The organism is Nocardia exalbida NBRC 100660, from assembly GCF_000308575.1.
Taxonomy (GTDB): domain Bacteria; phylum Actinomycetota; class Actinomycetes; order Mycobacteriales; family Mycobacteriaceae; genus Nocardia; species Nocardia exalbida.
Genome location: NZ_BAFZ01000024.1, coordinates 1 through 57671, shown reverse-complemented (window position 1 = coordinate 57671; position 57671 = coordinate 1). Strand labels below are relative to the sequence as shown.

General features: G+C 68.1%; 57 protein-coding genes and 2 pseudogenes (1 of these 59 running past the window's edge). 22 read left to right on the top strand and 37 right to left on the bottom strand.

Translation table 11 applies throughout. From position 1 onward, the window contains the following. On the top strand, positions 1-558 hold the final stretch of the coding sequence (locus tag ON29_RS04920; protein WP_051174874.1) for a neutral zinc metallopeptidase. 888 nt of this gene lie to the left of the window's left edge; only the last 558 of its 1446 coding nucleotides appear in the window; its start codon lies off the left edge, out of view; its stop codon occupies positions 556-558. A 7-nt stretch (positions 559-565) separates the two neighbouring features. Here ON29_RS04920 and ON29_RS04915 read toward each other — a convergent pair whose 3' ends face one another. Further along, the gene (locus ON29_RS04915) at positions 566-1915 is read right to left on the bottom strand and encodes an FHA domain-containing protein (protein ID WP_040864930.1); all 1350 of its coding nucleotides are present in this window, start codon (positions 1913-1915) and stop codon (positions 566-568) included. A gap of 155 nt (positions 1916-2070) precedes the next feature. On the opposite strand from ON29_RS04915, the gene ON29_RS04910 reads away from it, so the two are divergent. From ON29_RS04910 to ON29_RS04885, 6 genes are all read left to right on the top strand, one after another. Further along, on the top strand, positions 2071-3276 hold the full coding sequence (locus ON29_RS04910) for a DUF7373 family lipoprotein (protein ID WP_040864929.1): 1206 nt from the start codon (positions 2071-2073) through the stop codon (positions 3274-3276). A 112-nt stretch (positions 3277-3388) separates the two neighbouring features. Then, a complete protein-coding gene (locus tag ON29_RS35315) occupies positions 3389-4588 on the top strand; it encodes a DUF7373 family lipoprotein (RefSeq protein ID WP_245548826.1) in 1200 nt (399 codons plus the stop codon). Further along, entirely contained in the window at positions 4585-5814 is a 1230-nt protein-coding gene (locus tag ON29_RS04900; RefSeq protein WP_040864927.1) for a DUF7373 family lipoprotein, read from the top strand. The genes ON29_RS35315 and ON29_RS04900 overlap by 4 nt, the downstream gene beginning before the upstream one ends. A gap of 82 nt (positions 5815-5896) precedes the next feature. Then, positions 5897-7426, top strand: a complete 1530-nt coding sequence (locus ON29_RS04895) for a serine/threonine-protein kinase (protein ID WP_040864948.1) — start codon at positions 5897-5899, stop codon at positions 7424-7426. A gap of 409 nt (positions 7427-7835) precedes the next feature. After that, a complete protein-coding gene (locus ON29_RS04890) occupies positions 7836-8153 on the top strand; it encodes a WXG100 family type VII secretion target (RefSeq protein ID WP_039795679.1) in 318 nt (105 codons plus the stop codon). A gap of 36 nt (positions 8154-8189) precedes the next feature. After that, a complete protein-coding gene (locus tag ON29_RS04885) occupies positions 8190-8492 on the top strand; it encodes a WXG100 family type VII secretion target (RefSeq protein ID WP_040864926.1) in 303 nt (100 codons plus the stop codon). Positions 8493-8594: 102 nt separating this feature from the next. Here the strand turns inward: ON29_RS04885 and ON29_RS04880 are convergent, their stop codons facing one another. Together ON29_RS04880 and ON29_RS04875 are read right to left on the bottom strand one after the other, a co-directional pair. Further along, positions 8595-10031 carry a type VII secretion-associated protein gene (locus tag ON29_RS04880; RefSeq protein ID WP_157172657.1) on the bottom strand — a complete coding sequence of 479 codons (1437 nt, stop codon included), beginning with the start codon at positions 10029-10031 and terminating at the stop codon, positions 8595-8597. Then, positions 10031-14062 (bottom strand): type VII secretion protein EccC, encoded by a 4032-nt coding sequence (locus ON29_RS04875; RefSeq protein ID WP_040864924.1) that lies wholly within the window; start codon positions 14060-14062, stop codon positions 10031-10033. The genes ON29_RS04880 and ON29_RS04875 overlap by 1 nt, the downstream gene beginning before the upstream one ends. Positions 14063-14232: 170 nt before the next feature. On the opposite strand from ON29_RS04875, the gene eccD reads away from it, so the two are divergent. Both eccD and mycP read left to right on the top strand, forming a co-directional pair. Then, complete coding sequence (eccD, locus tag ON29_RS04870) at positions 14233-15699, top strand: type VII secretion integral membrane protein EccD (protein WP_040864923.1); 1467 nt, start codon at positions 14233-14235, stop codon at positions 15697-15699. 10 nt (positions 15700-15709) lie between these two features. Next, a complete protein-coding gene (mycP, locus tag ON29_RS04865) occupies positions 15710-17182 on the top strand; it encodes a type VII secretion-associated serine protease mycosin (RefSeq protein WP_083863241.1) in 1473 nt (490 codons plus the stop codon). A 529-nt stretch (positions 17183-17711) separates the two neighbouring features. Here mycP and ON29_RS36345 read toward each other — a convergent pair. Next, positions 17712-17948, bottom strand: a complete 237-nt coding sequence (locus tag ON29_RS36345; protein WP_040864922.1) for a type VII secretion protein EccB — start codon at positions 17946-17948, stop codon at positions 17712-17714. 35 nt (positions 17949-17983) lie between these two features. Continuing rightward, positions 17984-18133: pseudogene (locus tag ON29_RS36340) on the bottom strand (type VII secretion protein EccB); the annotation flags it as partial. A gap of 111 nt (positions 18134-18244) precedes the next feature. Here ON29_RS36340 and eccE point away from each other — a divergent pair. Continuing rightward, positions 18245-19888 (top strand): type VII secretion protein EccE, encoded by a 1644-nt coding sequence (gene eccE, locus ON29_RS04855; protein ID WP_040864921.1) that lies wholly within the window; start codon positions 18245-18247, stop codon positions 19886-19888. Between the two features lie 40 nt (positions 19889-19928). On the opposite strand, the gene ON29_RS04850 is transcribed toward eccE, so the two are convergent. Then, entirely contained in the window at positions 19929-20489 is a 561-nt protein-coding gene (locus ON29_RS04850; protein ID WP_040864920.1) for an NADPH-dependent FMN reductase, read from the bottom strand. 447 nt (positions 20490-20936) lie between these two features. Here ON29_RS04850 and ON29_RS04845 point away from each other — a divergent pair, with 447 nt between their 5' ends. Next, positions 20937-21779 (top strand): NAD(P)H-binding protein, encoded by an 843-nt coding sequence (locus ON29_RS04845; protein ID WP_040864919.1) that lies wholly within the window; start codon positions 20937-20939, stop codon positions 21777-21779. 56 nt (positions 21780-21835) lie between these two features. On the opposite strand, the gene ON29_RS04840 is transcribed toward ON29_RS04845, so the two are convergent. Continuing rightward, positions 21836-22645 carry an S-methyl-5'-thioadenosine phosphorylase gene (locus tag ON29_RS04840; protein ID WP_040864918.1) on the bottom strand — a complete coding sequence of 270 codons (810 nt, stop codon included), beginning with the start codon at positions 22643-22645 and terminating at the stop codon, positions 21836-21838. A 198-nt stretch (positions 22646-22843) separates the two neighbouring features. Here ON29_RS04840 and ON29_RS04835 point away from each other — a divergent pair, with 198 nt between their 5' ends. Then, a complete protein-coding gene (locus ON29_RS04835) occupies positions 22844-23167 on the top strand; it encodes a metal-sensitive transcriptional regulator (RefSeq protein ID WP_040864917.1) in 324 nt (107 codons plus the stop codon). A 5-nt stretch (positions 23168-23172) separates the two neighbouring features. On the opposite strand, the gene ON29_RS04830 is transcribed toward ON29_RS04835, so the two are convergent. From ON29_RS04830 to ON29_RS04810, 5 genes are all read right to left on the bottom strand, one after another. Next, a complete protein-coding gene (locus tag ON29_RS04830; RefSeq protein WP_245548825.1) occupies positions 23173-24108 on the bottom strand; it encodes a TAXI family TRAP transporter solute-binding subunit in 936 nt (311 codons plus the stop codon). Then, on the bottom strand, positions 24105-25526 hold the full coding sequence (locus tag ON29_RS04825) for a sensor histidine kinase (protein WP_040864916.1): 1422 nt from the start codon (positions 25524-25526) through the stop codon (positions 24105-24107). The genes ON29_RS04830 and ON29_RS04825 overlap by 4 nt, the downstream gene beginning before the upstream one ends. A 28-nt stretch (positions 25527-25554) precedes the next feature. Beyond that, complete coding sequence (locus tag ON29_RS04820; RefSeq protein WP_040864915.1) at positions 25555-26214, bottom strand: response regulator transcription factor; 660 nt, start codon at positions 26212-26214, stop codon at positions 25555-25557. Between the two features lie 46 nt (positions 26215-26260). After that, positions 26261-27637: an MFS transporter gene (locus ON29_RS04815; protein WP_040864914.1), complete on the bottom strand. Its 1377-nt coding sequence runs from the start codon at positions 27635-27637 to the stop codon at positions 26261-26263. A 162-nt stretch (positions 27638-27799) separates the two neighbouring features. Next, a complete protein-coding gene (locus ON29_RS04810; RefSeq protein WP_040864945.1) occupies positions 27800-28633 on the bottom strand; it encodes an LLM class F420-dependent oxidoreductase in 834 nt (277 codons plus the stop codon). 173 nt (positions 28634-28806) lie between these two features. Here ON29_RS04810 and ON29_RS04805 point away from each other — a divergent pair, with 173 nt between their 5' ends. Then, entirely contained in the window at positions 28807-29319 is a 513-nt protein-coding gene (locus ON29_RS04805) for an Hsp20/alpha crystallin family protein (protein WP_051174880.1), read from the top strand. Positions 29320-29370: 51 nt separating this feature from the next. Here the strand turns inward: ON29_RS04805 and truA are convergent, their stop codons facing one another. The 8 genes from truA to infA form a co-directional block, all read right to left on the bottom strand. Next, positions 29371-30186, bottom strand: a complete 816-nt coding sequence (gene truA / locus ON29_RS04800; protein ID WP_040864943.1) for a tRNA pseudouridine(38-40) synthase TruA — start codon at positions 30184-30186, stop codon at positions 29371-29373. A gap of 146 nt (positions 30187-30332) precedes the next feature. Beyond that, positions 30333-30854, bottom strand: coding sequence for a 50S ribosomal protein L17 (gene rplQ, locus ON29_RS04795; RefSeq protein WP_040864913.1), 522 nt, complete (start codon positions 30852-30854; stop codon positions 30333-30335). Between the two features lie 128 nt (positions 30855-30982). Continuing rightward, positions 30983-32041: a DNA-directed RNA polymerase subunit alpha gene (locus ON29_RS04790; RefSeq protein ID WP_039796155.1), complete on the bottom strand. Its 1059-nt coding sequence runs from the start codon at positions 32039-32041 to the stop codon at positions 30983-30985. A 104-nt stretch (positions 32042-32145) separates the two neighbouring features. Then, positions 32146-32751, bottom strand: a complete 606-nt coding sequence (rpsD, locus tag ON29_RS04785; RefSeq protein WP_040864912.1) for a 30S ribosomal protein S4 — start codon at positions 32749-32751, stop codon at positions 32146-32148. Positions 32752-32771: 20 nt separating this feature from the next. Continuing rightward, a complete protein-coding gene (rpsK, locus tag ON29_RS04780) occupies positions 32772-33185 on the bottom strand; it encodes a 30S ribosomal protein S11 (RefSeq protein WP_014349147.1) in 414 nt (137 codons plus the stop codon). 9 nt (positions 33186-33194) lie between these two features. Beyond that, positions 33195-33566, bottom strand: coding sequence for a 30S ribosomal protein S13 (gene rpsM / locus ON29_RS04775; protein ID WP_040864911.1), 372 nt, complete (start codon positions 33564-33566; stop codon positions 33195-33197). A 247-nt stretch (positions 33567-33813) separates the two neighbouring features. Beyond that, entirely contained in the window at positions 33814-33927 is a 114-nt protein-coding gene (gene rpmJ, locus ON29_RS04770; RefSeq protein WP_011207363.1) for a 50S ribosomal protein L36, read from the bottom strand. A 149-nt stretch (positions 33928-34076) separates the two neighbouring features. After that, entirely contained in the window at positions 34077-34298 is a 222-nt protein-coding gene (gene infA, locus ON29_RS04765; protein WP_003418601.1) for a translation initiation factor IF-1, read from the bottom strand. A gap of 511 nt (positions 34299-34809) precedes the next feature. Between infA and ON29_RS37610 the strand changes: the two genes are divergently transcribed. After that, positions 34810-38043: a nucleotide-binding protein gene (locus ON29_RS37610; protein WP_306307208.1), complete on the top strand. Its 3234-nt coding sequence runs from the start codon at positions 34810-34812 to the stop codon at positions 38041-38043. 51 nt (positions 38044-38094) lie between these two features. On the opposite strand, the gene ON29_RS36860 is transcribed toward ON29_RS37610, so the two are convergent. Further along, the gene (locus ON29_RS36860; protein WP_245548824.1) at positions 38095-38406 is read right to left on the bottom strand and encodes a DUF4254 domain-containing protein; all 312 of its coding nucleotides are present in this window, start codon (positions 38404-38406) and stop codon (positions 38095-38097) included. Between the two features lie 358 nt (positions 38407-38764). Here ON29_RS36860 and ON29_RS04750 point away from each other — a divergent pair, with 358 nt between their 5' ends. Together ON29_RS04750 and ON29_RS34465 are read left to right on the top strand one after the other, a co-directional pair. Then, positions 38765-39568 carry a GntR family transcriptional regulator gene (locus ON29_RS04750; RefSeq protein ID WP_083863244.1) on the top strand — a complete coding sequence of 268 codons (804 nt, stop codon included), beginning with the start codon at positions 38765-38767 and terminating at the stop codon, positions 39566-39568. Positions 39569-39571: 3 nt separating this feature from the next. Further along, the gene (locus ON29_RS34465; protein ID WP_083863240.1) at positions 39572-40177 is read left to right on the top strand and encodes a GNAT family N-acetyltransferase; all 606 of its coding nucleotides are present in this window, start codon (positions 39572-39574) and stop codon (positions 40175-40177) included. 89 nt (positions 40178-40266) lie between these two features. Here the strand turns inward: ON29_RS34465 and eccCa are convergent. From eccCa to dtd, 7 genes and pseudogenes are all read right to left on the bottom strand, one after another. Further along, positions 40267-41673: pseudogene (gene eccCa, locus ON29_RS04740) on the bottom strand (type VII secretion protein EccCa); the annotation flags it as partial. A gap of 183 nt (positions 41674-41856) precedes the next feature. Then, entirely contained in the window at positions 41857-43419 is a 1563-nt protein-coding gene (locus ON29_RS04735; RefSeq protein ID WP_083863239.1) for a hypothetical protein, read from the bottom strand. A 70-nt stretch (positions 43420-43489) separates the two neighbouring features. Beyond that, entirely contained in the window at positions 43490-43888 is a 399-nt protein-coding gene (locus ON29_RS35605; protein WP_157172655.1) for a DUF6301 family protein, read from the bottom strand. A gap of 47 nt (positions 43889-43935) precedes the next feature. Then, the gene (locus tag ON29_RS04730; RefSeq protein WP_040864907.1) at positions 43936-44220 is read right to left on the bottom strand and encodes a hypothetical protein; all 285 of its coding nucleotides are present in this window, start codon (positions 44218-44220) and stop codon (positions 43936-43938) included. A 48-nt stretch (positions 44221-44268) separates the two neighbouring features. Then, positions 44269-44715: a hypothetical protein gene (locus ON29_RS35600; RefSeq protein WP_157172654.1), complete on the bottom strand. Its 447-nt coding sequence runs from the start codon at positions 44713-44715 to the stop codon at positions 44269-44271. Between the two features lie 986 nt (positions 44716-45701). Further along, positions 45702-46139 (bottom strand): hypothetical protein, encoded by a 438-nt coding sequence (locus ON29_RS04720; RefSeq protein WP_040864906.1) that lies wholly within the window; start codon positions 46137-46139, stop codon positions 45702-45704. Between the two features lie 75 nt (positions 46140-46214). After that, a complete protein-coding gene (gene dtd, locus ON29_RS04715) occupies positions 46215-46658 on the bottom strand; it encodes a D-aminoacyl-tRNA deacylase (protein ID WP_040864905.1) in 444 nt (147 codons plus the stop codon). A gap of 166 nt (positions 46659-46824) precedes the next feature. Between dtd and ON29_RS04710 the strand changes: the two genes are divergently transcribed. The 4 genes from ON29_RS04710 to ON29_RS04695 all read left to right on the top strand — a co-directional run bounded on the left by ON29_RS04710 (position 46825) and on the right by ON29_RS04695 (position 50485). Continuing rightward, positions 46825-48348: a hypothetical protein gene (locus ON29_RS04710; RefSeq protein WP_245548823.1), complete on the top strand. Its 1524-nt coding sequence runs from the start codon at positions 46825-46827 to the stop codon at positions 48346-48348. A gap of 360 nt (positions 48349-48708) precedes the next feature. After that, the gene (locus ON29_RS04705; protein ID WP_040864903.1) at positions 48709-49167 is read left to right on the top strand and encodes a hypothetical protein; all 459 of its coding nucleotides are present in this window, start codon (positions 48709-48711) and stop codon (positions 49165-49167) included. After that, a complete protein-coding gene (locus tag ON29_RS04700) occupies positions 49164-49592 on the top strand; it encodes a DUF4254 domain-containing protein (RefSeq protein WP_040864902.1) in 429 nt (142 codons plus the stop codon). Before ON29_RS04705 ends, ON29_RS04700 begins: the two co-directional genes overlap by 4 nt. Before the next feature lie 233 nt (positions 49593-49825). Beyond that, entirely contained in the window at positions 49826-50485 is a 660-nt protein-coding gene (locus tag ON29_RS04695) for a class I SAM-dependent methyltransferase (protein WP_051174871.1), read from the top strand. Positions 50486-50729: 244 nt separating this feature from the next. Here the strand turns inward: ON29_RS04695 and map are convergent, their stop codons facing one another. The 9 genes from map to rpsH form a co-directional block, all read right to left on the bottom strand. Next, positions 50730-51527: a type I methionyl aminopeptidase gene (gene map / locus ON29_RS04690; RefSeq protein ID WP_040864901.1), complete on the bottom strand. Its 798-nt coding sequence runs from the start codon at positions 51525-51527 to the stop codon at positions 50730-50732. A gap of 29 nt (positions 51528-51556) precedes the next feature. Continuing rightward, a complete protein-coding gene (locus ON29_RS04685) occupies positions 51557-52102 on the bottom strand; it encodes an adenylate kinase (protein ID WP_040864900.1) in 546 nt (181 codons plus the stop codon). Further along, complete coding sequence (gene secY / locus ON29_RS04680; protein WP_040864899.1) at positions 52099-53421, bottom strand: preprotein translocase subunit SecY; 1323 nt, start codon at positions 53419-53421, stop codon at positions 52099-52101. Before secY ends, ON29_RS04685 begins: the two co-directional genes overlap by 4 nt. A 172-nt stretch (positions 53422-53593) precedes the next feature. Continuing rightward, on the bottom strand, positions 53594-54037 hold the full coding sequence (rplO, locus tag ON29_RS04675) for a 50S ribosomal protein L15 (RefSeq protein WP_051168540.1): 444 nt from the start codon (positions 54035-54037) through the stop codon (positions 53594-53596). A gap of 1 nt (position 54038) precedes the next feature. Further along, positions 54039-54218, bottom strand: coding sequence for a 50S ribosomal protein L30 (rpmD, locus tag ON29_RS04670; protein WP_040864898.1), 180 nt, complete (start codon positions 54216-54218; stop codon positions 54039-54041). Further along, positions 54218-54877, bottom strand: a complete 660-nt coding sequence (gene rpsE / locus ON29_RS04665; RefSeq protein WP_039795557.1) for a 30S ribosomal protein S5 — start codon at positions 54875-54877, stop codon at positions 54218-54220. Before rpsE ends, rpmD begins: the two co-directional genes overlap by 1 nt. A 31-nt stretch (positions 54878-54908) precedes the next feature. Beyond that, complete coding sequence (gene rplR, locus ON29_RS04660; protein ID WP_051174870.1) at positions 54909-55316, bottom strand: 50S ribosomal protein L18; 408 nt, start codon at positions 55314-55316, stop codon at positions 54909-54911. 2 nt (positions 55317-55318) lie between these two features. Further along, on the bottom strand, positions 55319-55858 hold the full coding sequence (gene rplF / locus ON29_RS04655) for a 50S ribosomal protein L6 (RefSeq protein WP_040864897.1): 540 nt from the start codon (positions 55856-55858) through the stop codon (positions 55319-55321). 13 nt (positions 55859-55871) lie between these two features. Beyond that, positions 55872-56270 (bottom strand): 30S ribosomal protein S8, encoded by a 399-nt coding sequence (rpsH, locus tag ON29_RS04650; protein ID WP_039795549.1) that lies wholly within the window; start codon positions 56268-56270, stop codon positions 55872-55874. A 283-nt stretch (positions 56271-56553) separates the two neighbouring features. On the opposite strand from rpsH, the gene ON29_RS04645 reads away from it, so the two are divergent. Next, positions 56554-57207 (top strand): Uma2 family endonuclease, encoded by a 654-nt coding sequence (locus tag ON29_RS04645; protein ID WP_040864896.1) that lies wholly within the window; start codon positions 56554-56556, stop codon positions 57205-57207. After that, positions 57126-57563 carry a PIN domain-containing protein gene (locus ON29_RS04640; protein WP_281032500.1) on the top strand — a complete coding sequence of 146 codons (438 nt, stop codon included), beginning with the start codon at positions 57126-57128 and terminating at the stop codon, positions 57561-57563. Before ON29_RS04645 ends, ON29_RS04640 begins: the two co-directional genes overlap by 82 nt. The last annotated feature ends 108 nt before the right edge of the window (positions 57564-57671 follow it).

The following is a 57671-nucleotide window of genomic DNA, read 5'->3' as shown; positions in this document are numbered from 1 at the left end:
CTGATCGAACTCACCAAGGCGCTCGAATCCATCCTGCCGATCGACGAGGAGCCGACCTACGACTACTCCCGGGCCGAGATCGACTGCCGCGACGGCGCGGTCACCGAACCGGTGTCGTATTGCCCGGCGAAGAACACGATCGCCACGGACATTCCCGGCCTCGCCGAGCGGGGGACGTCGAATTCCGGTGCGGACGATCCCCTGCCGCTCAAGGTGAGTGGCGACTACAACGGCTACGTCGTATTCATCTCCCGCTACACCCTGGCCGTCCAGCAGAGCCGTGGCGAGAGCCTGGTCGGCGCCAAGACCGGACTGCGCGCGGCCTGCCTGTCCGGAGTGGTCACCGGCAAGCTCGCCGAATCCGGGCGGCCGATCAGTCAGGGTGACATCAAGCTCGCCACCGGCGATCTGGACGAGGCGGTCTCGGGTCTGCTCACCGACGGCTTGGCCGCGAGTGACGCCCAAGGCAGAACCGTGCCCAGCGGTTTCTCGCGCGTCGAGGCCTTCCGCGCCGGAGTCCTGAGCGGCGAGAGCGTCTGCGCCGCGCGCTATTCGTAGCGTGGACTCAGCGGCCGAACGGCGGCGGCGCGGCCAGTTCGAAGCGCAGCACGCGGTTGCCGAGCATGATCTCGGTGCCCGGTACGAGCACCATCGACTGGTGCGGCGCCAAGCGCACCCAGTCGCGGTAGCCCGGCAGGCGGGTGCGGGTGCCGTTGGTCGAACCACAGTCCACCACCGTGACATCCCAGTTCACCAGGCGGATTTCGGCGTGGGCCCTGGACATGCCACCGGAGGCGTCGTCGACGCGCAGCGGCACGAGTCCGCTCTCCGCGGCGGGGGAACGCTCCGGATCGCGACCGACTACCGCGTCGGCGGCGAGCATGTAGGTCATGCCGTCGTCGAGGATCAGCATGCCCAGCGGCGGGCGGACCACTTCGATCAGTGCCTGGGTCTGGTCGACCGGCATCCCGCAGACAGTGCAGAACGCCGCCCTCGGATCGCTGGGATGCGCACGCGCGCACTTGAACCCCATCACCTTGACGGTCAGCGCGGTGGCCTTCGCGGTCGCCTCCAGCCTGCGCTGTAGTTCCGGGTCGGGCCGCGGCGCGGGATTGGTGCCGCCCACCTGGGTGGGCGCGTGGTGCGGGTCGATCGGCGTCTGCTCGGTCTCCGCGTCGAGCATCGCGGTCGACGGCGCGGTCGGATACCGCGGGCGCCCGGCCACCGGCTGCGGTTGCGGCTCGGACCGCTCCCGCCGTCCGGTTGCGGCGGACGGCTCGTGTTCGACGCGCGCCGTGGGCAGCGACGATGTCTCCGGGCGGCGATGCGTGCCCGCGGACCGGGATTCGCTGCCGTTACCGGAAATCCCCGCCCGGGGACCGTCCGACCAGACGATCGCGCCACCCGCCTGGGCGATGCCCTCGACCAACCTGCCGATGCCGGGCTCGGGCGGCAGGTCCGGGATGCGGCCCTTCCCGTCGTCGACGAACAAGGCCGCGGCCCGCGCCGGGACCGCCGCCACCCGATCCACCGTGAAGGCCGCGTCGCTGCCGCGATATCGCTCGAGCACGCCGTCGCCGGCCAGCACGGCGGTGATCGCGCCGTGCAGGAAGATCGCCACGCCCCCGTTCTCGGCGGCGGAGAGGATGCCGAAGTCGATCGGCTCACCCGGGCTGATCTGCTCGGCGTGTTTCATCAGCCAGCGCGTCGCCTGCCGCGCCACCAGGGCGCCGGGGCCGCCCGGCTCCCGATCGGTCGCGTCGCGCACCAGTTCGGCCAGCGACTCGAGGGCGACGACGGCGGGCGAGTCCTGGGTCGGCCTGCCCGGCTTGCGGTGCGCGACCACGACCACCGCGCCCGCGACCCGCGCCACGGCGTGGCTGCCTACGACGACCTCGACCTGCCGATCCTTCACCGGTATCGGCCTCCGCCGGAGGTGTGGTTCGGGGTCGTCGTCACACCGACAAGGGTACCGATAAAGGGTATTGCGATAGGAAGGCCATCGGTCCCCCTCCCCGGCGTCCGTCGGGTAACTTCAGTGTCAGCAACGGGAGGAACGAGGGGCCTGAGATGGTTCGGACGCAACGCATCGCGCTCACCGCGTCATGTCTGGCACTGGCAGGGATGCTGGCCGGTTGCTCTGGCGTGCAGGGGACGCCGACCGCGGGCGAGATCGACGTACGCACGCTGGAAGTCGGCACCTATCCCGTCGACAAGCACGAGTACAGCCAGGATTCGGGCGGCAAAGGCGCACTGCTGGAGGGCATGCGGATGTCGGACGCGGTGGTCCCCACCGTGCGCATCGACCCGGTGCTGAAGTTCGGTCGCGGCAGCACCGTCGTCGCGGATGCCGAGCAGGCATTGGGCTTCGTGGCCAAGGTGTCCAGGCCGGTCTTCGACAACCGCAAACTGGTCGCCGGATACGCGGCCAGCGGCGCCGACCGCCCCGATCCGGCAGGCCAGACCAATCCGGCGCCGGAAGCAACCGCGGTCACCAACGCCCTGTTCCGTTTTCCCGACGAGGCCGCCGCCAAGCTCGCCGCCCGCGAGCTCGAGGATGTCGACATCGCCGTCTCGCCGGACAACCGCAAACTGACGTCGTCGAAGTATGCCGACGCCTACATCCACTGGCGGCCGGGCGTCCCGAACGTCGGTGCCTTCATGGCGCACAAGGAATTCGTCATCTCCTTGTTCATCCAGCGTCCCGTGGCGGATGGCGACGACCTGGTGAAGTGGGTCGACAAAACGCTGGCCGCCGAGGTCGCGCAGCTGGACCGGTTCACCGCGACGCCGGTGAGCAAACTCGACACCCTGAAGGCCGACCCGGACGACCTGCTCGCCCGCGTCGCGGTAACCGACCGCAAGAACCGCGCGCCCGACCCGGCGACCTTCGCCGTCTACAGCGGATACCACACGGTGCACCGCGCCGACGACGAGTCGGTACACCTGCGCCTGATCGAGGACGCGGGCGTGGACCACATCGGCCTCGTCGACGACAGCTACGTCGCACGCACCCGCGACGCGGCCGCGGCCCAGAAGCTGGTCACCGGCCTGCTGGAAAGCGAAGGCGCGCATTACGACACCCTCGGCGCTCCCAGGGACGTCCCCGGTGCCAAGTGCCTACAGCTCAACAGCAAGGGTGACCCGGACCGGGAGTACAAGTACCGCTGCTACGTCGCGTACAAGCGGTACGTCGGAGTCGTCACCAGTGATAAGGAACCGGACGTACGACAGAAGGTCGCCGCGGAGTACGCGCTGTTGGCGAACAGTTTCTGAGACGAGCAGCGGTAGGCGCCCGGCGCCTTCGCGATCCCGGGCCATGGGTCGGCCCACGTAGGATCCGGCGCAACTACCGCAGTCAGGGGAGGGAAGAGTGCAGCACGGCGCTATGTCCAGACCGATTCGAACCGCCTGTGCCCTGGTGCTGGCCGGCGCTGTCGCCTTGGGCGGCGGCGCGTGCGACGGCTCAGAGGCCGCGACGGAGCGGCCCGCGCAGCCTGTCGATCTGGCTCAGCTCGACGTGGGCAATTACCCGACGAAGCCACGTGCGCTCGCTACGGCGAAGAATCCCGAGCAGGCGCGCATGATCGAGGCGGAGCGGCTGGCGAACTTCGTCCCGCTGTCATCGGATATCGACCCGGCGTTCGTTTCCGCGAATCCGTCCATCGCCAAGGTGTTCATCGATCCGAAAGGTTCGCTCGGCCGCATCATGCAGGTCTCCCGCTTCGCGGAGGCCGCACCGGATTTCGTCGCCGGGTTCCTCAGCAGCGCGGGCAGCGCGCCGGACAACCGCGGCACCGACCTGGTCAACGCCGTGCTGATCTTCCCGGACGAGCAGAAGGCGGCCGCGGCCGCCGCTGCTTTGGAACGCGTCGACTTCGAGGCGAACAACCGGAACACGCCGGTGCAGATCCCGAAGTACCCCGCCGCGCACGCCCATTGGCAGCCGCAGGAACAGTCGATCGGGTCGTGGTTCGCCACCGGCAAATTCGTCGTCTACACCTGGATCTTCGACTACGTGAAGATCTTCCTGGAGAAGGTGGACCTTCCGCCGCTGCTCAGCCTGGTCGAGAAGAGCCTCGACACCGTCGTCCCGGCGATCGGCCGGTTCACTCCGACCCCCGTCGATCAGCTGATGACAGCGCCGATCGATATGGACGGCATGCTCAACCGGGCGCTGCCGCGGCCCCGGGAAGACTCCTGGATCGACCCGCCGGGCGCGTACACCGGCGCGGGCGCCCTGCACTTCACCACCGATTCGGCCGAGGACCGCAGGATCATCGAAGCCGCGGGGGTCGATCGGTACGCCACCGACGGGACCGATCTGTTCCGCACGCGCGACGCCGACGCCGCCGTTCAGTTACGCGAGCAGCGCGGCGGGCTGTCGAAGAAATTCCGCGCCGCCGAGTCGCCGAAAGGCCTGCTCGCCGCCCACTGCAAGGAATACATCGGCAACAAGACGGTGGTCGTCCGGTTCTACTGCTCGGTGGCCTACGACCGCTACACGGCGTTCGCGTGGTCGCATCAGCTGCTCGACGCGCAACAGCGCATCTCCGCCCAGTACGCATTGTTGGTGAATGCCGCATGACGAAACTCCGCACCGCCGTCGCCGTGCTCGCGTGCACCGTGACCGCCGCGCTCCTCACCGGCTGTGGTTCGACGATGACGGGGGCCGCGCAGCCGGGTGAGATCGACATTCGCGATCTCGACACCGGCAACTACCCCACCGAGCCGCCGAACGCGCACGACGACGACTACCAGCCGCTGTTCATCGACATGAACAAGGTTGCCGCGATGCGGCTGGCCGACCACGTCGCGTCGGCCTACGACATCGACCCCAGGATGAAATACAGCTGGACGCCCTCCAGCATCAGCAAAGGGACGCTGCCCGGCGAACTCGGGAACCCGGCAGACCTGCGGCCGATCGCGGAACGCAACCGGATGATGTTCGGGTTCCACACCAACGGCTCGGATCAGGACATCAGCCTGATCGCGTCGGGATGGCCGACCAAGCCCCGGCCCAATTCCACGACGGTCGGCACGATCGTCATGCAGTTCCCCGACCCGGAGCGCGCGCGGCAGGCCGCGACCGAGTTCTACGAGGCCGATTTCGGCGCCTACCGCGAGCAGAACGAGCCGGTCACACTGCCGCGGCAGCCACAGGCGCGAGCGCACTGGCGTCCCGGTTCGCCTTTCCTGCGCACGATCCTCGCGCACGGCTCCTACGTGGTGGCGTTCCTCCTTTCGGCCAACGCTCCCGACCGTGCCGCGCTCGTCGCGCTGGCGGAGAAGGCGTACGACGTTCAGCTGCCCCTGCTCGACCAGCTCCCTCCGCTGACCGAAGAAGAGATGCTGCGGTTGCCCTGGGACCCCGACCATCTGCTGAGCCGCACCCTGAATCCGTCCAAGGTCCAGTCGCCGAGCTACGACGATTCGAACGCGCTGTTCGGTCTGCGCGGAATCATGCAATACACCGGAGACCTCGACTACGCGAAACAACGTTTCACAGCGATGGGCGCCCAGAAATTCGCGGCCAACGGCGACACATTGGTGATCCGCACCGCCGATGCGGAGACGGCGCGGCGGGTTGTCACGGAACGTATCACGCCAACGGTGGTTGCCGGTCCGGCAGATCCGCCGCCGCATCTGCCCGATTCGGCATGTGTGGAGAACCGGTCCGGACTATTCGACGACCGGCGATTCAGCTGCGTCGTCGCGTACAAAGAATACGTCGGATTCGTCGCGGCGAATCAACTGCTGGACGCTCAGCAGCGCGCTGCCGCACAATATTCCGTTTTCGCGAACAGCCGATAATGCCGCATTTTCGTCGTACATCGGGTCGAGTATGCTGCGGGGCGAACGCCAGCGGCCCGCGTGGAGTCAGGAGATCGTGAAGATGCCGATGAGCCCCGGGACCATCGTCGGCGGGTACCGCATCCTGCGGGTGCTCGGCGCGGGCGGCATGGGCACGGTGTATCTGGCCAAACATCCCAGCCTGCCAAGAACCGACGCGCTGAAGGTGCTCGGGGGCGAACTCAGCCGCGACTACGAGTTCCGCACCCGTTTCGAACGCGAAGCAAATCTCGCCGCCGGGCTCGACCATCCGAACATCGTCTCGGTCTACAACCGCGGTGAGGAACACGGCCAGTTGTGGATCGCCATGCAATACGTCGACGGCACCGATGCCGCCGCCGAACTGGCCCGTGATCCGCACGCGATGAATCCGCTGCGCGCCCTGCGTATTACGACCGAGGTCGGTAAAGGGCTCGATTACGCGCACCGTAAGGGCCTGCTGCACCGTGATGTCAAACCGGCGAATTTCCTGCTTTCCTCCCCGGCCGACGGTGAAGAAGAACGCGTCCTGCTCACGGATTTCGGCGTCGCGAAATCCAATGACGACACCACCGAACTCACCCAGACCGGCAGTTTCGTCGCCACCATCGCCTACGCCCCGCCCGAGCAGCTCACCGGCAGCCCGCTCGACCACCGCGCCGATGTCTACAGCCTCGCGTGCTCGTTCTTCAAACTGCTCACCGGTCGTAACCCCTACCCGGGAACGCAACCCGCGCTGGTGATGATGGGCCATCTGCACGAGCCTCCGCCGCTGGCCACCGCGGTCAATCCCGGCCTTCCGCAGGCCATCGACCATGTCTTCGCCCGAGCCTTGGCGAAGAACCCGGCCGAACGATTCCACAGCTGCCGCGAGTTCACCGACGCCGCCGCGAGCGCACTCACTCCCGGCTACAACCCCGTGGCCACCAACACTTCCCCCACTTATCCGGTCCAGGTCTTCGATCCGCGGCCGGGAACCGATCCCCGAGTCGCCGTCTCCGGTCGGGTGACCGCCGCACCCCCGCGCAAGAACTGGCTGCTCGCCGCGGCCGCCGGCATCGTGACCGTCGCCCTCGCCGCGGGAATCGGCATCTGGGCGCTGAACCGGGACGAGTCGGGCCCCGCGTCCGCGGCCGCCACGCCGAGCAGCACGGCCGCCCTGGCGCCGCTGGACCGGGCGCGGGCGGACAATCCGGTGTTCCGGGGCAAGACGATCACGATGGTGGATGTGCCACGCGGCTCGCAGGTCTCGATCTTCCTGGGTGGCACCCCGCAGACGAAATTCCTGGAAGATCTCGGATTCGTCTACAACCTCAACTACGCACGTCAAGGCGACGAGGCATCGCCTCGGGAACTGACCGGCTCCACCAGGCTGGAGGCCGCGGCGGACGGCTACGTGCTGGCCGTGCGCAGCGACGAAAAGGCCGGTGGCGGTGGACTGCTCGGTCTGCCCTACCAAGTGGCGGGCACGCGCGCCACGGTGATTCCGCTGGACGATCCCGCCGCCGTCGCCGCGGTCCGCAATTGGAGCGAATCGTCCGAACAGACCCTGCTCGACCGTCTGGTACCGGTGCTGCGCAATCGCGTGAAGTGATTCGGTCACCTTCGCTGAAGCGAAGGCTTCGTTGGCTTTTCGAATTCCGCGACCACTGGATTTCGGCATTCTGCTGGTAGCGGCGAACTTAGGCGTTCGGTAAGGTGTACCGCAGCCAGCCCACTCGCCGATCATTACAGCAGCGAGCAGGGGGAAGGAGGGGAGCCGAGCGCTGGCATTACAAGTCATGCGGACCCGGATTGCGTCGTGGTCTTCCGAGCAGGCCCGTACGCGGCCGCCGAAATCACGGAAGAGCCGGGCCGAAGGGCGCAGGGTCCTGATCCCGTGGGGCGATGCCGAACTATTTCGAGTCGGATGGAACCGATCAGAGCCACACCGCGTCCAACCAGATGTACAGGCCAACTGAGGCTTCCGCCGTTGGCCGAGACGGGAACCGAAAGGAGCCGAAATGGCAGGACAGCTCGAAGCGAGTGAAGAGGCGATCTCGAAGTTTGTGGACAACTGCCGGCAGCGGCACCAGGATCTGCAGACCGCGATCACCGCACTGAACAGCAAGTCGGATCAGACCACCGCCACCTGGAGCGGTGCGGCGCGTCAGGCGTTCGACACCTTCATGGACAGCTACTTCGCCCAGGCGCGGAAGCTGAACGACCAGCTGGATCAGACGTCGGACAAGCTCGCCCACGCTGGACGGAAGTTCGCCGATCAGGACCAGCAGTTCGCCCAGCAGGTGGCCGCGCAGGCCTCCAGCCTGGACCTTCCCTGATCCGATAGCCGTACCACAGACAACAAGGAGCTCCACATGGTAGCGAACGATCCCGGTCGGATTGCCTCTAACTTCGGTGAGGTCGAGGCGGGCGCCCAGTCCATCGTGGCCGAGGCGCGCAGCGTCATGACCATGCTCGAGGATTTCCACAAGCAGGTCACCGACTTCGTGACGAACTACTGGAAGGGTGACGCGAACGACGCGTTCGCCTCACTGCAGGCCCAGTGGAACACACAGGTCACGCAGCTCAACACCACGCTGGAAAGCGCGGGCAAGATGGTCAGCAGCGGAAACTCCGACCTGCAGGGCACCGACACCGCGCTGGCGGGCCTCTTCTGAGATCCCGTCTCGGCTGATTCGAGCCCCCGGTACTTCGGTACCGGGGGCTCGAATCGTTCTGCACAGAGCAACATTCGATCAAGTACGGCACGGCCGCGCAGGTCACGGGACGACGCGGACGGTGTCTCCGAAATGCGAGCACGGGGCCTCCAATTGCCCCCACTCGTCTCCCGCGTACTGGCAGCCGATACTGATCTGAATCCCGAACTCCAGCAGAACATGCCAGTGAACGGTTGATCCGTCTTCCGGATGTTCCAGGTAGGCCAAGCCGGAACGGCCACCGAACATGACGTCGCGCTGCAAGTCGGTCAGTACCCCCGGTGGCCGCTGAGCCATCTGTGTCTCCAGCTTCGCCGCGACCTGCGCATAACTGGACGACGCCGTCAGCGGTGCCTGCATCACCGTGATTCGCTGCCGAGCACCGGCTTCGGGCACCAAATCGAGACGAGCACGTCCGGTATCGGGCGATTGGGTGACGCGCCAGCCGGGCGGGACGCGGAATCGGAGGCGGCCGAATGCTTCCGGTGGCGCTTCATCCGGCGGGCCGATCGGCGGCGGCGCGGCGATCGGCGATGCCACTCCCGTGCCCGGCGCCGCTGCCGTCTCCTCACCTCGGCGACCGGACAAGATGACCGCACCGGCGACGATCAGAACGACGACTGCCAAGGCCGCGACGGCGGCGACCGCGAAACGCGCGGTGTCGTGTCGGGGCTGCTGGGCAGCGGCGCGTTCCCGGAGCGATTGCATCCACTCGGTGGGGGCGGTCGACGCTTCGCGGCGGTCGTTCGGCTCGGCCCGACGACCCTGGACGAGATCGGCACCGGCGACGGTACGTAGCTCGACCTCGGCGCCCGCGGTCTGATCGATCGCGGCACGGAGCAGGTCGAGTTTCGGGGGATCCGCGATAGCGACCACCTGCACGAGATCGATCGGACCGCTGTCCAGCAACCGAGCGATCAAGTTGCACAAACCGGCGTATCCCGCTGATTCCGCGGTGATTTCGGCCAAGGCGAGGGTCGGCTCGTATTCACAGGATTCGAGATGCACGCCGCGATGGCTGCGGATGACCGCTGAGGCCGTGGTGGCCAGCATTCCGAACTCCAGTACCAGGGTTCGCCTGCTATGGCTGGTGCCCTCGTCGGACGCGACCGAACGCACTGCGATGTCCTCGAATACGACGTCCGTGGCGTAGCGGCGCGCCGCCTGGTCGAGCACACCGCGACGGCCGGCGCCCCATTCGGTGGGGCAGATCAATGTCATCCGGGCACACGGGGCCGCGACACGCAGTTTTTCGAGTAGACCTGCGAAGACAGCGCCCATCGCGTCCACCACCGAAGGCGTGCGAGGCGGTAGGGCGATGGCGTCGGCGGGCACGAACTGGATCACCGAACCGACCTGGGTGGGCGGCGTCAGCGGCTGCCCCACCACGAGGTCGAAATCGTTGCTGCCCAGAACAACCGAGGGCGGCATGTCCCAGTGCGTGTCGGCGCCGCGCGCCCAGATACGCGCTTCCGTGACGACGAGCTCGACCTCGGACATCAGGGCGACGGCATCCACGCCGTCTGAACCAGGCCCTCCATATTCCGGGTGACATAGGTGCCTCGGCCCGGCGGCATCGGACTCGGCCGCTTGGTGCCCATCAGGACGCCTTCGTCCTTGCTGCAGCTCAGGATCAGGCCCGCCGAGCCCAGGTCCCGCATCCTGGCCAGCGTCGCCTCGAACATCGCCCTGCTCGCGCCACCCGAACGCCGGGCGATGATCACGTGGAAGCCGAGGTCCCTGGCGTGCGGCAAGTGCTCGAGCAGCGCCTGGACCGGGTTGCCCGCGGAGGTGGCGACCAAGTCGTAATCGTCGATGATCACGTACAGCTCCGGCCCGCTCCACCACGAGCGATCCCGCAACTGCTGCGGAGTGACATCCGAGCCGGGAGTGCGCTTGCTGACATAGGCCGCCAGGTCGTTCATGTTCTGGGTGAACTGCGGCGCCGTGGAGCCATAGCCCGCGAGGTACCCCTCCGGGACGAGCCCGAGCATGCCGCGCCGGTAGTCGCCGAGAATGAAGCGGGCCTTGTCGGGGGTGTTGGACGCGGCGATGCCCTCGATCAGCGAACGCAACAGCGTCGTCTTCCCCGATTCGGTGTCACCGATGATGATGAAGTGCGGGCTCTCCGCGAAGTCGATGTACACCGGCGCCAGCTCGGATTCGTTGATACCGAACGGGATCCGCAGGCACTTCGTGTTCGGGTCGACCTGCGAGGGCCAATCGCCTGCCAGGTACAGCAGTTGTTCGCGCGGAAGCTGTTCGGGCAGCATGCGCACCTGCGGGGCATGACGGCCCGGTGTCAGCCTGGCGATGGTGGCGACCGCGTCCGCGACGGCCTGGGTGAGGTTGGTCGGGTCGGGGGTGCCGTCGATGCGGGGCAGGCCGGTCAGCATGTGCAGGCACTCGGGGGTCATACCGCGGCCGGGCCGCCCTTGCGGGACCAGCGAGGCGAACTTGCGACCCAGATCGGAGTCCATCGGATCACCGAGGCGCAACTCGATCCTGGTGCCGATCTGGTCCTTCAGCGCGGGCCGCGCCTCCGCCCAGCGGTTCAGCGCGATGACCACGTGCACACCGTAGGACAGACCCTGCACGGCGAGGTTCATGATGGTCTGCTCGAGCATCTCGAAGTCCTGGCGGATCGAGCTGAAGCCGTCGATCACCAGGAACACGTCGCCGAACGGATCCTCGTGCGCGCCTGCGGCGCCCGGACTACTGGCCGGGTCCATCGCGCGCAGTCTGCGGAAGTCCGTCATCGATTCGATGCCGAGTTGCCGGAAGCGCGCCTCGCGCTGCCGGACGATGGTGGTCATCTCCGCGATGGTGCGCCGGACCTGGTCCTCGTCCAATCGGCTGGCGACCGAGCCGACGTGCGGCAATCCTTGCAGGCTCGACATGGTGCCGCCACCGAAGTCGAGGCAGTAGAACTGCACCTGCTCGGCGGTGTGCGTCAACGACATCGCCATGATGAGGGTGCGCAGCGCCGTCGATTTACCGGACTGCGGACCGCCGACAATGGCGACATTGCCACGGGCGCCGGACAGGTCGATGACCATCGGGTCGCGGCGCTGGTCGTAGGGCCGGTCGACGATGCCGATCGGCGCACGCAGCGTGGACACCGCGGAGTACTCGCCGGTGAGGAGGGAGCGCGGGAGGAGCTGGTCCAGCGTCGGCGCCTCGTCCAGCGGCGGCAACCAGATCTCGTGTGCCGGGCGGCCGTGGCCGCGGATCCGGGAGACCAGCATGTTCAGGTTGGACAGCTGCTCGCCGTCCTCGTCCTGCTCCTGCTCGAGGCTCGGTTCGGGCGGCAGCGGAACGCGGTCCGCCGCGCGGAAGTCGACATGCGTCGCGGTGAACTGTCTTGCCTTGACGTCGATCTCGCCGGACTGCGTGGCCACGATCATGTCGCGCTGCGAGCCACCGCCGACATACTGGCCGGAGACATAGGAAGCCTGGAAGCGCTGGATCTCGCCGGAGTCCGCCTTCAGGTAACCGCCGCCGGGGTTGTTCGGCAGGTTGTAGGCATCCGGCACACCGAGCACCTGACGGGACTCGTTGGCGGAGAACGTCTTCAGGCCGATGCGGTAGGACAGGTGGGCCTCCAGGCCCTTGAGCTTGCCTTCTTCCAGGCGCTGCGAGGCGAGCAGCAAATGTACGTGCAGCGAGCGGCCGAGGCGGCCGATCATGACGAACAGCTCCGCGAAATCCGGGTGCTGGGTGAGCAGTTCGGAGAACTCGTCGAGCACCACGAACAGCGCGGGCAGCGGATCCAGGTCGGCGCCCGCCGCCCTGGCCTTCTCGTACTCGGAGACGTTGGCGAAGTTGCCCGCGGCCCGCAGCACTTCCTGGCGGCGGTTCATCTCACCGGCCAGGGCATCCTTCATACGGTCGACGAGGTCGGCCTCTTCCTCCAGGTTGGTGATGACGGCCGCGACGTGCGGAACACCCTCCAAGCCGAGGAACGTCGCGCCGCCTTTGAAGTCGACCAGCACCAGGTTCAACTGGTCGGGTGAGTGCGTGGCCAGCAGGCTGAGCACGAGGGTGCGCAGGAACTCCGACTTACCGGAACCGGTGGCGCCGATGCACAGACCGTGCGGGCCCATGCCGTTCTCGGCGGCCTCCTTGATGTCCAGCTCCACCGGAAGGCCGTCGGCGCCCACCCCGAACGGCACGCGCAGGCGTTCCCGTCCGTAGCGCGGCCGCCAGGCGTGTTCCGGGTTGAACGCGCCGATGTCGCCGAGACCCATCAGCTGGCTCCAAGTCGAGATCACCTCGGAGTCATCGGTTTCCACGTCGCTGCTGCGCTGCGTGGCCGCACGATAGGGCGCGAGCCTGCGCGCCACCTGCTGCGCCTGCTCGGGGCTGATCCGGTCGATCAGTGCGAAGCGCTCCTGATTGCCGGTGGCGCCACGGCCGACGCACTCGCCGTTCTCGACGATCATCTTGATGCCGCGCGACACCGCCAAGCGCGGCGCGTAACCGCACAGGTCGATGATGGTGACGCCCTCGTAGCCGGACTCGCGCAGTTGGTCGTCCTCGGCCTCGAGCAGACCGCCGTCGACCACGAAGACGATGTGCACCATGTTCGCGTTGGCCGGCTGGTTGCGCGAGTACCTGACCCGATTGCCGAGCAACGGATGCAACCCGGCCATGGCCTCCCGGATCGAACCGTAGAACATGCGCTGGGTGCCGATGCCGTCCTGCGCGTCGGGATGCTGGGTGTGCGGGAGCCACTTGGTCCACTCCCACTCCGGCGCGGTGTCCGGTCCGCAGACGACCGCGACGAGCACCTGGTCCGGCGCCTGGAACATGCACAGCTGCACCAGCATCGCGCGGGTCATATCGCGCGCCTGTGCCCGGTCGCCGTCCAGCGCGATGGTGGCGAAGCCCTTGACCGCGATGGCGGTCGGCAGGTCGGGCACGGTCGAATGGGCGCGCACGAAGCGGCGCAGCGAGACGGCGGCGATCGGCTCGAGTTCCTCGACCGGGCCGGTCTCGGGGGCGACCAGCCTGGTGGCCAGGCGCTGCCCGCCGAGACCGATGCGGGCATGGCAGAAGTCCTTGTCCCCCGCCCGTCGTTCCCACATGCGGCTGGTGCCCGCGAGCATCCAGACCAGTCCCGGCTCCGGGTGGCTCCATTCGACGGAAGCCCGCTGCTGCGCGGCGGTCTCGTCGACGTCCTTACGAACCTGGTCGAGGTAACGCAGGTAATCCTTGCGATCCTCGTTCGCCTCGGCGGCCTTCTGCCCCTTTCCTCCGCCCTGACCGGCGAACATGCCGACCATCGAGAACATCATCATGAGCGGGAACATCATGCTCATCGGGTTGGAGGCGATACCGCCGCCCTGGGTGAACAGCAACGCCATCATGCCGACCATGCCGATCACCATCACGACGGGCATGAGCTTCATGACGAGGTTTCCCGGTGTGACCCGGGGGATTTCGGGCGGGGGCTGCAGCGTGACCTCGCCACCGGGTGTTCGAGGCATCTCGCGGCGCGCACGGCGCTGGAAGCGGACAGTGCTCATCGACGAGATTCCCCCTTCGGCCAGCTGTGATCCGGCCTCAGTGTAGAGGTCACAGCCGACATGTCGTACAGTTCGACCAGCATTCTGCTGCCCGGACCGTGGGTTCGCAAGCTCTCCCCCGGCCTGCGGGGCCGCGGAATCACGAGGTAGAAGACCGAGTTGGGGGAAGCTTGACGCACGCGCGACTTGACCACATCGACGAAGAATCCTCGCGCGGGATCGTCCGCGCTCCCGATCTCGCCCGGGTGACGATTCTGGCCAAGCACACTCAGGTCGACATGGCCATACCGGTCGACGTGCCGGTCGCGCTGGTGATTCCGAGTGTGGTCGACATGGTCGCCCAGCACAGCCGCAGCAACGATTTCGACAACGAGGGCGAGCGTTACGAGCCCGCGGAATGGGTGCTCGCCCGGATCGGCCACCCGCCGTTCTCGAACTCGCTCAGCCTCGGCGAACACGGTGTCCGCGACGGCGAACTACTGATGCTGGAAAGCGCCTCGCACACCGCGCCGACACCGCTGTTCGACGACATCATGTACAACGTCGCGATCGCCGACACCGACCACTACCGCAGCTGGACCCCGCGGATCGCGCGGATCACCGGCTCGGTGCTCGCGGCGATCACCATGATGGTGGGCTGCCTGGGTCTGCTGTTGTCCCCCGGCTCGCTGCCGATCGGGGTGGGCGGCTCGATCGCGCTGATTGTCGCGATTCTGCTCGTCGTGAGCGCGATGGTGCTGAGCAGGATGTACGGCGACACCGGCACGGCACTGGTGCTCGGCGGGTGCGCACTGCCCCCCGCGTTCAGCGCGGGCATGCTTTTCGTGCCGGACGATTACGGCTGGGCGCATATCCTGCTCGGATCGGTTCTCGCGGGGGCGACGGCGATCCTGGCCTGGCGGGTCATCGGCGTCGGTCTCGCGTTGTTCATCGGCGTGGCTACGCTCGCGACGTACGCGGTGCCCGCGGCGCTGGTCGGTCTGCTCACCGACCATCCGGAGCGCGCGATCGGCGCGGGCGCGGCGGCGCTCGGCCTCGGCGGGCTCTCCCTGGCGCCCCGGGTGTCCATGCTGCTGGCGAAACTGCCGCTGCCGCCGGTCCCTTCGCCCGGCACCCCCATCGATCCCACCGAGGACGACCCGGACGATCACCGCGCGCTGCCGACCATGGAGGCGCTGCGGGTGAAGTCGGATCACGCCCGCAAGTACCTCGCGGGCCTGGTCGCGGCGACCACGCTGGTCACCGCCGCGGGCGCGATCGCCGCCACCGACCCGGCCTCCGACGACCCGTACTGGCAGGGCATCGCGCTCGCACTGGTCTGCGCGGCGGTGCTGATGTTCCGCAGCCGCACCTACGCGGGCGCGGAGCAGGCCGTCGTGCTCATCGCCGGTGGCGCGGGCATCGTGCTGATCATGCTGGTGGGCGCCGGTTTCGCGATGCACCAGCCGCTGGCCGTCTTCGGCGCGGCGATGGTGGTCCTGGTCGCGGCGCTGATCCTCGGCATCATCATCCCGAACCAGTCGGCCACCCCGCCGATGCGCCGCGGCGTCGAACTGCTCGAGTACACGTTCGTCGCCGCGGTACTGCCGCTGGTCTTCTGGGTGACGGATCTCTACGCCCTCGTCCGCGGGCTGTGAGCTCGGGCCGATGAGTTCGAAACAGCGGCACGACAGTTGTTTCCGGGCGGTTCGGTTAGCGACGGCAGCATGTGTGCTGGCGCTCGGCGTCTCCGTCGGGCTCGGCGCACCCGGCGGAATCCCGGATGCACGAGCAGAGAAGCCCACCGTGAGCCCGAATACGCCACCGCCGCCGGGTGAGCCGGCCGCTCCGCCCGACAAGACCGAGCGGGCGTCGAATACTCCGTGCGCCAGTACCGGCTCCGGAGGCAACGGGCCCTCCACCCCAGAAGCACAACGGTCCCTCGACCTGGAGCACGCCTGGCGATTCTCCAAGGGCGCAGGCCAACTCGTGGCCGTCATCGACACCGGTGTCGCGCGTCATCCGCGCCTACCGGGATTGATCGCGGGCGGCGACTATGTGAGCAATGGTGACGGAACCGAGGACTGCGATGCGCATGGGACGTTGGTCGCGGGGCTGATAGCGGCGACAGAGGTCGACGGTCAGGGCTTCTCTGGAGTCGCCCCGGAGGCGCGAATCCTCACTATCCGCCAGACCAGCAAGCTGTACCAGAAAGAGGGCGCGAACCGGGACAAAGGGCCCGATGCGCTACCCCAGGGGTACGGCACCACTCGAACCATGGCGTCGGCGATCCGTCGTGCTGCGGACATGGGAGCGAGCGTGATCAATGTATCCGAAGTCGCGTGCAAGCCGACTTCTGAGCCTTTCGAAGACACCGATCTGGGTGCCGCTGTCCGGTATGCCGCCATCGAGAAGGACGTGGTCGTGGTGGTAGCAGCCGGCAACAGCGGCGAGAGCGCCGACGGTTGCAAGGGCTCCAACGCGATCATAGATCCTCTCGATCCCGCCGGCGACCCATGGGGCAAAGTAGACCTGAACGTATCCCCGGCCCGTTATGACGACTACGTGCTCGCTGTCGGTTCCATCAACGGGAACGGCCAGCCGTCAACCTTCACAGTGCCCGGGCCATGGCTGGGCGTGGCGGCGCCCGGCGAGAACATCACTTCCCTAGATCCACTGTTCAATGAGCCGAACAGCAAAGGTACTGCCGTCCAAGTCGGCAGCGTGCAGCAATCAGGAAAACTCGGGCCGATTCAGGGCACCAGTTTTGCCACCCCGCTGGTCTCAGGCGTAGCCGCACTGGTGCGAGCACGTTTCCCGGAGCTGAGCGCTCTGGAGGTCATCAAACGCATCGAGGCCACCGCCCACGCCCCTGCAGAAGGGTGGAACCCCTACGTCGGCTACGGCGCTGTCGATCCGATTGCCGCGCTGACCGCCGAAGTACCGAAAACGCTCCCACCCAAGCGGCCTGCGGCAGCCTCCAGTATGCAGTTGCAAGTTCCGGCGCCGACCCCACCGCCCGACCATCGCACACGAAACGTGGCGCTGATCGGCAGCGGCGGCATCGCCGGACTACTGGTTCTGGGCATGCTCGCCTCATTCCCGATCCGCCGCCGATTCGGCATCCGGGAGGACGAGTGACCGGCCGGAAACGGTTGTAGCTGTCGCCCAGGGGCTACAACCGCTCGGAATCATGCGACTCGGGTCAGGGGTAAGAATTGGCCTTGACAAACAAGCCCCACGATTTGTTTTCCACCCACTCCCACGGCTCACAGTAAAAAGTGACGCCAGGGGCAGTCGAGTTCGCATTTTGCCTCTGATAGTCGGCGTTGCGCCTCGCCGCCTCCTTCTCACATGCTTCCGAACTGCGGTATTCGACAAGCGGATCCGCGTACGCAGGCCCGGCATTGAACGCACAGACTCCCCCGATTACGGCAACCGATGCAGCAAGCGATGCCAGCACCGAAACCTTACTATTCATGCGAACCCCTTCCCTGACCCACCGTTCAGCAGTTGCTGCACGGCAATGTGGCGACGAACCTTGGAAACAAAACTTGGTCCGTCACATGGGTTGGATGTCGGTTGGAGGAGTTCGGTTCCCGCCCAGCAGAAGTCAGACCAGTGATCTACGTCATGGTCATGGGCCAGGCGTCAGACATCGGCCACGGGATTATTTCGCCGAAGCCACCGGCTGCCTAGCGGGTGAGGAATCCGGAGCGACACCGTCGTCGACCATAGCGCCCTCACGGCTGAGGGCGGGGCCGCTCGCGAGCAGTCCGACGATCGGCCAGGGCGCGGGTTCCGGGGTCACGCCCGATTCCTTGTCCCGACCTGATGCCTTGTCACCGAGTTCCGGGTCGCCGATGAGAACGGAGGTGCTGCGGTCGTCGGTGCCGTCCGTCTTCAACGAATCACACACCGTCCAGGCCCGCCCCTCGCCCTCGCCAGGATCAGTCCCGCCGCGTAGGCGCGGGACTGGGATCGCATGGGGTCGTGCAGCATTCGCGCGTCCCGGCGCACCAAGGCGTGCTCCATCCGCCGGACCAGAAAGCGGTAGCCGCACTGCCAGCGTGTGGTGGGTTTCGAAGGCACTATTCCTCCCCCGAACAGTGCTCACGTTCGGAACACAGTACAGTTCCCGGGGACTCTTGTTCAGCTCGGCCACAGCGAATCGGCCGATTTCGGGTACTTTGGGGGACGAGGATGGCGGAACCGGCAGGCGCGGGACCACGACCGCTTCTCGGGCGCGTCTCGATGCAGAACCTGCTGATCGCGCAGATCATCGGGCTGATCGCCGGAGTCGTCGCGCTGTTCGCCGGACTGCCCGGCCTTCCCGCCTTCGCCGTGGCGGTGGTCGTCGCGTTGATCCCGCTGGTTCCCGTCGCCAAACGCACCCTGCTGGACTGGATCGGTACGTATTGGCGCTATCTCACCCATCGTGACTACGAACTCGGCGACACCGTCGACTTCCGCGGCACGGACGGACGTTCGCTCGGCCTGTACTGGGACGGCAGCCGCGTGGTGACGGTGGTCGAGGTGCTGCCCCCGCCCGGCGGGCTGACCAGGATCGCCCGCACCACGGTGCACGCCTCGCACCTGCTTCCGCTCGCCGAGCTGGCGAAATGCCTGAACCAGCACGACATCCTGCTCAGCGGCATCGACATCATCAGCCACGGGCACCGCAGCCGTTCCGGCACACCAGCGGGCAAGATCTACGAATCGCTGCTCGGCCCGCTGCCCGCCACCGCCCACCGCACGGTGTGGCTCGCGATCGGTTTCGACGCGGTGGCCTGCCCGGAGGCCGCGGACCGGCGCGGCGGCGGAGCGGAAGGCGCCTCACGCGCGGTCACCATCGCCACCCAGCGGATCATGCGCACACTCGAGGACGCCGACTGCAACGCCCGCATCCTGACGGCGCCCGAGATCCGCAAAGCGGTCCTGCAGATCACCGGTGGCTACGACCCGCGCACGCTCGAACACCGCTGGCGCTATGCCGAAATCGGCAACAACGTGAACATCGGCAGCGCCGTGGATCCCAAGCGGCTCGCGTCCGATCTGCTCGCCCAGCTCTGGGTGGCTCCCTCGCGCGGAACGACGGTGGCGGTGCGGCTGCGCCCCGGCAGTTCGGCCGACTCGGTGAGCATCGGCGCCGCGTGGCGGCTGACCGCGCGGGAACTGCCGGAACGGTCCGAGTTGCCGGGCATGATCTCGATGAACGGACGCCACCGCGACGGGCTGCTTGCTCATCTGCCGCTCGCGGTTCCCGGTGTGGACGACACCGTCCCGATGATCGAGCACCTGATCGACATCGTCGACGATCTGCACCTGCCCTCCTCCGGCTGCGGCCAGCTGATCGGGTCGGACGACGAGGGAAACGGTGTGGCGGTCCGCATCGTCGGCGCGGGTATCTCGACGGTGTACGTCGCGGGCGAGTTGTATCTGGCGCAGCAGTTGGTGTTCCGCGCGCTCGCGGTCGGCGAACGGATCCTGATCCGCACCGATCGGGCGCGGGCATGGGAGAACCTGGTCACCACGATCGGCAATCCGGAGCGACTGACCATCGCGGCCGAAACACATCAGTCCGACGCGGGATTCACCGCCACGGTGGTGGACGGGGTGCTCGCGCCCGCCCCGCACGCGGGCGTCACCACCATCTATGTCACCGGTGACCCGATGGGCTGGCCCGCCAGCCGTCCCGACTTGGCCATCCACCAGCCCGGCGCGATCGGCAACCATGTGGTGCTGCGCACCGGCACCGCGCAGGTCGACCTGACCCTGGTGTCCATTCCCAGCGAAGCCACCTACATCGGTCAGCCGCGCGGCCGTCGGGCAATGCAACCGCAGTAGAAATCGCGAGTCTCCGCTCCCAAGCCATGCCCGGTGGCGGTCAACCGGGATACGGGTCAGCAGTGCGGGCGAATCGCAAAGTGCGCGCCCACCAGCCCAATTGGCGCAACATTCGTTCCGCCGCGTCGATGGCGGCGCCGTCACGAGTGTCGCCCGTTTCATCGAACGACTTCTTGGCCTGGTGGAAGCTGACCGTCTCGCGCACCGACACCATGTGGATTTCGGCGACGACCTGGCGTAGTTGCTCTACCGCACGCAGCCCGCCGGAAAGTCCGCCGTAGGAGACGAAAGCGATGGGTTTCGCGCGCCACTCGTGCTTCGCGGTGTCGAAGGCCGTCTTCAGCGACGCCGGGTAGCCGTGGTTGTACTCGGAGGTGACGACGACGAAAGCGTCGGCCTGCCGCAGACGCGCGCGATAGGCCACGGTCTCGTCGTTCTCGGTGAGTTCCACCGGCAATGGCGTGTGCGCGAGATCGATGACGCCGGTGTCGAATTCGGGATGGGCGCGCACCGTACGCAGGAACCAGTCCGCGACCACCGGCGCGAACCGCTCCGGACGCACACTGGCCACGATGACCTCGAGCCGTAACGGAGTATCCACCGCGCGAGCCTAACTCGGGACCTGTCGACCGCCGGGCACCGCCGCGCACGGAACACCCCGCGAGCCGGGCCTACCACCGTTGTCGGGCCACCCAAGTACCGATACGCAAGTCGCAATTCACCCGCCACGGACGTACTCAGAAGAGTTGCCGCGAACCGGCTTCCCGGCAGTGGCGAATACCCGGCCCCCAATACAGCGGATACGCTTTGGCCGATCAGACGCCTACCCTTCGCGCGTCGGTAGACACCCCGAACGAGCACAGCATTGAGCAGGCGCTGAAGGCACCGCAACTGGACCAGCGAGCGTTCGATCCCGCGTATATCCCTCGCGCAACATCGGCCCAACCAAGTCCATCGAGCCGAGCATTGCCCGTTCGCGGCCCGGCTCGCCGTAAGCGGGCCGCGAACACTGTGCACCGCCGAACTGGAAGACGAAGACGGAGACGAAATGATCCTGGTAACCGGCGCCACCGGCAATGTCGGCGCGGAACTGGTGCGGACTCTCACCGGGTCGGGCGAGCAGGTGCGAGCACTGGTGCGCGACCCCGCCAAGGCGACGCTCCCGACGGGCGCCGAGGCCGTCACCGGCGATCTGAATCGCCCGGAGACGCTGGCCGACGCACTGGACGGCGTGGACGGAATGTTCCTGCTCCCCGGCTACGACAACCTGCCGGATCTGCTGGAACGCGCGAACAAGGCCGGAGTGCGCCGGGTCGCGCTGCTCTCCGGCGGTTCGGCCGCGCTGCGGGACATGGACAACGCCGTATCCCGCTACATGACGCTGTCCGAGGACGCGGTGCGCGCCTCCGAACTGAGCTGGACCCTGCTGCGCCCGCGGTCGTTCATGTCGAACGCGCTGCGCTGGTTGCCGCAACTCGCCGCGGGCGACGTCGTCCGCGTGCAGTTTCCCGGAGTCCGGGTCGGCGCGATCGACCCCGCCGACATCGCGGCGGTCGCGGCCGCGGCGCTCACGCGAGACGAACTCTCCGGGCAGGTGCTCGAGCTCACCGGCCCGCAGGCGCTGCGACCGGCGGAACAGGTCGCTGTGCTCGCCGCGGTGCTGAACCGGCCGCTCGTGGCACACGAACTCAGCGACGCGGAGACCGAGGCCGAACTGGCCGCCACCATGCCGAGGCAGTACGTCGACGCGTTCCTCAGCTTCTTCGTCGAGGGCACGCTGGACGAGGCGACGCTCTACCCGACCGTCGAGCAGGTGACCGGCCGATCACCGCGCACCTTCGAGCAGTGGGCGAACGACCACGCCGAAGCCTTCGCGCCGACACCGAGCTGACGGCTTCCGGCCGAGGGGCCAGAACCTGCCGAACGCCCTGGTCACCACCATCGGACTCAGGGCAGTTCGAACGGCAGCGACACTCCCGCGTGGACGCGGCAGCGGTCACACGTGTCGGTGCCGTCCACCCCGGCCACCGCGCGGCGGATGAGTTCTTTGAAGGGCGCGAGGTTGCGTTTGAACTCGGCGAAGACGTCGACGGCGTGCACTCCCTCGCCCTCCTCCAGACCGGCGTCCAGATCGGTCACGAGAGCGACGGCGGCGTAGCACATTTCGAGTTCGCGGGCGAGCACCGCCTCCGGATGACCGGTCATGTTCACCAGGTCCCAGCCCTGCGCGGCGAACCACCGGCTCTCGGCGCGGGTGGAGAAGCGCGGTCCCTCGACCACGACCATCGTGCCCGCGTGCATCATGTGCAGCGCGTCGGACTCGGCCTTGATGGCGGCGGCGCGCAGTTCCTCGCAGTACGGATCGGCGAAGGACACGTGAATGCCGCCACCGTCGAAGTAGGTCTGCGGACGGCCGGAGGTCCGGTCGACCAGCTGATCGGGCACCGCGACCGTGCCGGGGCCCCAGTCCGCCCGCAGGCTGCCCACCGCGCAGGGCGCGAAGATGCGGCGCACGCCCAGCGAGCGCAGGGCCCACAGATTGGCCCGGTAGGGCAGGGTGTGCGGCGCGAATTCGTGGTTCTTGCCGTGTCGCGGCAAGAACGCCACCTGCCTGCCCTCCACCTCTCCGACGGCGATCCCCGCGCTCGGGGCGCCATAGGGAGTCTCGACCTCGATGGTGGTCGCCTCGTTGTCGAAGAAATCGTAGAAGCCGCTGCCGCCGATGACGGCGAGCGCGGGCCGGGGGTGCGAACTCATACCCCGATTGTCTCGTCCCGCGACGGCCGTCGCGCGGCGGGCTGCGCGTTACCCTGCTTCCGGGGCGGCTCGTCGACTGTTGCGGCCGGCCGCCGGGTAGTCGTCACGCGGGTCCGACCTGACAAGACGACCCGAAAACTGTACCCTAGGGGGGTATTGATCCGGTTCCGGCGACCGGCAGGCAGCGAGGAGACATCGGTGGAAGATTCCCCCCACGACCACACGGCGGCCGAGCACGCCGGGCACGGCTATATCACCGCCAAAGACGACTACCTCAAGCGGCTGCGGCGCATCGAGGGCCAAGCGCGCGGTCTGCAGCGGATGGTCGAGGAGGAGAAGTACTGCATCGACATCCTCACCCAGGTCTCCGCGATGACGAAAGCCCTGCAGGCGGTAGCGATGGGCCTGCTGGAGGACCACATCAGCCACTGCGTGGTCGACGCGGCCGTCGCGGGTGGCCCGGAGGCCGAAGCCAAGATCAAGGAGGCCACCGACGCCATCGCCCGCCTGGTCCGGTCCTGACGTCGCTAGCCGTGCCAGCGGCGGTAGACCGCGGCCGCGCCGGGATGTAGCGGAATCGAGCCGGTGCTGATCAGCGAGCGCCCGTCGAGGAACTGGGTGCCCGCCGCTTCGGTGGGCACCAGCGCGTCGGCGTGCCATACCAGCAGTTCGACGATCGAAGCGGCCACTTCCTCGGGCATGGCGGGGGCGGCGAGCAAGAGATTGGCCACCCCGATGGTGTGCACCGAGACACCGCCCGGATAGGCGTCCGCGGGAATCGCGACCCGGTCGTACACCGGCCCGAACAGCTCTCGCATCGGCGCGGCCAGTTCGCCCATGTCCACCAGCCGCATCCGGCTCGGCACCGCGAGCAGCCTGGTCGGGACGCCGCCCGCCCACAACAGCGCATCGGCCTCGCCTGCGGTCAGGGCGGCCACCGCCTCCGTCAAGGGGCGGTGCGAAATCTCAACGTCGGCATGCGGGTCCAGCCCCGCGACGCGCAGGATCCGCTCGCCGGTCAGGGCCGCGCCCGACCCTTCCGCACCCAGGCTCACCCGGGTTCCACGCAGGTCCGCGACCGAGCCGATCGTGCTGTCCGAGCGCACGACCAACTGCAGGTAGTTCTCGTAGACCCGCCCCAGCGCGCACACCCGATCGGCGTCGTCTCGCAGCGAGTCCGCGAGCGCTAGTGCGGCATCGACCTCGCCGCGCGCCAGCAAAGCCAGATTGGCCTGCGAGCCCGAGGTGGCGACCCGCTCGATCCGCACGTCTCCGATGTTCTCGGCGGCCAGCCCGAGCAACCCCGCGAAGGCGTGATAGAAGCCGCCGACCTCGCCCGAGGCCAGCCGCACCGTGGCTTCCCCGCCGCTCGGAGCGCAGCCTGCGAGACCCGCGGCGACAGCCAACGCGAGGAAGCCGCGCCGATCGATGCCGCGCCGGCGGATCGGCTCGCGGCCGGTCACCGGGCCTCCGCCGCGGGCAAGCGCACACTCACCGCGAGACCGTGCGGACGCGTCGCCACGACGGTGAGAACGCCACCGCGCGCCTGCGCCAACGCCGCGGCGATCGGCAGGCCCAGCCCCGAGCCACCGCTCCCCGCGGACGAACCACGGAAGAAACGCGTGGTCAGCTTGTCTATCTCGTCGGGGGGAACACCGATGCCGTCGTCGCGGACGGTCACGGTGACCCAGCCCGGCTCCGTCGCGACGACGAGATCGACGTGCGCGCCCGCCCCCGCGTAGCGTGTGGCGTTGCTCAGCGGTACGTCGAGCATCTGCGCGAGCACGTCGGCGGGGACCGCGACGTCGGCGCGCTCGGTCATGGGCGGCACCCGCAGTCGCTGGCCGGCCGCCTCGAACGCCGAGCACCAGGCGTCGAATCGGTCGGCCGCCACCTGCACGGCGTCGCAGTGGTTGTCGCCCTCGGCGGTGTGCGCCATGTCGAAGGCCGCGGGTGTCTCGGCGACGGCCAAGCTGAGCAGGCCGTCGAGCAGCGCGGTGAGCCGGTCGACCTCGGCGCCCGCGCCGCGGAAGGTGCTCGCCGCACCGGCCGGGATCGCGGGCTCCAGGGAATCCAGGCGGATGGTCAGGGCGGCGAGCGGGTTGCGCATCGCGTGCGCGGTGTGGGCGACCAGTTGGCGCTGCGCGTCCGCCGAATCGGCGACCGCCAGAGCCATCGCGTCGAAGGACTCCACCAGCGCGCGCATCTCGGGCGGCCCGCCGTAGCGGCCCGCGATCGACACCGGAGCGATTGTCCCCGCCCGCGGCTTGGGCAGCGTCGCGGTCAATTCCGCCACACCCTGTGACAGCGCCGCCAGCGGCCGCAGCACCCAGCGGCCGATCGTCACCGCCAGCAGCACGAACAGCGCCATCGCGACGACGCCGCCGAGCACGATCACCGCCCAGGCCCGCGCGATGTCACCGCGGGCGCGCGCCGTCGACGCCTCGATCACCACGGCGCCGTTCACCTGCACACCGGTGCCGACCGGCCGTGCGACGAGCATGGTCGGCGCGCCCCACGGCGTCAGCTTGTCCGCCGCGTGCGGGCGCTGGTTGCGGCGGGCGGCCGCCACCGCCGCTTCGACGTCGCGATCGTTCACGTCGGCGCCCGCGTTCACCGTCGTCGCACCCCTGGCGTCGACCACCAGCACGTTCTCGCCGTACAGCTCGTGGTAGCGCAGTACCTCGTCGACCAGCGCGCGGCTGTCTCCCGCGGTGACCGCGTCGTCGGCCAGGGTGGCGAAGCGGTCGGCGTCCCCGGACCGGGCCAGCACCAGCTGCTGGGTGCGGCTGGTGGCGACGGTCAGCGACAGCGGCACCGCGAACGCCAGCACCGCGATGGCCGCGAACAATGTCAGCGCGACGAGCAGGCGACGCCGCATGGCAAACCTCCGGCCCACCGGACCGCGCTCACTGTCCCCATCGATACCCGTATCCGCGGATGGTGGTGATCAGGCCGGGCCGGTTGAGCTTCGCCCGCAGCCCGGTCATGTGCACATCCAGGGAACGCGAGACCGCGACGAAGGCGTCACCCCAGATGCGATCCATCAACTGCTGGCGGCTCACCGCGGCCCCCGGCCGTTCCACCAGCGCCTCGACCAATTCGAACTCCTTCTGGGTCAACGGCACCGGCGCACCGGCGACCTCCACCACGCGAGCGCCCAGGTCCACCCGCACGTCACCGGTGACAACGACCGATTGCGCCTGCCGCGCCGCGGCCGCCGCCCGCCTGGTGACCGTCTCCAGCCGCGCGACGAGTTCCGCGATCCGCGGCGGCTTGACCAGATAGTCGTCCGCGCCGCCGCGCAGGCCGCGCACGATCGAACGTTCGTCGCTGCGCGCGGTGAGGATCAGCACCGGAACCGAACTCACTTCGCGCAGTCTGCGCAACACCTGCAGTCCGTCGCCGTCGGGCAGTCCGAGGTCGAGGACCACGGCGTCGAAGTCGCGGTGCGCGACCAGCAGATCCGCTCCGCGACGCATGCGTTCGGCGCGGTAACCGCGGGCGTTCAAGGCCTCGACCAGCGCGTCTCCCACGCCGTCGTCGTCCTCGACCACCGCAAGCCGCACGCGCCGATCCTCCCACAGCGGGGGGACCGGCGCGTGCGCCGGACGGTCAGTCACGCACGGTGGCCATCCGCCGTCGCGGCGCCGCCGCCGCGGCGCCGGTGGACTCGCCGTCGATCTGCGACGAGGCCGAGGTCTCCCGCATGAAGTAGTAGGTGATCAGCGAGATGGCGATGCAGCCCGCGACGTACCAGAAGTACAGCGACTCGTGGCCGCCCTTCTTCAGCGCGAGCGCGATCGTCTCCGCAGTGCCGCCGAAGATGGCGACGGTGAGGGCGTAGGGCAGCCCGACACCGAGCGCGCGGATCTTCGTCGGGAAGAGTTCGGCCTTCACGATCGCGTTGATCGAGGTGTATCCCGTGATGATCAGCAGGGCGACCATCATCAGGCCCCACGCGGCGACCGGATTGGTGGTGTGCGCGAGCACCGTCATGATCGGCACGGTGAGCAGCGTGCCCGCCACGCCGAAGAAGATCAGCAGTTTGCGCCTGCCCACCCGGTCCGACAGCGCGCCCGCCAGCGGTTGCAGCACCACGAAGACCAGCAGCGCGATGAAGTTGATCCACGCCACCGTCGATTTGGAGATGCCGGAGGTATTGATCATGAACTTCTGCATGTAGGTCGTATACGTGTAGAACGCGACCGTTCCGCCCAGCGTCAACCCGACCACCAGCAGACACTCGCGGGGGTATTGCAACAGGATCCGCAACGAACCACGTGACTGCCCCGCTTCGGCGGCCGTCGCCTTCTTCTGCGACGCCTGCCCGGATTCGGCGCGGAACTGCTCGGACTCGTCCATGCCGCGCCGCAGCCACATCACGATCAGCGCACCGGCGGCGCCGATCACGAACGGAATCCGCCAGCCCCAGGCGTTCATCCGGTCGGCGTCGAGGAATTGTTGCAGCACGATCTGCACCCCGAGCGCGACGAGCTGGCCTGCCACCAGGGTCACGTACTGGAAACTCGAGTAGAACCCGCGCCTGCCCGCCGAGGCCACCTCGGACAGATACGTCGCGCTGGTGGCGTATTCGCCGCCGACCGACAGACCTTGCAGGAGCCGGGCGATCAGCAGCAGGGCCGGAGCGGCCACACCGATGGTCTGGTAGCCGGGTGTCACCGCGATCAGCAGAGAACCCGCCGCCATCACGGTCACCGACAGGGTCAGCGCCGAACGACGGCCGAACCGGTCGGCGTACCGGCCCAGTGCCCAACCGCCGATCGGACGCATCAGGAAGCCGACCGCGAACACGGCGGCGGTGGACAACAGCTGTGCCGTCGGATCGTCCTTGGGGAAGAACGTCTTCGCGAAGTACACGCTGAACGCGGCGTAGACATACCAGTCGTACCACTCGACCAGGTTTCCGATGGATCCGCGTAGCACGTTCGCGACCACCCGGCGCTCACTCACGGGCTGTGTCGTAGTCACAAGATCTCCTCCTCCGACGCCTCATCACGTCGTCGCAGATCAGTGTGGCGACAGTCACAAGCTCGCGGAATGGCTCTCGATGCTTCCTAACAGTCCCTTAGGACGATCGCCGGCAAACACCTCGGCCCCGGCAAGATGCCGGGGCCGGAGGCGAGCCGATGCTCAGGCTTTCGCGGTCAGCAGCGGGGCGAGGGTGCGCAGCGCGGGGAGGTAGTTGTCGCCGAGGATCTGCACCGCGACATGGTCGGCGCCGGCGTCGAGATGCTCCGACAGCCGGGCAGCTATCCGCTCCGGCGTGCCGTACGCGATGACGGCGTCGAACACGCGATCACCGGGCGGGACGGCGAGGTCGGCGTCGGCGAAGCCGAACCGGCGCAGGTTCGACGCGTAGTTGGTCAGGCCCAGGTAGAACTCGACGGTCCCGTCGGCGACGGCGTGCGCGGCTCGGGTGTCGTCGGTCAGCACCACCTTGTGCTCGGTGGCCAGCAGCGCGTCCGGGCCGACGATCTCGCGGGCCTTGGCGGTGTGCGCCGCGGGTACGAAGTACGGCAGCGGCCCCGAGGACCGCTCGGCGGCCAGCTTCAGCACCCGCGGGCCGAGTGCGGCCACCGCGCGCCGTTCGGCGGGCACTCCGGCGGCGTCTAGGTCGTCCAGGTATTCGACCAGCGCGTCGTACGGCTTGCGGTACTCGCCTGTGTGCTCGGGGTGTCCCGCGCCGATGCCGAGCAGGAACCGGCCGGGGAAGCGCGCCTCGATCCGGTGGAAGGAGTCGGCCGTCTCCTTCGCGGGCGACGCCCAGATGTTCACGATGCTGGTGGCCACGGTGATCGTCTCGGTCGCCTCCAGCAGCGGTTCGACGGCTGCCAGATCCGCGGGCGGCGAGGCCCCCAACCACAGCGCGCCGTAGCCCAGCTGCTCCAATTCCCGTGCGTCCTCGGGGCCGAACCCGTTGAACGCCCGCCACACTCCGAACCGTCCGAGACTGTCGAATGCCATGTCCCGAGCCAACACGTGCCCGGAGACGGCTATTCCGGGCCGGCGGATCTCGCGGTCGCGCATCCGTCGGGCTTGATGCTCTCCCGCTTCAGGAGGGCTACTGTGGCTATTGCACAGCTATGGCGTTTGCCGCCGTGGCAGGCGTCACCACTAACCAGATGGAGGTGATCGCTGTGCTGAGATTCGATCCGTTTCATGACATAGACACTGTCGCCCGCCAGTTGCTCGGCGAAAGCGCGGGAACCGGTCGCGCACCGCGATTCATGCCGATGGATCTGTTCAAGGCGGGAGATCATTACGTCCTGAACGCGGACCTGCCCGGCGTCGATCCCGGCTCGATCGACGTCAGTGTCGACAACGGCACGCTCACCCTGCGGGCCCAACGCACCGTGCCGAGCGAGGAAGGCGTCCAGTGGATCGCCTCGGAACGCTTCGCGGGCACCTTCATGCGCCAGGTGTCGCTGGGTGAGAACGTCGACGTCGAGAACATCAGCGCGACGTACAACAACGGTGTGCTCTCGGTGACGATTCCGATCGCGGAGCGCGCGAAGCCGCGGCGAATCCAGATCTCCGGCGCGTCCCAGGAACCGAGGACGATCGAAGCGCAAACGGGCCGTTCCGGACAGCCGGCGCAGGCCGAGCAGCAGGGACAGTCTCAGCAGCAGTACAGGCAATCGTCGAAGTGAGCGCCGCCGCGCTGCCCGCACCCGAGCACGGGTGCGGGCAGCCCCGCATTCCTAGTCGCCGCAGCAACCCGCCGCGGGGACCGACCGCATCTCCCGCGTCTGCGCGTTGCGGGCGGCGAGTTCCCCGTCGGCCGGGTAGTCGACGGCGATCAGGCTCAAACCGTGCGCGGGCGCGACGGTGACCGAGCTGGAGCGCTCCGTCTCCCGCAGCAACGCGGCGACCCATTCCACGGTGCGCCGCCCCTCGCCGACGGCGAGCACCGCGCCGACCAGGCTGCGCACCATCGACCAGCAGAACGCGTCGGCGCTGACGTAGGCGACCAGCAGATCACCGTCGCGCACCCAGTCGAAGCGCTGCAACTCCCGGACCGTCGTCGCGCCCTCCCTGCGGCGGCAGAACGCGGCGAAATCGTGCAGCCCCAACAGTGTTCGCGAAGCCTCCCGCATAGCCCCGACATCGACGCCGGATCGGCAAGCGACCACGCTGCGGGCCTGCAGCGGCTCCGCCCCGTACGGCGCGGTGGTCAGCCGATAGGCGTAGTGGCGGCGGATGGCGGAGAACCGGGCGTCGAACTCGGGCGGGGCCGGGCGCGCCCCCGTGATCCGCACGTCCTTCGGCAGGAATCGCGCCATTCGGTGCACCAGCTTCTCCGCGTCCAGTTCGCCGGACGTGTCGAAGTGCGCGACCTGCCCCTCGGCGTGCACACCCGCGTCCGTTCGCCCCGCCACGGTCAGCTGGATCGGCTCACGGAACACCTTGCTCAGCGCGTCCTCCAGCACGCCCTGCACGGTGCGCAGACCGGGCTGACGTGCCCAGCCGGTGAAATCCGTTCCGTCGTAAGCGATGCTCAGCCGGACCCGCGACATGCCGGTTTCCGGCACGTCCTCGGGCGGCCGGTCCGCACTCGATCCCACCGATTCCTCCACGGTCACATGATCCTCCGGTCGAAACGAACGAGCCCGCCGACCCAGTGCGGGTGGCGGGCTCGTGCGCGAACTCCGAACGCTCGGCGTCAGGCGTCCTTCTTGTCCTCAGCGGTTTCCTCGGCAGCCGGAGCCTCGGCGGTCTCGGCGGTGGCCTCCTCGGCCTCCTCCTCGACGACCTCGGCGGCCGGAGCCTCCTCCGCCTTCTTCGACGCGGCGACGCGACGGGCGCGATCGGCCTCGTTGGTCACGGTCTTCTCCCGGACCAGCTCGATGACCGCCATCGGCGCGTTGTCACCCTTACGCGGCAGCGTCTTGGTGATGCGGGTGTAACCACCCTCGCGTCCCTCGAACGACGGACCGATCTCGGCGAAGAGTTCGTGTACGACGTTCTTGTTGCGGATGACCTTCAGCACCTCGCGACGGTCGGCCAGAGTGCCGCCCTTCGCCTTGGTGATCAGCTTCTCCGCGTAGGGGCGCACGGCCTTGGCCTTGGCCTCGGTGGTGGTGATCCGGCCGTGCTCGAAGAGCGCCGTCGCCAGATTGGCGAAGATCGCCTTCTGGTGCGACGCCGACCCGCCGAAGCGGGCACCCTTCTTGGGCTTGGGCATTGTGGTGTTCTCCTGTGTGTCTTTTGCGGCGCTCCCGGCGCCCTGCGTGGTTACGCTCTGCTACCGCTTCCGGGCGCGTCGCTCACGCCACGGGTACGAGGCCGGGCCGGGGCGCCTACCCCGGGGGCCTAGAGCTGTTCGGTCTCGGCGTAGTCCTGCTCGCCGCCATCGGTGTCACTGAACGTGCCGCTGTCGCTCCACGTGCCGGTGCTCGCGTCGTAGCCGACCACGCTGGACGGATCGAACGACGCCGGGCTGTCCTTGAGCGAGAGGCCGAGCGCGTGCAGCTTGACCTTGACCTCGTCGATGGACTTCTGGCCGAAGTTGCGAATGTCCAGCAGATCCGACTCGGTGCGGGCGACCAGCTCGCCCACGGTGTGCACACCCTCGCGCTTGAGGCAGTTGTAGGACCGGACGGTGAGGTCCAGGTCCTCGATCGGCAGGCCGAACGAGGCGATGTGATCCGCCTCGGCCGGCGAGGGGCCGATCTCGATGCCCTCGGCTTCGACGTTCAGCTCACGGGCCAGGCCGAAGAGCTCGACCAGGGTCTTGCCCGCCGAGGCGAGCGCGTCCCGCGCGCTGATGGAGTTCTTGGTCTCCACGTCCAGGATGAGCCGGTCGAAGTCGGTGCGCTGCTCGACGCGAGTGGCCTCGACCTTGTAGGTCACCTTGAGCACCGGCGAGTAGATCGAATCCACCGGGATCCGGCCGATTTCCGCACCGGAGGCCTTGTTCTGCACGGCGGGGACGTAGCCGCGACCGCGCTCGACGACGAGCTCGATCTCCAGCTTGCCCTTGTCGTTCAGGGTCGCGATGTGCATGTCCGGGTTGTGCACCACGACGCCGCTGGGCGGGACGATGTCACCGGCGGTGACGGTGCCCGGACCCTGCTTGCGCACGTACATCGTGACCGGCTCGTCCTCCTCCGAGGACACGACCAGGCCCTTGAGGTTCAGGATGATGTCGGTGACATCTTCCTTCACGCCCGGGACGGTGGTGAACTCGTGCAGGACACCGTCGATGCGGATGCTCGTGACCGCCGCCCCCGGAATCGAGGACAGCAGGGTACGCCGCAGCGAGTTGCCGAGGGTGTAACCGAAGCCCGGCTCGAGCGGCTCGATGGTGAACTTCGAGCGGTTCTCGGCGACGACCTCTTCGGTCAGCGTCGGACGCTGTGAAATCAGCATTAGGATCATCCTCCTTTTTGGGCGCCCGCTATTTGACGCCTCGTCTCAGGGGTTGTGTGTGGCCGCCCGTGTCCGGGCGACCACACACCAGCAGCACGTGCCGATTACTTCGAGTAGTACTCGACGATCAGCTGTTCCTGCAGCGGCACATCGATCTGGGCGCGCTCCGGCACCTGGTGGACCAGGATCCGCAGCCGACCCGGGATCACCTGCAACCAGCCCGGCACCGGGCGGTCGCCGACGGTCTCGCGCGCCACCTGGAACGGCAGGGTGCCCAGCGACTTCTCCTTGACATCGATGATGTCGTACTGGGTGACCTGGAAGCTGGGAACGTCGACCTTCTTGTTGTTCACCAGGAAGTGGCCGTGCGAGACCAGCTGGCGAGCCTGGCGGCGGGTACGCGCCAGACCGGCGCGGTACACGACGTTGTCCAGCCGGGTCTCGAGCAGACGCAGCAGGTTGTCACCGGTCTTGCCCTTGAGGCGGTTGGCCTCTTCGTAGTACCGGCGGAACTGCTTCTCCATGACGCCGTAGGAGAAGCGGGCCTTCTGCTTCTCCTGCAGCTGGAGCAGGTACTCGCTCTCCTTGATCCGCGCGCGGCCGTGCTGGCCGGGCGGGTAGGGACGACGCTCGAACGCCTGGTCGCCTCCGACGAGGTCGACGCGCAGACGACGCGACTTGCGGGTGATAGGGCCTGTGTAACGAGCCATTGTTCGCTATTCCTTTCCCGCTAGACGCGACGCCGCTTGGGCGGACGGCAGCCGTTGTGCGGCTGCGGGGTGACATCGGAGATCGTGCCCACCTCGAGGCCCGCGGCCTGCAGCGAGCGGATCGCGGTCTCGCGGCCCGAACCGGGGCCCTTGACGAACACGTCGACCTTCTTGACGCCGTTCTCCTGCGCCTTGCGGGCGGCGTTCTCGGCGGCGAGCTGCGCGGCGAACGGGGTCGACTTGCGCGAACCCTTGAAGCCGACGTGACCGGACGACGCCCAGGAGATGACGTTGCCACTCGGGTCGGTGATCGACACGATCGTGTTGTTGAACGTGCTCTTGATGTGCGCGTGGCCGTGCGGGACGTTCTTCTTTTCCCGGCGACGCGACTTCTGGGTCTTCTTGGGGCCGGAGGCCCTGGACTTCGGAGGCATCGGTTATCCCTACTTCTTCTTGCCGGCGACGGTGCGCTTCGGGCCCTTGCGGGTGCGCGCGTTGGTCTTGGTGCGCTGGCCACGGACGGGCAGGCCACGACGGTGGCGCAGGCCCTGGTAGCAGCCGATCTCGATCTTGCGGCGAATATCGGCCTGCACCTCACGGCGCAGGTCACCCTCGACCTTGAACTCCGAAGCCTCGATGTAGTCACGCAGCTTCGTCAGATCGTCGTCGCTGAGATCCTTCGAACGCAGGTCCGGGCTGACGCCGGTGGCGTCGAGGATCTCCTTGGAGCGGGTACGGCCAATGCCGAAAATGTAGGTCAGTGCGATCTCCATGCGCTTCTCGCGCGGGAGGTCGACGCCCATGAGACGTGCCATCTGGCAGCTTCCTTAATCGTTGCGGAGGTCTGCTCCCTGTCCGTCCCCTCGTCTTGGTGGGGCACCGGCCTCCGAACCGGTGGTAGGCGCACACGCCCAGGGCGAACCCTGATATCCGCAGCGTGCGGCTGGTGCTGGGAGTTCTTCTTGCCAATCCGAACTGCGGTTCGGTGCTTGGCTGGTGTCGCGTCGAGCGGCGCCTTCGGCAAGCCTCGGGCGGGTGGGACGAGGTCTCCCTCGCCTCCGCTCAGCCCTGGCGCTGCTTGTGGCGCAGGTTGTCGCAGATCACCATGACCCGGCCGTGACGGCGGATCACCTTGCACTTCTCGCAGATCTTCTTGACGCTCGGCTGAACCTTCACGTCCGTCCAATCTGTTGTGGTTCACAGGGGTGTGAACACAGTTTTTCCCCAGTCGGCGACTGGGGAAGTTCTGTAGCGAGTCTTTCGACTCGGCCCCGGCTCACGCCGGGACTGCCGGGTTCGTATCGACCCGATCGCGCCGGGCGCGATCACTTGTAGCGGTATACGATCCGGCCGCGCGACAGGTCGTAGGGCGAGAGCTCGACGACAACGCGGTCCTCGGGCAGGATGCGAATGTAGTGCTGCCGCATCTTCCCGCTGATGTGCGCGAGAACCTTGTGCCCGTTCTCGAGCTCGATCCGGAACATCGCATTGGGCAGCGGTTCGACAACTCGACCCTCGACCTCGATGGCCCCGTCTTTCTTCGCCATGTCCTCCGCGATCCCGGTTACGCTCAACCTGGTTTGTTTGCCTGAGTCTGCTCGGATGGATCGACCGCCGGAGCGGACCGCTCGCACACAAACAGGCGGCGCGTAGGTGCACCGCCGCTCCAGCTTACCGATCCGTTCCGGATCGGGCAAAAATGCCTCCCTGTATACCCGTGTCGCCTGGGGTTTCGCAGCCGTCTTCCCACTACTGGCGGGCCTCGCACGCTGTGCCGCGACGGGGGCGGGTTGTCGCGTAAACTGGCCGCTGTCCAGGTATTTGGGTCGAGCAGATCGAGGGGGATGCGTGAGCCGGCGCAGCGAGCGAGCCACCGGCGGAGGCGCCCTCGGTCCGGGTCGAAGCGAGCGGCAGGGAGGCGAGGCCGTGAGTAAGCGTAGCGAGCGAGTCACCGGCAGAGCGCCCCTGGCCACGACCGAGCCGAGCGGCAGCGAGGGAAGTCGTGAGTGAACGCAGCGAGCGAGTCGTCGGCACGCCGAGCGGCAGCGAGGCGCAGTCGTGAGCCGTAGCAACGACGGCCTGCCCATGCTGCCGCCCTGGCTGTCGGAGAGCGAGGTCGGCCACAGCGGCTACGAAGCGCCGGTACAGAACCTTCCGCACGAAGAACTCATCGAGGAAACCCCAGGCCGCAGGCGCGGACGTTTCAAGAACCGCGCGCCAGAGGCCGACCGCCCGGACGCCGCGCGCCCGGAGAAGCGCCGCAAGGGCTGGCGCCGCGACAAGCACGAGGGGGCCGCCGACGAGGAACAGCGGCAGAGCGAGGCGAGCCGCCCGCCCGCGCCGGTCCCGGACGAGCCCGTGCCGGCTCAGCTCCCGCCCGAGTCCTGGCAGCACCCCGGCTACGACCGCACACCCCCGGCGCAGGACAACTCGTGGCAGGCGCCGCCCCAGCCCGACCACATCCCCGAGCGCGACAACACTCCGCAGCACAGTCTGCCCACCCGCAATCCCTCACAGCCTTCCCCCGGTTTCCAGCCGCTGGGCAGCAGGGCCGCGAACCCGGCCGGGTCGAACGACCAGCAGGCCGGCAGGCCGGATCTGCCGCCACCGCCGCCGCGCCGATCGGCCGACGAGCGGCCCGGTCCGGCGCCGGCCGACGAGCACGCCCGGCCATCGCGGGGCGAGAGTGCGCCCGGCCAGGCCGCTGGTGGCCGGCCTCCGCTCGGTCCCCAGAACGGCGGATGGCCCTCCACCGGGAACCCTCGGCTCGACGCCGCGCTGTCGGCGGTGCGGCCGAGCCTGTGGCCCGCGTCGACGCCACCGGGCCAGTCCTCCGCCACGCCGGTGCCACCGGCCGATGCGCCTCAGCCGGGTAGCGAGTCGCGGGACATCCCGCCGACCGGCCCGGCTCAGACGTGGCCGACCGGCAACCAGCCCGCGGCTCCTACGGGCAGCGATATATCCGCTCCGCCGCCACACGGGGGATACCCCGCCGCGTCCCCGTCCGCCTCGGACAACATGGCATGGCAGAACGGTTACTCGTCGACGCCGACGAGCGCACAGCCCACGCCACCGCCCACCGCCGACCCGGCGACGGCACCCGCCGGCCAAAGCCCGGCCGAGCGAGCGCACGACCAGGACACCGCTGCTCTGCCGATCCCGAGCACGTCACCGGTTCAGCACCCGACGGCATCGGCCGGCCCCACACCGGGCGCGAGCGACGCCACGCCCCCGATCGATGTCCACCAGACGCTCCGAGGTGACCTTCCGGCGCAAGCACCGCAGGCCGCGCCACCCGGGCTTACCGCGATAAACCCGGATGGGCCGCCACCCTGGCTCGCCGCGCCGCGGCCCGAGGCCGAGGCATCCGCGACGGACACACCACGCCGTCTTCCACCGCTGCCCGATCCGCCCGCGCCGCACCAGCAACCGCACAGCGGCGGGTCCGGCGCGCCCGCACCGGCTCCGGCACACGAGGAGTACCGGTCGCCGCGCGGCACGGACGGCCCGCCACCCTGGCTCGGTCACACCGCATCGGAGCAGACCGGCCGTCCTGGCCGGCCCGGTGTCCCGCCCGCGCCGAACGACGCTGCGGCACAGATCGACAGCGCGGCGCACGAATCCCGTCCGTCGGCCGAATCCGCACCGGCATCGCACCCGCGGCCCGCAGAGCACGGTGCTGTGGGACCCGCCCCCGCGCTGTCCGCGACCGGCCCACACGCCGAACAAGGTGGGGCAGCTTCGGTTTCGCCCGCACCACGCACGGCCGCCACGATCGGCGCTGCGCCTGTCTCCGCCCCTGCGCCGGAAAGCGCCACGCAATCGGATGCGGCCGGGTGGGCGAATACGACTCGCGTCCAAGGGGATGCGGGCGCTTCGACCTCGAACTGGACCAGTGCGACCGAAGTAGGTCCGGCGTCGGCGCGCCCGGTGGCCGGTGGCGGGCGACACCGGCTGTCCGCCGAGTCCAACGACCCGGCGGTTCCGCAGGCGCCGGTGGAACACGCACCGAACGTCGACCACCAGCCGGTTCCGCAGCACCAGCCGGTTCCGCAGCATCAACCGGATACGGCCTACCACGCGGGCGCCCCGCACGCGGCGAGCGACGTATATGCCGGTCCGCCAACGCAATTCGCGAGTGGCCAGGCGCCGGGTCTCCCACCTCAGGCCCCTGTCGCCCCGTGGGGGAATGCCGCCGCACCGGCCCCTGCACCCGAATCGGGTTTGGTAGGCCCACATTCCGCGCCTCCGCAAGATCACCCCGAACATCAGGCCGCTGGGCAACCGGTACCGCAGCCCGGACAGTGGGGCACGCCGCCGGGTTACCCGCAGCCGCACGCGCAACCGCCGGGCGCGCCGTTCCAGCAGCCCTCGCTGGACAACGTGCCGATGCGCCGGGCCAAGAAGGCGCCGGGATCGGGGTGGCGCAAGGCGGTGCACCACGTATCCGGCGGCTCGATCAACCCCGGCATGTCCGCCGAGGAGCGCAGACTCCAGGAATTGGTCGCGCGGATCAGGCAGCCCGTCCGCGGCGACTACCGGATCGCGGTGCTCTCGCTCAAGGGTGGGGTCGGAAAGACCACCACCACAATGGGTATCGGCTCCATCTTCGCCTCCATCCGGGGCGACCGCGTGATCGCGGTGGACGCCAATCCCGACTTCGGCACCCTGTCGCAGCGGGTGCCGTTGCAAACCAGGTCCACCGTGCGCGACCTGCTCCTCGATTCGTCCATTCAGCGCTATTCGGATGTGCGCAGGCACACCTCGCAGGCGACGAGCCGGCTGGAAGTGCTGGCCAGCGAACGCGATCCGGCCGCGTCGGAGGCGTTCAGCGAAGACGAGTACCGTGCGGTCGCCCGGATCCTGCAGCGGTTCTACAACATCATCCTCACCGACTGCGGTACCGGACTCATGCATTCGGCCATGGCAGGCGTATTGGACCTGGCGCACTCGCTGGTGCTGATCTCCTCGCCCGCCATCGACGGAGCCCGCAGCGCCGCGGCGACATTGGACTGGTTGTCGCTGCACGGCCACGACCACTTGGTGCGCAACGCGGTGGTGGTGATCAACTCCCCGCGGGCCGGATCGCCGAATGTCGGTATCCAGCAGCTACGGGAGTACTTCCTGTCCCGGTGCCGCGCGGTGCACATCATCCCGTTCGACCCGCATATGTCCGAGGGCGCGGAAATCGATCTGCACCGGCTGCACAAGCAGACCAAGCGGGCCTACGTCGAGCTGGCCGCGACCGTCGCGGACGATTTCGCCACCGATCACCGCCGCTACCAACCCTGACACCCGCCGGGCCATGGCCCGGCGGGCAAGAAGGGCGAGCGGATCAGCCGCTCACCACTCGGGCAGACGCCGCCTGCCCGCCATGACGTCGCGCACCAGATCGTCGTAGGCGTCCGCGAGTTCGGCGAGATGATGCCATGCGTTGTGCAACAGCTCGTCGTGTGCGTTCAGAGTCATCAACGCGTGGTGCGCGCGCACCGACGACTCGGCGAGGCGATCGATCACCGCGCCCACCGTTTCGGTGTGCAGCGTGGCGCCGAGCCGATGCTGCGGCACGCTGCGCATCACCCAGTCGTCGATGGCCATCACCAATTCGACTCTGCGACGCTCGATTTCGCGGATCACCGCCACGGCGGTATCCACCGATCCACCGCGGCCGACCAGGCGGCGCTCATGTAGCACTGCCAGATCACGAGCGAACCACAGGAGCGGGCCACCGACTACCCGATGCCCGCGACACGCCCGAACCAATAGGTCGGACGTGGGAAGCAATCCCGGTGCCGGAGAGCGCACCGAGGGATCGACACACCTCGGTGTGCCGGGGAGGGCCATTACGACCGTTGTATCCGAACCTGCCACGTTGCCTCGCCGTCATCGCCGCACAACACCGGATCAGGACTTCATTACAATAAACCTCTGAAGGCACCTGTCAAGCGTTACCCGGCCGTAGGGAGTCACGAAGAGTACACTTCGTTACCTGCATGACCAACCGAGGAGCATGATGGCGGACGGTCCGACGTATCACCGGATCGCAGACCTCCTCCGCGAGGAGATCCGCGCAGCGAAGTGGAAACCGGGTGACCGACTGCCCAGTCATTCCGAGCTTGCCGATCAAATGCAGGTCTCGATAACCACCGCCCGCAACGCGATCCAGGTGCTGGTGACCGAAAATCTGGTCTATACAGCTACTTCCCGCGGGACGATCGTTCGAAACCAAGAAGTTCTGGAATCCGTGGTCACCGACTCTATCCGTCCCGACCGGCCGCAGACACCGCACGACATCTTCGAGGAGATCGCGCGGGCCGCGGGCCGGGAACCGTCGAAGGAGTTCAGCGCGAAGATGGAGCCGGCGAGCCCCGAAGTCGCGACTTGGCTGGGTATACCACCGGAGTCCTGGGTGCTGGCCAGGACCGTCGTCCAGTTCCTCGACCACGAACCGTGGTCGTGGGAGGTCAGCTTCTATCCCCGGGACCTGGCCGAGGCCACCGGGATCGACTCCCCGCACGACATTCCGGAGGGCACCACCCGCCGCCTCGCCGACCGGGGGCATGCCGAGACCGCGCACCGTGACACCCTCGTCGCGCGGCCTGCCAGTGCGGAGGAAGCCTTGGTGCTCGGCGTCGCCACCGGCACCATCCTGCTCGACCACCTACGTATCGGCGCCACCCATGAGCGGGTCACCCGGGCCACGCGGCATCGCTCGCTGGCCACCGGCAATCGGCTCGCCTACGAACTCGGCGATGCCGAAGGCACCGCGGTCATCCGCACCACGCTGGCCAATCCGCCCGGGTCCGGTTCGGCCTAGCCCATGACGATCGTGCTGCGCCAGGCGACAATAGGAGATCTCGGCATGATCTGCCGCCTGCGCGTGCAGCGCACGGCATGGCTCACCGCGCGCGGCTCCGACCAGTGGACGGTCGCCGGACGCGGCCTGCCCATCGAGATCTTCGCCCGCGCCGTCGGACGCTCGCTGGACGCCGGTGAGACCTGGATCGCCGAGATCGCGGGCGAGCCCGCGGGAACCATAACGGTCAACGACCGCGCCGATGCCGGTCTGTGGTCGCGGTGGGAACTCGGCGGCGCGGTGATCGTCCATTTCATGATCGTGGACCTGCGCTTCGCGGGCCATCGGGTCGGTCACCGGATGCTCGCCCATGCCGCAATGCTCGCCCGCCACCAGCGACGCGAGTGGGTCCGGCTGGACGCCTGGACCACCAACACCGACTTGCACGACTACTACCGCTCGGCGGGGTTCCGCTTGGTGCGCGTCGCGGGGCCGCTCGCGGTGGGACCTTCTCGCGCGCTGTTCGAACGGCGGGTCGACAGCTGGGACGACGAACTGCCCGTGCCGGTTTCGGCGGTGGCGCATGCGGCGCCCTCGGCGTTCCTGCGCACACCACGGCCGAACAACTGACCGGAGCGCGCGGGCTGTGGCACGTCCGCCGCGGGCCGCCCGGTGCGCGCCGGAGGTATGCGGCGCGCGAGGGGTTTCGACGGCGCGCCGATCCCAGCCATGCTTCCGCCACCGAAGTCCAGGCAGTAGAACTGCGCCTGTTCAGGGGTGTGCGTGGCCGCGGTCGCCATGATGATGGTGCGCAAGGTCGTCGACTTGCCCGACTGCGGGCCGCCGACCACCGCGACATTGCCCTGTGCGCCCGCCAGATTGATGGTGAGCACGTCACGCCGCTGCTCGTATGGCTTGTCGATGACGCCGATCGGCATCCACAACTGGCCGTGCCGGTTGACCGGCGAACGCCAGTCCGGGTCCGGCAGCAGCATGTCCACCGTCGGGGATTCGTCCAGGGGCGGCAACCACACCTCGTGCGCCGGGCGGCCGTGCCCGGTGAGCCGCTTGACGACCACGTCGAGCAGCGTGTCCGGGATACCCTCGTCGGCGCCGGGCACGCTGCCGACGGCCGACGGTGGCGGCGGCAGCTCCAGCAGCGGGTTCGACGGCGAGGCAGGCGCCACCTCGGCCTCGGTGTCGATCGGCTCGGGCAGTTCCACCGGCGCGGCGGTGAACAACGCGGGCCGGTGTCCCGCGACCGAACTGCCGTCCTCCCCGGTCACCGCTCCCTGCGGCGCGACGTACGGTCCGGACACGTAACTGGCGTTGAACCGCAACGGATCCGACGCATCGCTCTTCAGGTAGCCGGAACCGGGCACGCTCGGCAGGTGGTAGGCGTCGGTGATGCCGAGCACCGCCCGCGATTCGTTCGCCGAGAACGTGCGCAGGCCGATGCGATAGGACAGGTGCGACTCCAGGCCGCGCAGCTTGTTCTCCTCCAAGCGCTGCGAGGCCAGCAACAGGTGCACGTGCAGGGACCGGCCGAGCCGGCCGATCATCACGAACAACTCCGCGAAGTCCGGCTTCTGCGACAGCAATTCGGAGAACTCGTCCACCACGATGAACAGCGCGGGCAGCGGGTCGAGCGGCACGCCCGCGGCACGCGCCTTCTCGTAGTCGGTGACGTTGGCGTAGTTGCCCGCCGAGCGCAGCAGCTCCTGGCGGCGGTTCATCTCACCCGCCAGCGCGTCCTTCATGCGGTCGACCAGCGACAGTTCCTCTTCCAGGTTGGTGATCACCGCGGCGACGTGCGGCAGCGAGTCGAGGCCGAGGAAGGTCGCGCCGCCCTTGAAGTCGACGAGCACCCGGTTCAGCGCGTCCGGCGAATGTATGGTGACCAGCGAAAGCACCAGGGTACGAGGGAACTCGGACTTTCCGGAGCCGGTCGCGCCGATGCACAGGCCGTGCGGGCCCATGCCGTTCTCGGCCGATTCCTTGATGTCGATCTCCACCGGCGTCCCGTCGGGAGTGATGCCGATCGGCACCCGCAACCGCTCCCGGCCGGTACGCGGACGCCACACCCGCGCCGGATCGATCTGGGCGGCGTCCGGGATCTTCAGCAGTTGCGCCACACGTCAATATGGCAGCCGGTTCTTACGGCACACCAAATATCGGTTTACGACGCACCGACGATTCTATGGTCAGTCGGGTTGTCTCCACATGTACAGACCCGAATCCTGGTGGGCCCTTCCCGCTGCCCGCCGGTTCTGACCAGCCGGTTTACTCCGAAGATGAATTCTTGTGGCTCAGCGCTTTTCGTCGTGTGGCCAGGGCGCGCCCACCGGACCGTGCCGGTCCCGGAACCTCCGCTCGAAACCGGCGAGGTACACCGACGGCGCCACCGAGGACGAAGACCGTTCCAGCACCCCGTCATCGGCGATGTAGTAGATCGCCCGGCCGATCGCGATCTCCCCTGGTTCCACCGGGACGTACACCATCCAGCCGACGCCGAGCCGATCGGCGCGCAGATCCTCCAGCGGATAGTCCGCGGTGTCGGCGCCGCTGTTCCGGATGAACCGCGCTACCGAGGCGATCGCCTCCTCCCGCGCCATCGGCCCCGGCGCGGTCATCGTCACCCCGGCCATGGTGAGCTGGAAGAAAGCGCCGTTGACGTCGAATTCGCCGTCGTCACCGAAGACACCGGTGAGAATGTCCCGCGTGACGATACCCAGCTCGGCCGCCGACACGAGGTCGCCGACGGCGGCGCGCCGCCGCGCGTCCACCTCGTCGCCGAGCAGGTCGGCGACGATGTCCACGACGGTCTCCGAGGTCCACACGCCCGGCACCGCTTCGGCGAACCGCCCAGGCCCCGGCGACTCACCGCGGTACCAGCGGCCGTTCTCCCACCAGTAGCAGAACGACAGCAGGCCGCTGGCGCAGCGGTGGTTCAACACCTGGCCCGCCACCCACTCCGGTGCGCCCGCATACAGATCGGGCAAGCGGACGCCGTCGTTGTAGGCCGCCGCCAGTTCCGGCGCGTTCCACACCCCGCCCGAGAGCACCGCCCGTCCACCGGGCAGCGCGTACAGCGAACAGCCGCTGCGCTTGGCGCCCTCGAACCAGCCCACCGAGGGCAGCAGGCGTGGGCCCCATTGGGATTCGGCCGCGACGAACGCCGCGCCGAGCACCGCCCACCGGGCGGCCATGAGCGGGAACGGGGGCAGCTCGTCCTCGCACGGCACGGCACGCACGCCCGCCTCCCGATCCGCCCGCGCTTGCGCCGCCGCCACCTGCGGGGGCCGTGACTGGCGGTCGCCGTGCCCCAGATAGGCGCCGAGCCAAACCGGCAGCGAAGTCCGTGGGAACGCTGCCAGATCCGCGAGGTAGACCTCGGGCGGGAACAGCTGATCGTCCGGGAAGGGCTCGTCGCCGTAGTCGTAGTCGACCTCCATCCGGCCCGCGCTGGTCAGCGTGAAGAGCAAACGCCACCATGGGCCGTCACCGAGCCCGGCCGCCAGCTGCCGATGCTCCCGGACCAGCGCCACGATCCCGGGTTCCGGAGTCACGCGCACGGCGCGGTCCTGGTCGTCGAAGTAGACGGCCAGCGCGACCTCCGCGGCCACGGTCAGCGTGAACACCGCGTCCACCCGCTGCCACCCCGGCGGGCCGCCCGCACCCAGCTCGCGGGCTACCTGGTGCATGAGCGCCTTGGCTCGTTCGGCGACATCCTCGACCGGAGCCGCCGCGGACATGGTGAAGCCGACATCGGGCTCCTGCGCTTCGGACGGGGTCACATACGTCTCGGCCTCGCCGTGATCCGGGGCATCGGCGGGTTCGTCGGCGGATGCCTGGCCGCCTGGGTTGGTCACGTCGCGGAAATCCCCTCATCCACTGCATCGGAACCGGCGCACACGCCGCGATGCCTGCTTCGTTCGTCGTTCATCCTGGCACCGCGCCGGTGCGCGGGTCAGGGCTCCTGCCGCAGGCCGAGCAGCGGCAGATCCAGCTTTTGATTTTCCCAACGTTCATTCCACGCGACATAGGCCAAGGCCGTGGGGGCGCCGGTACCGAACCCGTCGCGCAACCCGGTGACGACCATGTCGGCCAGCCGCCGGTATCCGGCCGTGGAACTGGGCCGATGTCGACGATGCGGCCGTCACGACCATGGATCTTCCCGCTGGCCATTCCGAATCCGGCATCCAGCATCGCCCGGTCCGGGTGGACGGTCAGCACTTTCCAGCCGAACGACTCCGCCAGCCGCGGAACCGTATCCATCGGCTGGGAGCCGTCCAGCGACCGCAGGCCGGTGGCCAGGTCGACGATCTCGCTGTCGGTCAACGCGCGCCATTCGGTGATGGGCTCACCTCAGGTCGTGACATCGACGATCACCGGGCCGACCGGCGACGGTCGAGCTCTTCGATCTTGCGGGCCAGCGCCTCCTTGCGCTCGCGGGCGTTGGAACCGTCGAGCTGGCCGGCGAAGGCCGCGCGGGCGGCGTCGACCAGCGCGTCCGGCACGTCGGGATACGCGCGGGCGATCGTCCACAGCGCATCCTCGGTCTTCATGTCGAGGCCGGTCTCCGTGCGGATGCCGCCGCCGGTGAGCACCGAGCGGAGCATCTCGTCGAAGTTCTCCCGCAGTTCGTCATCGGTCGGATGGTCTATCCGCACCCTTGCTCCTCACGTCGAGGGTTACCTTGTCGCGTCGCCGACTCGCGGTCATCCGGCGAAGATCTCGGTGCGGCGCACGGGGTCGGCGAGCACGGCGCGGATCAGCGCGCCGATGTCCATCTCCTCCGGCACCGAGCGATAGATCAGCTCGCAGAAGACGACACCGACGACGACCACCGCGAACCGGGTGGTCCGCCACCCGACCGTGCCCCACTCGACGCCGACCGGCCCGTCCAGATCCACCGCGCGATCGCCGACGCGCAGACCGAGCCCGCCGTCATGTCGATAGAACACCACCGAGACTCCGTCGAGTTCACCGTAGACGCCGCTGTGCGTTCCCGCCTCGGACGGGTTGGCGCGCAGCGCGCCGGTGACCGGGTCGAACTCGGCGGGCACGCCGAAGCCTGCGAACGGGCGGACGGAGAGGCTGCGATCCGTGCGACGATGCCCGTTGCCGTGCCGGCCGCAGGTGTTCGTCGGTCGGCTGCCGTTCATCGGAGGCGGCATGGGCATGCCGGGCGGAGGCATGGGCATGCTCGGCGGGACTGCGCCGTCGGGATAGCCGGGGGCGTCCGGGGGACCCAGTGGTGCCGAGAAATACGGCGGTCCGGACGGTCCTGGATACGGCGTCGACAGGTGCGGGGGCGGGGTCGACGGGTATGGGGGCAGCGGTCCCGGAAGTGGCGGGTAGAGGGGCGGCTGGCCAGGTGTCGGCGAGCCGGGTGGGTACGAGGGCGTGGGCGGCTCCGTTGGGTTCGTCGGCGGGACCGGCGCAGTCGGTGGCACCGGTGGCACCGGTGCCACCGGTGGGGCAGGAGGCGTGGGCGGCTCCGTCGGTACCGGTGGATACGGCGGTGTCGGCGGCACCGGTGGGACCGGCGGAGCAGGAGGGGTAGGCGGCTCCGTCGGCGTAGGTGGCTCCGTCGGTACCGGTGGATGCGGCGGGACCGGCGGTGTCGGCGGCACCGGTGGGACCGGCGGTTCGGGAGGCGTGGGCGAAACCGGAGGCGTCGGCTGCTGCGGCGGATCCGGAGGCGTCGGCGGCTGCGGCTTCGGCGCAACGGGAGGCTGCGGCGGCGACGGGGGGTGGGGTGGGTTCGGCGGCTTCGGGGGTTCCGGACGCGGCATCGGGACGGGCCACGGTTCCACCTCGTTCAGGAACGTGCCCGGCATCTCGAACTCGTAGTCCTTCGGCGGATGCGGAATGTGCGAGCGCAGCGCCCAGTTCGGCGGCATCCGCTGGGAACGTGCCCGATTCGGATCCGACGGCCCCTCGGGCGGCTCCGAATCCCCGCCGCGATTCGCGCGTGCACCGCCCAACGACTCCTCGCCACCGTCACGATGCGCGCGAGCACCGCTGTTCGACGAATCGTCACCACCGCCCCGCGCCGAAAGAAGCGTCCCCATTCGTCTCCCTGCCACCGCGAGCCGCCCGCGAACCGGACTCCCCCGCCTGCGGAGAATGCCTGAAACGTTCCCGATCACCCCCGCACAGCGGCTTCGGCCCGGCCGAGCTCGTCCTCGGCATCGAACATACGCCGAGCCGCCCGCTCGAGACCCGCAACCCGCTCCTGCCACGGCCCCTGCTCATCCACCCGCATCGTGCGACCACGCAGACCGTCGAGCGCATCATTCAACGCATCCCGCGTCAGGTCCTCATCGTTGACCGGCAGACCACGGCGAGCCGGCGCGAGATCGGCCTGCGCGTCCACCAGCGCCCGCGCCGCCACGTCCCGTTGCGCGGACAGACGCGCCGCCTCGGCACGTGTCGGGCCCTCAGCCGCACCATCTTCCGTGGGCGGAACAGCTTCGCCGTCGCGACCGATCAGTGATGTCCCGGTCACCAGATCGGCCTGTTCGAGAGCGTCGTCCGACCGCGCAACCTCCTCCTCGGCGTCGAACTGTTTGCGGGCAGGCACCGCCGCAGGTAGGGCGCGGGCCGGAGCACGAAATACTGCGGGGGACCCCTATTTTCGGGGCAATACGACTCCGGTTCACAACTCCAGCATGACGGTGACCGGGCCGTCGTTCACCAAGTCGATGTGCATGTGCGCACCGAATCGCCCCGTAGCGACTGTTGCGCCGAGTTCGCGCAGCGCGTGCGCGAAGACGTCGACCAGAGGTTCGGCGATCGCGCCGGGAGCGGCCGCCGACCAGGACGGACGCCTGCCCTTCTTCGTGTCCGCGTACAGCGTGAACTGGCTGACCACCAGGATCGGGGCCCGCAGATCCGCGGCCGAGCGCTCGCCGTCGAGGATGCGTAACCGCCACACCTTGTCGGCCAGGGCCCGCGCGGTCGCCTCGGTGTCGGAGTGCGTCACGCCGACCAGGGCGACCAGGCCGTGCGGGACACCGTCGGCCGCCGGGTCGATCCGGCCGACGACCTGGTCGTCGACGGTCACCCGCGCCGAACTCACGCGCTGTAATAGGGCTCGCACAACCCTCGATCATGCCTGCTGCCGCGCCAGTAGCCGCCGCACGGGTGGCGGTCCGCCGAACGACCCCGCCTGCCTGGCCGGATACAGGTGCGCGCGGGCGGCAAGCGTGACAAACTCGGTGCGCAGAAGGTTATGTTGCGCGGTTGCCGCGCGTTGGCGGAGGATCATGCTGGAAACGAGGAGCGCGATGGATCTGGACGCGATGGAGCGCCAGATCGCCGCGGATCGGTATGCGGCACTCGACCGTACGGTCGAATCCGAATTGCGCTTGGCCACCTCCCTCGGCGAACTCGCCAAGGGACTGATCGCCACCAAGACCAACGGTTCGATGCGCGATCGCACGCGCGAGGCGCTGGCGCCCGCCGAGGAAGCGGTGGCGATCCGCTTGCGCCTGCTGTCCAGGGGCCAAGTGCTGACCGCCCGCCTGGCGGGTGAGTTGAACGACGCCCTGCGCTCCTTCGAGCAGGCGGCACGGCACAGCGGCCGCAGGGAACTGGCCACTACGACGATCCGTCGCGCCTGTGACGTCTACCGTCAGGTGGCGCGCGAGCATCCCGAGGTCGCGGGCCCGTGCGCCGACGGCCTGTCCAAATGCGGCGTCTGGCTGGGCAGGCTGGACCAGGACGCCGCCGTCGCGGCGACCGAGGAGGCGGCCCGCATCCGCGCCGCCCTGGCCGCGGCGAACCCGGAACTGTCCGGCAAGTACCTGGCCAGTTTGAGCACGCTGCTGCGGACGCTCATGGTCGGCCGGTCGCGCAAGCAGGCCATCGCCATGTACCGGGAGCGGTACGCCGCGTTCACCTCGACGACCATGTCGATCCGGCTGCGCGCGTGCGGTATCCAGGACCTCGATCTCACCCCGAAATCGCACCGGGCGCTGGTGGAACTGGGCTGCCGCACGCTGGAACAGGCGGGACGGCTCACCCAGCAGCAGGTCATGTTCAAGTCCTCCGGCGACCTGTCGACCGTCGAGGAGATCAACTGGAAGCTGGCCCTGGTCGGCCTGCGCCCGCTCGCGCCCGGTACCGAACAGGATCAGCCGGCCACGCCCGTGCAGATCGGCTCCACCTTCGGCGCGCTGAGCGTGTACTTGCCGGCGCGGGACGCCATAGCCCAGGTGCGCGCCGCGATCATCGCGGCCTATGCCGTCGACGACGCCTACCCCCTCGACCGGGAGAGTTACCTCGGTACGCACGAGTCGAAGTGGAAGATCCGCGAGCCCGAGCTGAACACCTCCCCCACCCTCGGCGACGACATCGTGCTGATCGACCAGCCCTACGGCGGCTGGGTGACGGTCATGAGCCTGAACTGGGAACTCACGCCGGTGGCGAAAAACCCGCTGGCGCTGCGCCTCTCCCAGGACTGGCCGGTGGCGGCGATCACGGTGACCGAGAACGTGGCCTATGAGCTGTGCTGGTACGAGCACGGCGCGGCCACCCAGTACGCCGCGCTCGGCCGTCCGGCCGGGCAAGCGCCCCTCGAGAAACCGCTCGCGCCATTGAACTTCGAAACGCTGGCTCTGTACAACCCCGACCGGGCGACCGAGAGCAAGCTGCGCGCGGCCTTCGGCAACACCAAGGTGTTCGCCAACCTCACCTATCTGCCGGACTGCGGCCTGCGCCAGATCAGTGTCGACACGCCGCTGTCCGAGCACGGCGACCGCGCGCTGTTCTTCCGTACGACGCCCTGAGGCCGGGCTCCGGATACGCCTGTCGCGGCGCAGATTTGCGGCAAGGTAGCACAGGAGGTCGCGGCGGCGGTGAACAAAATAGCCGGCTCCCGACCTCCGCATCGCCCCAGGTCATTTGATCAGGTGGGGCGTATGCCGAAGTGAACGGGGAGCCGTGCCGCGCCCCCGGCCGGTCACCGCACCCGCCGGTAACCAGCGCGCAAACGAATTTCTGGAGAACTAATTGAACGGAATGTTTGATCCGCTCCATGGAGTGCTCTACTGAAACAACGCTCGCACGGTGTACCGCATCACAGCATCGATGCCGCAGTACCGTCCGAGCGGCTTGGAAAAAGTCACCCGAAGCTACCCGAGGGCCCCATGGACCAACTGGCGTTGGCGGACACCCCGACCGCCCGATGCGCCTTCTATCGACACACCTGCGACCTGCCCGCCGGAGTTCATCCGGAGATCGGCCGAATCGTCTTACGCGCCGGATTCGTCGGCGCGATCACGATGCCCGCCGCATTAGGGCAGCGAGTGCGCGACGATCTCACCCATCGACGAATCGGTCTGGGTCCGATCATCTCGCACGTCCGGTCCAAACGGTGGACCTTTCTGACCCGCCCCGATCTACCGGACGACGTCCGGCTGTTCGCCGAGCTGTTCCGCCTGAACGTCTCGATCGTGCCCAGCGGCGGTGAGATCGCCCTGCCCTCCCCCGCCGCTGCCGACTCCGACTACCGGCACTGGATCGTGGCTCCGCAGAACGGTTTCCGTCCTGCCGGCTCGTCCATCGTCGATACCGTCCGTTCCTGCACGAGAACGGCTGCACGATGACGACCGGGGCACTGCCCGCCAAACATCAAGTCCTACAAGCCTGCCGAGGCGAACTGCCGGAGAGCAACCCCCTGCTGCGCAGTGCGCACGAACTCACCACGTTGCACGAACGCAGGCTCGGCGCGGCACAAGATTCGCTCGACGAGATCGACGCTCTGCGCGCGAGCTTGATTCGTGACATAGACCGCTGGATCACGGTGCAGCTGCCGCCCGCGCACGGCGCGGCACACGTGCACACCGAGACCGTCGGCGCCGTGATCGACCGGCTGGCCCAGTTCACCGCGAACGCCTATGCGGCGCTGGCCAGCGCCTCCGAATGGGATCTGTGGGACGCCTGGCAGCGCTTGGCCGAGCTGGCCGTCGGATACGACGACCTGGCCGCCGAGGTCTGCGCGGGCGTGCGCAGACTTCCTGGCGCATCGTAGGTTCCGCCGCGGCTCCCCATCCGTAAGCTGGGACGGATGGGGAGTCCGGACGACCATGCCGATGAGGCGCTCGCCCTGCACAACAGGAGGGCGGGTTCCTTCGGCGCTCGTGCCGCGGCCTACGTGGAGCACCGGCCCGATTATCCGGCCGCGGCCATCCGTTGGGCTCTGGCTCACGTCGCCGATCGGAGACCACCGGTACGGCCGAAGCCATCCCGCTCCCGGATCATGCGGTGGACGCGATCATCGCCGGGCAGGCGTTCCACTGGTTCGACTTGGACCGCGCCTACCCGGAATTCCTCCGGGTGCTGCGGCGGCCGGGCGGCGTTCTCGCGGCCCTGTGGAACACCGCCGACGACTCGGTGAAGTGGGTCGCCGGGCTGAAAGAGGTCGACCGGTCGAGCGTGTCGGCGGCCCAGCCACCGAGCGGACAAATCGTTGTGCCCACGCACCCGCTGTTCGATGAGCACGAGGTCGAACGATCGACGTTCCCGCATCGGCAACGCCGCACGGCCGAGTCCCTGACGGCAACGATCGGCACGCAATCGCACACATTGGTGATCCCGCCCGAGGAACGGGCCGAATTGCTCGACCGGATCATGGACTCTGCGCGCGCAGCCGGAGACGGCAGAGGGCGAATTCGACCTGCCCATCGTCACTTCGGTACTGCGAACCACCCTGCGCGCCGCGGACTGAACGGCTACTTACGCAGACGAAACGCCCAGGCCACAACGCTTCCGTCCCCCGTGCGGACGCGACGAACGGGCTCGATCGCATCGAACTGCGGCGTGCGCCAAGCCAATTCGAGTAGCGGCCTACTCACGTCCGCGCCACCCGCCCGGCCATACGCTGACGGCATCGTTCAGAACAGTATCGAACCAAGGAGAAAGTAACCGTTCCACCCCGCACGGGCACCGCCCAGGGCCCACCGCTTCGGCTCAACGCGCAGGACGCGGGTGCAAGGAACGACGTCACCGATCCAGCGAAAGCTGGGTATCGCCCGATGGGCGTGTCGGCGCAAGGTGCCGGCACGCGGCGACGCGGCGAGATCGACCAGGAAGCCTGGCGTCGGTGCGGCTCGTTTCCTCGCCGCGCAGTGTTACCGAACCGGGCCGCCCGACGGCCGCCCACCGTGCGCTACTCCGGACGCAGCGTCAAGATCCGGGGTCCGTCCTCCGTGACGGCGACAGTGTGCTCCCAATGTGCCGCACGACTGCCGTCCACGGTGACCACGGTCCAGTCGTCGTCGAGCACCTTCGTCTGGGTGGTGCCGAGCGTGAGCATCGGCTCGATCGCGAGCACCGACCCCACCACGAGCTTCGGGCCCTTACCCGGCTCGCCTTCGTTGGCGAGGAACGGGTCGAGGTGCATCTCGCGGCCGATGGCGTGCCCACCGTAGCCGTCGACGATGCCGTAGGCGCGCCCGTGCTCCTTCTCGGCCGCGCGGGTGCCCAACTCGATCGCGTGCGAAACGTCGGTCAGCCGGTTACCGGGCAGCATCGCCGCGATTCCCGCTTCCATCGACGACTTGGTCGCCTCGCTGAGCAGGCGGTCGGCCTCGATGATCGTGCCCACACCGAAGGTCCAGGCCGAATCACCGTGCCAGCCGTCGAGAATCGCCCCGCAGTCGATGGAGACCAGGTCGCCTTCGGTGAGGATCTCCTCCACCGTCGGGATCCCGTGCACCACGCGATCGTTCACCGACGCGCAGATCGACGCGGGAAAGCCGTGGTAGCCCTTGAACGACGGCACCGCGCCCGCGTCCCGGATCACCTGCTCGGCGACCTCGTCCAGTTCCAGGGTGGACACCCCGGGCTTGGCTGCCGCGCGCACGGCAACCAGGGCGCGGCCGACGATCGCGCCGGCCGCCGCCATGGCATCCAGTTCGCCTGCCGTCCGGAACGGCACGACCTTCTTCTTGCGGTTGAAGACCATCCCGCCTCAGCGCTCCATCGTGAGCCGGCTCAGTGGCCCAGCGCGCGCAGTGCCCGCGCGTTGACGTCATCGACCTCGCCGACGCCGTCCACCGAGACGACCAGGCCGTCGTAGTGCTCCAGCAGCGGTTCGGTCTCCTCGCGGTACACCCGCAGGCGGTTGCGGATCACACCCTCGTTGTCATCGGTGCGGCCACGGGCGAGCATCCGCTCGACCACGGTGTCCTCCGGCACGACGAAGCGCAGCACCGCGTCGAGCTCGGTGTTCATGTTCTCGAGGATCTTCTCCAGCGCATCGGCCTGATCCACCGTCCGCGGGTAGCCGTCGAGTACGAACCCGTTGGCGGCATCGGGCTCGTTGACCCGCGCCTCCACCATGCGGTTGGTCACATCGCTGGGCACCAAGTCGCCCGCGTCCATGTACTTCTGCGCCTCGCGGCCCAAGGGGGTCTGCTGGCTGATATTCGCGCGGAACAGGTCCCCGGTGGAGATGTGCGGAACGCCCAGCTTCTCCGACAGCAGGACAGCCTGGGTGCCTTTACCGGCGCCCGGCGGACCGAGCAGTACAACTCTCACTTGAGGAACCCTTCGTAATTTCGATTCATCAGCTGGCTCTCGATCTGCTTCACGGTGTCCAAACCGACGCTCACCATGATCAGCACCGCGGTACCGCCGAACGGAAGGTTCTGGGTACCACCGGAGGCGCCGATGTCGAGGAACAGGTTCGGCAGCACAGCGACCAGACCGAGATAGATCGAGCCGGGGAGGGTGATACGGCTCAGGACGAAGTTGAGGTAGTCGGCGGTCGGCTTGCCGGGCCGGTAGCCCGGGATGAAGCCACCGAACTTCTTCATCTCGTCGGCGCGCTCCTCCGGGTTGAAGGTGATCGCGACGTAGAAGTAGGTGAAGAACACGATCAGACTGAAGTAGATCGCGATGTACACCGGGTTGCCCGGGTTCACCAGGTATTTCTGGATGATCTCCTGCCACCAGCTCGGGTTCTGGTTGTTCTGCGCCCCCGTCAGCTGCGCCACCAGGTTCGGCAGATACAGCAGCGACGAGGCGAAGATGACCGGGATGACACCCGCCTGGTTCACCTTCAGCGGCAGGTAGGTCGAGGAGCCGCCGTACATCTTCCGGCCGACCACACGTTTCGCGTACTGCACCGGAATCCGGCGCTGGCCCTGCTCGACGAAGATCACCGCGGCGACGATCGCCAACGCAGCGACGCACACCAGGCCGAATACCAGACCACCCCGGCTGTCCAGGATCGCCTTGCCCTCGCTCGGGATGCGGGCGGCGATACCCGCGAAGATCAGCAGGGACATACCGTTGCCGATGCCGCGCTCGGTGATCTGCTCGCCGAACCACATCACCAGCGAAGCGCCCGCGGTCATCACGAGCACGATGATGATCATGCCGAAGATGCTGGTGTCGGCCAGGATGTCCTTCTGGCAGCCCTGCAGCAGCTGACCGCGGGCCGCCAGTGCGACCAGACCGGTGGCCTGCAGAATCGCCAAGGCGACCGCCAGATATCGGGTGTACTGCGTCATCTTCGTCTGGCCTGCTTGGCCTTCCTTGCGCAGTTCCTCGAACCGCGGGATGACGACGGTGAGCAGCTGGATGATGATGCTCGCGGTGATGTAGGGCATGATGCCGATCGCGAAGACCGACAGCTGCAGCAGCGCACCACCGGAGAACAGGTTGATCAGCTGGTAGATGCCGCCCGATTCACCACCGGAGACCAGGTCGATACACTCCTGGACAGCCTTGTAGTCGACGCCGGGGGACGGCAGCGAGGCACCCAGCCGGTACAACGCGATCAACCCCAGCGTGAAGAGAATCTTCCGCCGTAAGTCCGGAGTCCGGAAGGCCGATACGAAGGCGGAAAGCACTGATCCTCCTGGCGAACGACATGGTCATGACATGGATGTTCAGCGATGTCCCTGCTCGACACAGAAGGGACGCCGAAAACCACGACGAGGCTTGGCAGACAACAATTGAACTCTAACAGTGGCACCGGACGAGCCGTTCACTCGTCCGGTGCCGCTGTCATGCAGAGTACCGTCAGCCCAGCTCGGTGACGGTGCCACCGGCGGCGGTGATCTTCTCTTTCGCCGAGCCGGTGACCTTGTCCACGGTCACCTGGACCGCGACGCCGATCTCACCATCGCCGAGGACCTTGACCAGCTGGTTCTTGCGAACCGCGCCGGCCGCCACGAGCTCGGCCTTGCCGACCTCGCCGCCCTCGGGGAACAGCTTCGCGATGGCGCCGACGTTCACGACCTGGTATTCCGTGCGGAACGGGTTCGTGAAGCCCTTGAGCTTGGGCAGCCGCATGTGCAGCGGCATCTGCCCGCCCTCGAAGGCGGCCGGGACATTCTTGCGCGCCTTGGTGCCCTTGGTACCACGGCCCGCGGTCTTGCCCTTGGAGCCCTCACCGCGACCCACACGGATCTTCTCGGTCTTGGCGCCGGGAGCCGGACGCAGGTGGTGCAACTTGATGGTCATGTCAGACCTCCTCAACGGTCACGAGGTGGCGCACGACGTTGATCAGCCCGCGGTTCTGGGCATTGTCCTCGCGGACCACGGTCTTGCGGATACCGCGCAGACCGAGGGTCCGAAGGCTGTCCCGCTGATTCTGCTTGGCGCCGATCGAACTCTTGATCTGGGTCACCTTGAGATCTGCCATTACTTGACACCTCCGGCAGCCTGAGCGCGCGCACGCAGCATGCCGGCAGGGGCGACGTCCTCGAGCGGCAGGCCACGGCGAGCCGCGACCTCTTCGGGACGCTGCAGCTGCTTGAGGGCAGTGACAGTCGCGTGCACGACGTTGATGGCGTTGTCGCTACCGAGCGACTTCGCCAGAATGTCGTGGATACCGGCGCATTCCAGCACGGCACGAGCCGCGCCACCGGCGATCACACCGGTACCCGGCGAGGCCGGACGCAGCATGACCACACCGGCGGCCGCCTCACCCTGAACCGGGTGCGTGATGGTGGAGCCGATCATCGGGACGCGGAAGAAGTTCTTGCGAGCCTCTTCGACACCCTTCTGGATGGCCGCGGGAACTTCCTTGGCCTTGCCGTAGCCGACGCCGACCAGACCGTTGCCGTCACCGACGATCACCAGGGCGGTGAAGCTGAAGCGCCGACCACCCTTCACGACCTTGGAGACGCGGTTGATCGCGACGACCCGCTCGAGCTGGTTCTTCTCGGCGGCGTTGTCGCGACGGTCGCCGCCGCCCCGACGGTCGCCACCACCGCGACGGTCGCCGCGGCCGCCCTCGGGGGCGCTGCCATTCTGTCCGGCGGGTCCGCTTCCGCCGTCACGCCTCTGACGTCCCGGCATCAGACGTTCCTTCCGTTCTTGTTGACGATCATCAGAATTTCAACCCACCTTCGCGAGCGGCATCGGCCAGTGCGGCGATCCGGCCGTGGTAGTCGTGGCCACCACGGTCGAACACGACGGCCTCGACACCGGCGGCCTTGGCGCGCTCGGCCAGCAGGGCGCCGACCTTCTTGCTCTTGGCCGACTTGTCGCCGTCCAGCGCCCGCACGTCGGCTTCGATGGTCGAGGCGGCGGCGATGGTCTTGCCCGCCGAGTCGTCCACCAGCTGCGCGTGCAGGTGCCGCGAGGAGCGGTTGACCACCAGGCGCGGACGCTCGGTGGTTCCTTCCACCTTCTTGCGCAGACGGAAGTGACGGCGCGTCTTCGACAGACGGCGCTGGGTCGACACGTCCTTGCCCAGGGGGATGCGCTTGGCCTTCTGGTTTTCGGTTTGCGCCATGATCACTTACCCGTCTTTCCGACCTTGCGGCGAACGACCTCGCCGGCGTAGCGGATGCCCTTGCCCTTGTACGGGTCGGGCTTGCGCAGGCCGTGGATGACCGCCGAAATCTGGCCGACCTTCTGCTTGTCGATTCCGGACACGGAGAACTTGGTGGGCGACTCCACCGCGAACGTGATGCCCTCGGGCGCCTCGATCGGCACCGGGTGGCTGTAGCCGAGGGCGAACTCAAGGTTCTGGCCCTTCAGCGCGACGCGGTAACCGACGCCGAAGATTTCCATCTTCTTCTCGTAGCCCTGGGTCACGCCGACAACCATGTTCGACACGAGGGTGCGGGTCAGGCCGTGCAGTGCGCGACTGCGGCGCTCGTCGTCCGGACGGGCGACCTCGAGCTGGCCGTCCTCGCCCTTGGCGACGGTGATCGGCTCGGCGACGGTGAGCGACAGAGTGCCCTTGGGCCCCTTCACCGAGATGTCCTGGCCGTCGATGGTCACATCCACACCGGACGGAAGGGCGATGGGCTTCTTACCAATACGCGACATAGTCCCTGCTCCCTTACCAGACGTAAGCGAGGACTTCGCCGCCCACGCCCTGCTTGGCCGCCTGCTTGTCGGTCAGCAGGCCGGAGGACGTGGAGATGATCGCCACGCCGAGGCCGCCGAGCACCTTGGGCAGATTGGTGGATTTCGCGTACACGCGCAGACCGGGCTTGGAGACACGGCGCACGCCCGCGAGGCTGCGCTCGCGGCTCGGGCCGTACTTGAGGTCGACGATGAGCGTCTTGCCCACCTGTGCGTCCTCGGTCCGGTAATCGGCGATGTAGCCCTCGCGCTTGAGGATCTCGGCGATGTTCGCCTTGAGCTTCGAGTGCGGAGCCTTCACCTGATCGTGGTACGCCGAGTTGGCGTTGCGCAGACGTGTCAGGAAGTCTGCGATCGGATCAGTCATGGTCATGGTTCGACCTAGACACCTTTCTCGCCGCGGTTCCCATACAGCGCTGACATGCACATCGGCATGCCCAGCGGTGGGCCTACGACAATTCGGATGGTCCGGCCGACACTTGCCGACCGGAGGAGGTTCGATCGCCCGGGCGCACGCATGCGGGCATGGAGGTGCCCAGGCAACCGCTCTAGTGTAGGCAAGGGGTTCACCGGGGCAAAATCCGGGTCTGTGAGCACGGCGTTTCATCCGGTTTGTGACCAGCGGAAATGAGCTGTCGCCGGTCTACCATGATGCTATGCCGAGCCCAGGCGTCGAACGACCCGACCTCCCGGAGTCCATGACCTGGGAGGAGCTCGAGCAGCTACCCGAGGAGATCGCGGCACAGATCGAGCTGTGGAACGGGCGCGTCGTCCGGCGACAGCGGGGACCCGCCGAACATCAAGCGTTCACCTTCGCGCTGACCGGCGCGCTCAAGCGCTGCGCACGCGACGGCATGGCCGAGCAGCCGCAGAGCTGGTGGCGCGTGGATTTCGAAACCAACGTCTTCTTCGGCACGACCGGCAAGTCGGACTTCGCCACCCCCGACGTCCTCGTCTACCGCCGCCTCGACACCCCCTACCAGGACATCCGCGCCCAAGACGTGCTCCTGGCAGGCCGAATCCATACGCCGTGGAGCACCGCTACCGATCCTTACGACGACCAGAGGCGCTACGCCGATGCAGGCGTTCCCTGGTATTGGGACGTGACGCTCGCGCGTGAGAAGAGCACCATCGCGCAGGTCCGCGCATACGCCCTGCAAACCACCCCGGGCAAGCTCCCATCCGGCGTACACCCGCTATATCCGACGAACTACCTCCTGATCGGCGAGTGGGCACCGAACGAGTCCGACGCGATCACCATCGACTTCCCGTTCCCGATCCACATCCCCTGGTCGGAGTTGGACTTCTAAAACTCGAACAGGCTGGGCTTGTGGTCTTGTCGCCCCTGGTTCTCGCCGAGGTCGACCATGTCGCCCGCCGGGAACTCGGCCCTCGCGTCTCCACGGAGATGATCGAAGACCTCACCGCCCAGGCGCGTACCAAGCACTTCGAAGTCGCTGTGGTGACTGCGGACGTTCTCGAGCAGGCCAGCGCCGTCCGCAGGCTCTATCCCGACCTGCGTCTGGCTCTCGCGGACGCCGTGACAGTCGCCCTGGCCGCCGACTACGAGACGAACGAAGTCCTCACACTCGACCGGAGGGACTTCCGCGCGGTGACCCCACTCACCGAGCACAAATCCTTCCGAGTACTACCGGACGACCTATAACTCCACAGACCACACCCCCACTCACCTTCGACCCCCACAGTCTTGACTCGCGAGTGGCACACCACTGCGCCATCGGCCGAGTAAGCCTCTCGACGGTGTGCCACTCGC

Coding starts and splice junctions, on each gene's coding strand:
- ON29_RS04910 (WP_040864929.1), top strand. CDS start 2,071: ATGGTTCGGACGCAACGCATCGCGCTCACCGCGTCATGTCTGGCACTG.
- ON29_RS35315 (WP_245548826.1), top strand. CDS start 3,389: ATGTCCAGACCGATTCGAACCGCCTGTGCCCTGGTGCTGGCCGGCGCT.
- ON29_RS04900 (WP_040864927.1), top strand. CDS start 4,585: ATGACGAAACTCCGCACCGCCGTCGCCGTGCTCGCGTGCACCGTGACC.
- ON29_RS04895 (WP_040864948.1), top strand. CDS start 5,897: ATGCCGATGAGCCCCGGGACCATCGTCGGCGGGTACCGCATCCTGCGG.
- ON29_RS04890 (WP_039795679.1), top strand. CDS start 7,836: ATGGCAGGACAGCTCGAAGCGAGTGAAGAGGCGATCTCGAAGTTTGTG.
- ON29_RS04885 (WP_040864926.1), top strand. CDS start 8,190: ATGGTAGCGAACGATCCCGGTCGGATTGCCTCTAACTTCGGTGAGGTC.
- ON29_RS04880 (WP_157172657.1), bottom strand. CDS start 10,031: ATGTCCGAGGTCGAGCTCGTCGTCACGGAAGCGCGTATCTGGGCGCGC.
- ON29_RS04875 (WP_040864924.1), bottom strand. CDS start 14,062: ATGAGCACTGTCCGCTTCCAGCGCCGTGCGCGCCGCGAGATGCCTCGA.
- mycP (WP_083863241.1), top strand. CDS start 15,710: ATGAGTTCGAAACAGCGGCACGACAGTTGTTTCCGGGCGGTTCGGTTA.
- eccE (WP_040864921.1), top strand. CDS start 18,245: ATGGCGGAACCGGCAGGCGCGGGACCACGACCGCTTCTCGGGCGCGTC.
- ON29_RS04845 (WP_040864919.1), top strand. CDS start 20,937: ATGATCCTGGTAACCGGCGCCACCGGCAATGTCGGCGCGGAACTGGTG.
- ON29_RS04840 (WP_040864918.1), bottom strand. CDS start 22,645: ATGAGTTCGCACCCCCGGCCCGCGCTCGCCGTCATCGGCGGCAGCGGC.
- ON29_RS04825 (WP_040864916.1), bottom strand. CDS start 25,526: ATGCGGCGTCGCCTGCTCGTCGCGCTGACATTGTTCGCGGCCATCGCG.
- ON29_RS04810 (WP_040864945.1), bottom strand. CDS start 28,633: ATGGCATTCGACAGTCTCGGACGGTTCGGAGTGTGGCGGGCGTTCAAC.
- truA (WP_040864943.1), bottom strand. CDS start 30,186: ATGTCGCGGGTCCGGCTGAGCATCGCTTACGACGGAACGGATTTCACC.
- rplQ (WP_040864913.1), bottom strand. CDS start 30,854: ATGCCCAAGCCCAAGAAGGGTGCCCGCTTCGGCGGGTCGGCGTCGCAC.
- ON29_RS04790 (WP_039796155.1), bottom strand. CDS start 32,041: ATGCTGATTTCACAGCGTCCGACGCTGACCGAAGAGGTCGTCGCCGAG.
- rpsD (WP_040864912.1), bottom strand. CDS start 32,751: ATGGCTCGTTACACAGGCCCTATCACCCGCAAGTCGCGTCGTCTGCGC.
- rpsK (WP_014349147.1), bottom strand. CDS start 33,185: ATGCCTCCGAAGTCCAGGGCCTCCGGCCCCAAGAAGACCCAGAAGTCG.
- rpsM (WP_040864911.1), bottom strand. CDS start 33,566: ATGGCACGTCTCATGGGCGTCGACCTCCCGCGCGAGAAGCGCATGGAG.
- infA (WP_003418601.1), bottom strand. CDS start 34,298: ATGGCGAAGAAAGACGGGGCCATCGAGGTCGAGGGTCGAGTTGTCGAA.
- ON29_RS04750 (WP_083863244.1), top strand. CDS start 38,765: ATGGCGGACGGTCCGACGTATCACCGGATCGCAGACCTCCTCCGCGAG.
- ON29_RS34465 (WP_083863240.1), top strand. CDS start 39,572: ATGACGATCGTGCTGCGCCAGGCGACAATAGGAGATCTCGGCATGATC.
- ON29_RS35600 (WP_157172654.1), bottom strand. CDS start 44,715: ATGAACGGCAGCCGACCGACGAACACCTGCGGCCGGCACGGCAACGGG.
- ON29_RS04710 (WP_245548823.1), top strand. CDS start 46,825: ATGCTGGAAACGAGGAGCGCGATGGATCTGGACGCGATGGAGCGCCAG.
- ON29_RS04705 (WP_040864903.1), top strand. CDS start 48,709: ATGGACCAACTGGCGTTGGCGGACACCCCGACCGCCCGATGCGCCTTC.
- ON29_RS04700 (WP_040864902.1), top strand. CDS start 49,164: ATGACGACCGGGGCACTGCCCGCCAAACATCAAGTCCTACAAGCCTGC.
- map (WP_040864901.1), bottom strand. CDS start 51,527: ATGGTCTTCAACCGCAAGAAGAAGGTCGTGCCGTTCCGGACGGCAGGC.
- rplO (WP_051168540.1), bottom strand. CDS start 54,037: ATGACCATCAAGTTGCACCACCTGCGTCCGGCTCCCGGCGCCAAGACC.
- rpmD (WP_040864898.1), bottom strand. CDS start 54,218: ATGGCAGATCTCAAGGTGACCCAGATCAAGAGTTCGATCGGCGCCAAG.
- rpsE (WP_039795557.1), bottom strand. CDS start 54,877: ATGCCGGGACGTCAGAGGCGTGACGGCGGAAGCGGACCCGCCGGACAG.
- rplR (WP_051174870.1), bottom strand. CDS start 55,316: ATGGCGCAAACCGAAAACCAGAAGGCCAAGCGCATCCCCCTGGGCAAG.
- rplF (WP_040864897.1), bottom strand. CDS start 55,858: ATGTCGCGTATTGGTAAGAAGCCCATCGCCCTTCCGTCCGGTGTGGAT.
- rpsH (WP_039795549.1), bottom strand. CDS start 56,270: ATGACCATGACTGATCCGATCGCAGACTTCCTGACACGTCTGCGCAAC.
- ON29_RS04645 (WP_040864896.1), top strand. CDS start 56,554: ATGCCGAGCCCAGGCGTCGAACGACCCGACCTCCCGGAGTCCATGACC.